Source organism: Halomonas sp. BN3-1 (genome assembly GCF_003056325.1).
Taxonomy (GTDB): domain Bacteria; phylum Pseudomonadota; class Gammaproteobacteria; order Pseudomonadales; family Halomonadaceae; genus Halomonas; species Halomonas litopenaei.
Genome location: NZ_PYVV01000012.1, coordinates 1 through 55486, shown reverse-complemented (window position 1 = coordinate 55486; position 55486 = coordinate 1). Strand labels below are relative to the sequence as shown.

Sequence of the window (55486 nt, the reverse complement as noted above, 5' to 3'; positions counted from 1 at the left end):
CTTTATTCGTCGGAAAGGTCGTGGCAGGCATCCTTGGCGGAACTATTGCCATTCAGGAGTAGTAGTTTGCCGTAACTATTATGAAATACTAAGAAGCATATCAGACGAACCATAACTGGTTTTTCGAGATGGCGATGCCTCGCTCATTTGCTAAATCTCCAATGTTGCTGAAGATAAACGAAGTGTAGGGAGGTTGATGGTGAATACTTTTCGTTTTTTGTTATGTGATTGATTTTCTTTGCCGATTTAATTTTATTGCGTGGAGTGGTAAAACAAATTAAATGGGCAGAAAAGGGGGTTTTTTTTCCCCATACGAGTGTTTTATAAAAAATTATTGTACTAAGGTGATGTTTTTTGCCGATGCCGGAGTCTGCCATTCGAGGTAATTGTTTTTCCAACGCGAAGTTATTTAACTCTGTTTTCACCATTCATTGCTTGCTCAAAGTCGTCGGCCGACGAAATCAGGACAGCGTCGCGCCGCTGTGACAGGCAAACTCGCCCCGGCTCCCTCTCGTCTGCGACGAATGGCATGGGCCGGGCAAGGTTGCGAGAGCTGGCGCTCGCATTGAAGAAGGAGAAGCAGGCATGAACAAGTTGGGAGCGGAGTTTTTCGGGACCTTCTGGCTGGTACTGGGAGGGTGCGGGAGTGCGGTACTGGCGGCGGCCTTCCCCGACGTCGGTATCGGCCTGCTCGGGGTCTCCCTGGCCTTTGGCCTGACCGTGCTGACCATGGCCTTTGCCATCGGCCACATTTCTGGCTGTCACCTGAACCCCGCGGTGTCACTGGGGCTCTGCGCTGCGGGACGCTTTCCCGTGTCTCAGCTGCCAGGCTACGTGATCGCGCAGGTGGCCGGCGGCGTGGCGGCGGCAGGGGTGGTCTACCTGGTGGCCTCCGGCCAGGCCGGATTTGACCTGTCCGGCGGCTTTGCCGCCAACGGCTTCGGTGAGCATTCTCCCGGAGGTTACAGCTTGACCGCGGCGCTGATTACCGAGGTGGTGATGACGGCGATGTTTCTGGTGGTGATCCTCGGTGCCACCGATTCGCGGTCGGCCGCCACGCTGGCACCGATCGCGATAGGCCTGTGTCTGACACTGATCCATCTGATCAGCATCCCGGTGACCAACACCTCGGTCAATCCGGCGCGCAGCACGGCGGTGGCGGTGTTCGTGGGTGACTGGGCGCTGGCGCAGCTGTGGTTATTCTGGGTGGCGCCGCTGATCGGTGGTGTGCTGGGTGCGCTTGTCTACCGCCTGATCGGAAGCGCTCGACCGGTGGGCGAGCAGGCGACCTGAGGTGAGTTGAGCAAGACGCAGGAAACCGGCCCGGCCATCGCCGGGCCGACCTGCGTGGTGGTGGCTTGCAGGCGAATTTCGCTTTGCCGCATACTGCTTGGCGGACACCACGCCGAGCGCGGGGAATGGCGCTTCAGCGCGGCTCCCTGCGCTCCCGGCGTCGACACTACAAGCTTCAGGAGCTCGCCCCATGGAACGTCGTTCCTTCCTCAGGACAGCCGGCCTCGGCGCCGCCGGCGTGGCCGCCGCCCCCTTCGTCAATACCGCCAGCGCACAGGAAACCATCACCTGGAACATGGTGACGTCCTGGCCCAAGAACTTTCCGGCCCTCGGCACCGGAGCCAACGATCTGGCAGAGCGCATCGAGCGGATGTCCGGCGGACGCATGAAGGTCAGGGTCCATGGTGCCGGCGAGATGGTACCGCCGATGGAGGTCTTTGACGCCGTGTCCCAGGGAACCGCCGAGATGGGCCACTCCGCTTCCTACTACTGGCGGGGCAAGGTCGCGGCTTCTCAGTTCTTTACCGCCGTGCCCTTCGGCATGACCACCACCGAGACCAACGCCTGGCTGTACTACGGCGGCGGCCAGGAGCTGTGGGACGAGCTCTACGCCGACCACAACCTCAAGCCTTTCGCGGTGGGTAACACCGGCACCCAGATGGCTGGCTGGTTCAAGAAAGAAATCAACTCGCTTGAGGATATGCAGGGCCTCAAGCTGCGTCTGCCAGGGCTCGCCGGCGAGGCGATGGCCGGGATCGGCGTGACCACCCTGACCATTCCGGGTAGCGAGATCTTCACCTCCCTGCAGACCGGCGTGCTCGATGCCGCCGACTGGGTGGGGCCCTACAATGATCTGGCCTTTGGTCTGCATCAGGTGGCTGACTACTACTACACCTCGGCCTGGAATGAACCCAGCGCGGTGCTGGAAGGCACGGTCAACCTGGATGCCTGGAATGCGCTGCCCGATGACCTCAAGGCGGTGGTCAACGAAGCCGCCAAGGCCTCCAACCTGGCCATGATCAGCGAATTTGCTTTCCGCAACGCCGAGGCCCTGGACGCCTTGGTCAACGAGCATGGCGTCAAGCTGCGCTCGTTTCCGGAGGAAGTACTGGCGGCCCTGCATGACTCCTCGCAGCAGGTGCTGCAGAAGCAGGTCGACAACGACGAGGCGTCGGCGCGGATCTACGAGTCCTATCGCAATTTCCAGAGCCAGGTACGCAAGTTCTCTGACGTCGGTGAGTTCGCCTACCTGAAGGCCCGCGATAGCGTGCTTGGCCAAGGCGAGTCCTGACGCCAGGCAAGGCTCAAAAGTGGTGGCGCAGTCCCGGCGGTGACGGGCCTGGCGAGGTGATGAAGGCTAGCGACGGAAAACCAGGCGCGCCACGGGCGCGCCTCTCTTTCACTGGTCTCTCTCGAAGGCCTCGCTCAGGCGTCGGATCGGACGCCGCGTATGCGACCGTTGTCATCCAGTGCCACCATCACATGGCGGGCCTCGGTGACCTTGTGCAGGTCGGCGTCTTCGGCGTCCTGGAGGGACCGGATCCAGACCTCCACGTCGATCTTGATGGAACTGTGGCCGATATCGCGCACCTCGGTGTAGACGCAGACCAGCGAGCCGACTCGTACCGGGCACAGAAAGTCCATGCCTTCGATGGCGACGGTGGCGGTACGTCCCATCGCCTCGCGGCTGGCGGTCCATTCCGCGGCCTGATCCATCAGGCCCACCAGCCAACCTGCCGGGATATCGCCGTGGGCATTGGTATGCTGTCGTGTCGCGGCCAGCTGGAGCGTCAGCTGTCCCTTTGGCACGGGAACGTCATCGAGTTCTGTCATCATGGTGGGCGGCGCCTGGTCGTGGATGTTGTTGTGTCGTCATGGTACCCACCCGGGTCAGTCTTTCTCTACCGTTGGTGTCATGAAACGCCCAGGGGAGCGCATGTCTAGGTTGTCGCGTTGCATAGGTGCGCTCAAGCGCACGCTGTTGGCTCCCAGCCGGGGGCCGATCACTCTGTCGAAGTCGCTGTCGAGGCTTGTCTCGGGCCTGGTGCTTTCCGCCATGCTGGTATCGGCCAAGGTTGCCGCCCATGACGTGGCCGGCTCTCTCGATGCGATAGGCTCGGATACCATGGCGGAGTTGATGCTGCGATGGGGCGAGCAGTTCGAAGAACAGCGACCGGGGGTCAGGCTGCAGCTTCAGGTGGCTGGTTCGGCCAGTGCACCGCCTGCCCTGATCGCCGGCACCACCCTGCTGGGCCCCATGTCCAGACCCATGCAGGAGGACGAGTCCGCGGCCTTTATCGAGCGCCATGGCTACGCGCCAACACCGGTGGTGGTCGGCAAGGATGCCCTGGTGGTGGTGGTCAATCGCCACAACCCCTTGTCTCGACTGTCTCGAGCAGAGCTCGATGCGATCTTTTCCGACACCCTCGCGTGCGGTGCCAGCGAGAGCATCGAGCGCTGGCAGCAGCTGGGGCTCGAGCGCCCGGGGGGCACCATTCACCTGTATGGCCGCAACGCTGTCTCCGGCACCCATGGATTGTTTCGTCGCCGCGCCCTGTGTGACGGCGAATTCAAGGTATCGGTCATGGTGTCGGCAGGCTCTGCCGCCGTAGTGGCCGCCGTCGGTGACGATCCCGCAGGCATCGGTTACGCCGGCCTGAATCACTTGAATGCGGACGTCAAGGCGGTAGCGATCGGCAACGCCGAAGACGGGATTCTTCCGCGCCGACAATCGCTGCGAAGCGGCGGCTATCCGTTGTCACGGGACCTGTTGATCTACGTCAATCGCCCCCCCGAGGGCGAGCTTCCCGACGTCGAACGGGCCTTTCTCGACATGGTGCTGTCACCCTCGGGCCAGCGGGTGGTCAAGGAGCTTGGTTTCGTGGCGCTGCCGCCGTCTGTGCTGGCCGCTCAGCGACATGCCCTGGGGCTGGCTGAACTGCCACGGGACGGGCCTTGAGAGATGCCAGGCCCCGGTCGGGTTGTCATCTGGGTGTCATGAAGTTGTCGTAATCTTTCGCTATATACCGATGGCCCAAGATCAATGTCTGACCCTTCTCCGATAACCTCACTGCACCAGACGAGACAGCGACGTGACCGCCTGGCGACCATGCTGATCACGGCCGGAGGGGTTGGCGTGCTGTTGGCGGTGGTCGCCATTGCGGTATTTCTGCTGGTCGAGGTGCTGCCGCTGTTCTGGCCGGATGGCGCAAGCTTTCCGCTGGAGGCGCTGTGGTCATCGCCAGACGTGAGCGGCGAGCCCGAATATCGCTGGCTGCCCCATCGGCTGGATGACGCCGCGGTGCCCCAGGCGAGCCTGGCCCCGCTGTTGTGGGGCACCCTGGAAGCGGCCGCCTGGGCGTTGGTGGTGGCGATTCCCCTGGCCCTGGGTGCTGCGGCGCACTCCAGCCTGTACATGTCTCCCGGCCTGCGCGCACGGCTCAAGCCGACGCTGGAGCTGATGGAGGCGATGCCCAGCGTGGTGCTGGGGTTTATCGCCGGTCTGGCGCTGGGGCCCTGGGTCGAACGTCACCTGGCGCAGTCGCTGTCGATTGTGGTGGTGCTGCCCGCGGCGGTGGTGCTGCTGGCGTTGGGCTACCGGTGGCTGCCCGATCGGCTGAAGGCTGCCCTGACGTTACGCTGGGCGGCCCTGTGGTTGATACCCTGCCTGTTGCTGCTGGTGTGGCTGGCGATGAGCGTGGCGCCGATGTGGGAAGGATGGTGGTTCGATGGCGACCTGCGCCTGTGGGTCGAGGAGTCCTGGGGGCTCGACGTGCAGGCACGCAACGCCTTGATCGTCGGGCTGGCCATGGGTTTTGCCGTGATTCCCGGCATCTACGCGCTTGCCGAGGATGCGCTGAGCGATGTGCCTCGGGAGTTGGCCGAAGGCGCCCAGGCCATGGGTGCGACCCGCTGGCAGACGCTCACCCGGGTGATGCTGCCGGTGGCGCTGCCCGGTGTCTTTTCGGCGATCATGATCGGCGCCGGGCGCGCCGTGGGCGAGACCATGATCGTGCTGATGGCCAGCGGCAACAGCGCGCTGATGACGGCGAGCCCGCTGGATGGCTTGAGGTCGCTGGCCTCGAGCATCGCCATCGAACTGCCGGAAGCCGCACCCGGGGGCAGCCACTATCGGCTGCTGCTGCTGGCGGCGCTGGCCCTGTTTGCCTTCACCTTTCTGGTCAACACCCTGGCCGAGGTGGTGCGTGCCCGCCTGAAGCGTCGTTTTACCCGGCGTAAGGGGGACGCATGAAGATTCCCGGCCACACCGCGGTGGGCATGCCCGGCAAGCGGCGCACTCGAGAGGGCCCCTGGGCCTGGTTGGCAGCGGCCTCGGTGGCGCTGTCGCTGATCATGCTGGGGGCCTTGCTGGTGCTGTTGAGCGTCAAGGGCCTGTCCAATTTCTGGCCAGCGACGGTCCACCAGTTGACCCTGAAGAGCGGTGAGACGGTGATAGGGGTTCCCCTGGCGACCCGCGAACTACCCTCCGGGCAGGGGCTGGAGCGGCGCTATCTGACCGCCAATCGTGATGACGGCGGTGGCATCTGGCGGTGGCTCGCCAATGACCAGATCACCGAAGACACCACGCCGGAGGATCTGGTGGTGCTGGAGCGGCGCCACTGGGGCACCTTTCTGGGGCGTCTGGTGGCCTTGCAGTCAGGTGATCAGCGCTTGACCGGTCCGGATGCCTGGACGGTGCTCGAGTCCCGGCTGAAGGAGATCAATGCCCTGCGCGACGAACGTCGGCGTCTGACCCACGACGAGATATTACCGCTGATCCGCAGCATGGAAGACCAGGATGGCCACCGCTCGGAGGATCGACGTCTGGCCGACCTGCAGCGCCGGGCCAGTGAGCTTCAGCAGCGCATGCAGGGTGACCTGGTGGTGCTCGAGAATGGTCAGGGGCGTCGTCAGGAACAAGCCCTTGCCGAGATACTCGAGGCCTGGCGCCCCAACGCCATGGCCTGGCATGAAAAACTCGGCCACTGGGTGCGGGAGCTGTGGCAGTTTCTGTCCCAGGGGCCACGCGACGCCAATACCGCTGGTGGCGTCTGGCCGGCGATCTTCGGCACCATCCTGATGGTGCTGTTGATGTCGATTCTGGTAACGCCCTTTGGGGTGCTGGCGGCGGTCTACCTCAATGAGGTCGCCCACCAGGGGCGATTGACCCGACTGGTCCGGATCGGCGTGCGCAATCTGGCCGGGGTGCCGTCCATCGTCTACGGCGTGTTCGGCCTGGGGGTCTTCGTCTATGGCATCGGCGGCAGCATCGATCGCTGGTTCTTCGAATCGACGCTGCCCTCGCCGACCTTCGGCACCGGCGGACTGCTGTGGGCCTCGCTGACCCTGGCGCTGTTGACCTTGCCGGTGGTGATCGTGGCCACCGAAGAAGGTCTGTCGCGGATCCCGCTGCACCAGCGTGAAGGCGCCCTGGCGCTTGGGGCCACGCGCTTCGAGACCTTGACGCGGGTGGTGCTGCCGATGGCCACGCCGGCGATGCTGACCGGCCTGATCCTGGCGGTGGCCCGGGCCGCCGGCGAGGTGGCGCCGCTGATGCTGGTCGGGGTCGCCAAGCTGGCGCCGCAGGTGCCGCTGGACGGGGAGTTCCCCTTCCTCCACCTTGAAAGGAAGTTCATGCACCTGGGGTATCACATCTATGACGCGGCCTTTCACTCCAGCGATGTCCAGGCGGCGATGCCGCTGGTGTATGCCACAGCGCTATTGCTGGTCACGGTGATTCTGGTGCTTAACCTGACTGCAATATTCATGCGTCACTATTTGCGTAAGCGTCATGGTGCCCCGGTGCGCCGATGATGCAGGGAGAGGCAATGTCCATCGATGGCGAGCTGCCCAAGCGTCAGCTGGCCCAGGCAAGACTGGGAAATCGACGCGGGGCGGTCATGGAGTTTTCCGCGGCCGATACCTGCCTGGATATCCAGGGTTTGACCCTGGCCTATGGCGGCAAGACGGCGCTCAAGGATCTGACCCTGCGCATTCCACGCCATCGGGTCACGGCCTTTATCGGGCCGTCGGGCTGCGGCAAGTCGACGCTGTTGCGCGCCTTGAATCGTCTGCACGACCTTAATGAGGACGTCAGTCGTCACGGCCAGATTCATCTGGACGGCCACGATATCCATGACCCCAGGGTGGCGGTGGCCGAGCTCAGGCGTCGGGTGGGCATGGTGTTTCAGGCACCGAACCCCTTCCCCATGTCTATCTACGACAACGTCGCCTTTGGCCTGCGTCTGCAGGGAGGCTTGAGCAAGCGCCGCATCGACGATGTGGTCGAATGGGCACTGAAGTCGGCGGCGCTGTGGGACGAGGTCAAGGGGCGTCTACGGGCGTCGGCCTGGTCGCTCTCGGGAGGCCAGCAGCAGCGTCTGGTCATCGCCCGGACCCTGGCGGTGGAACCCGAGGTGCTGTTGCTCGACGAGCCGGCCTCGGCCCTGGATCCGATCTCGACGCTGAAGATCGAGGAGCTGATTCGCACACTCAAGCCGCATCTGACCCTGGTGCTGGTGACCCACAACATGCAGCAGGCGGCGCGGGTGTCGGACTATACGGCGTTTTTGCACAACGGTGAGCTGGTGGAGTACGGCCCGACCGACACCCTGTTCACGCATCCGCGCCTGAGGCGCACCGAAAACTACATCACTGGACGCATGGTGGGCTAGCGTCCCGTCCCATGCTTCTTCAGGAGACCTTCATGGATATCACCAGCGATACCCACAGCCAGCACATCTCGAGGCAGTTCAATCATGAGCTCGAGGAACTCAAGACCCACCTGATGGCCATGGGTGGCCTGGTGGAAAAGCAGGTGCAGGATGCCGTCAGTTCGTTGCTCGACGCCGACTCTGCACTGGCCTCTCGTGTGGTCGACAACGACCGTGCGGTCAATGACATGCAGGTCAAGATCGACGATGAGTGCACCCGCGTGCTGGCACGCCGTCAGCCGGCGGCCTCGGACCTGCGACTGGTACTGGCGGTGATTCGTGCGGCGTCGGATCTCGAGCGTATCGGAGACGAAGCCAGCAAGATCGCGCGCAACGCCATCGAACTGGTCGACGGCAACAACGGCACCCGCGGCTTCGTCGAGGTGCGCAATATCAGCGAGCACGTGCGTCACATGATGCGTGACGCCCTGACCTCCTTCGCGCGTTTCGACACCGAGCTGGCGATGCAGGTGGTGCAGGAAGACGAGCGGGTCGACAGCGAGTACCAGAGCGCCATGCGCTCGCTGATGACCTTCATGATGGAGGATGCGCGTTCGATCTCTCCGGTACTGGGCATCATGTGGATTCTGCGCGCGCTGGAGCGTGTCGGCGATCACGCCAACAACCTGGCCGAGTACGTCATCTATCTGGTCAAGGGCCTGGATATCCGTCACATCGCCCCTGACGACCTCAACCAGGAACTGCTCGACGACAGCAGCACGTCTTGACCTCGACGCCCTGAGCGGCGTCAATAGGCCGGCCCCGTCAGGGTCGTTGCCTGCACTCTGAGCATCGGGCCATCGTCGAGACGATGGCCCGATGTCGTTGGGGCACTGTCATCTTCAGCCACTGCCAAGGATCGATGTCATGCTGAATGCCCTCGAGGCGGTCCGCCGCGGAACCCGCCTGGTCTATAGCCAGGGCCTGCGTCGTTATGTGTTTCTTCCCATTCTGGTCAACCTGCTGGTCTACGCCGGCATGCTCAGCTACGTGCTCGGTGAGTTCGGTGGCTGGCTCGATAGCTGGATGGCCATGGTGCCGAGCTGGCTGGAATGGCTCGACTGGCTGATCTGGCCGTTGTTTGTGGTCAGCCTCGTGCTGATCGTGTTCTTCAGCTTTACCCTGGTTACCCACCTGATCGCCGCCCCCTTCTACGGCTTCCTGGCGGCCCGGGCCGAGGTCGAGCTGACCGGCCGCGAGCCCATCGACGACCGGGGCTGGCTCAAGACCGGTCTCGACGCCCTGGGCAGGGAGCTGTTGAAGCTGGCCTATATCCTGCCGCGCATGATCGGGCTGTTTATCCTGAGCTGGATTCCGGTGGTCAACCTGATCGCGCCGCTGTTGTGGGCGGCCTTCAGCGCCTGGGTCATGGCGATCACCTACCTCGACTACCCGATGGATAACAACAAGGTCAGCTTCGCCGATATGCGCAAGCGCCTGTCGGCGCGCTGGTGGCCGAGTCTCAGCTTCGGTGGCCTGGTGACCTTGATCACCTGGATCCCGCTGGCCAACCTGTTTCTGATCCCCGGGGCCGTGGCCGGCGCGGTGCTGATGTGGGATCAGCACTATCGGCAGTTGCCGGTGGTAAGGCGTTGAGCAGCAGTTTGAGTACCGCTATCGGCGCTGTTGTTGGTTGTAAGGCGTTGAGCAGCATTGTCGGCGCTGTTGTCGATGGTTGTACGGCGTTGAGCAGCACTGTCGGCGCTGCCGATAATGGTGAGGCGTTAAAAGGGGAAAGCAGGGAGTGGCCATGACGGCGCTGTTGCCTAGTCTTTTGCTCTATATCGCGGCGGCGCTGGCCGAGATCGCCGGTTGCTTTGCGGTGTGGCGCTGGTGGCGAGATGACGCCTCGGCATGGTGGTTGTTACCTGCGGTGGCGAGTCTGGTGGCCTTCGCCTGGCTGCTCAGTCAGATCGATGCCGACTACGCCGGGCGTGCCTTTGCCGCTTACGGGGGCGTCTACATCGTGGCGTCACTGGGCTGGCTGTGGTGGGTCGAGCAGCGCCTGCCGGATCGCTGGGACCTGATCGGGGGCGCGCTGTGTCTGGTGGGTGCCGCGGTCATCCTGCTGGGGCCCAGGAGCTGATGGGAGCACGCTCGGTTCGTTCTGGCGGGGCCTAGGCGCTGTCCGAAAAGTCGACGAGCGAAGGTTAGACAAGGCAAAAATCGGTGAGAAAGCGCAGTTTACGGGGTGTAAATGAGCATTTTGATCCGATTTTGACGCCGTATTACCGAGCGCAGGCACTTTTCAGACAAGCCCTAGTGCACAGCGCCGGCGCGGCCGAGCGCCACCGGGTCGGCCGCTGCCAGCCGGCTCGAGGGAAAGATGCAGCGGAAGGTTGCGCCCTCGCCGAGTCGGGAGTCGATATCCAGGCGTGCCTCGTGGCGCAGCAGCACATGCTTGACGATGGCAAGCCCCAGGCCGGTACCGCCGGTGGCGGTGCTGCGGCCCTTGTCGACCCGGTAGAAGCGTTCGGTAAGGCGTGGCAGGTGCCTCGGATCGATGCCTTCGCCGTCGTCTTCCACCTCAAGGCAGGCGCCTTCGCCGTAGGCACGCCAGCGTAGCGTGATATGGGCGCCGTCACCGGCGTAGCGCACCGCATTGAAGGCCAGGTTGGAGACCGCGCTGTGCATCTCCTTCTCGCTGCCGGTGAGACTGCGCGATTCTTCGACGACCACCTCGATCTGCTGGCGGCCGCCTGACAATGCCTCGGCGTCGCGCTTTACCGCCTGCAGCAGGGTGGTGGGGTCGAGGCGAACGTGGTCGCTGCCGCCCTGGTCGTTCTCGAGTCGTGACAGCAGCAGCAGGTCGTTGACCAGATTCTGCATGCGGCGCGTCTGGCTCTGCATCTGGGCGACCCCCTTGCCCAGGCGCTCCGGCAGCATGCCGGCCATGTCGCTGTAGGTCTCCAGGTAGCCGGTGAGCACGGTCAACGGCGTGCGCAGCTCGTGGGAGACGTTGGCGACGAAGTCGCGGCGCATCTGTTCCAGGCGATGCAGACGGGTGATATCGCGGGCCATGACCAGGCGTTCATCGTCACCGTACAGGGTGATCTGGAACTGCAGGATCATGTTCTCGTCGATGGGGGAGGGCAGGCTCAGCGGTTCGCGGTAGTCACGGGCATTGAAGTAGCCGACGAAGCGCGGGTCGCGCAGCAGGTTGGTGATGTGCTGGCCGCGGTCCAGCGCCGGCTTCAGGCCGAGCATGCGCTCGGCGGAGCTGTTCCACCACTCCAGGTCGCCGTGGCGATCGAGCATCACCACGCTGTCGCGCATCGCCTCGGACGACTCCTGGATACGCTGGAGGGTCGAGCGCAGGCGGCGCTGAGTGATCCGCTGGCCTTTCTGGTAGCGATAGAGGCGATCGAACAGCTCGCCCCACAGGCCACTGGCGGTGGGAGGTTCCTGCTGGGGGCGGTGGGTCAGCCAGTCGTGCATCGCGTGCAGGTTGCGCAGGTGATAGCTGAGCCCAAGCGCCAGGCCCAGGCCGATGCCTACGCTGGACAGCGAGAACGGCCAGCCCAGCAAGGCGCCGAGACCCACCAGCACGGCCAGGCGCCAGACTTCTCGTCTCCACAGACGACCCACGTCAGTTCTCGGCTCCGTTCACCTCATCCCTCCTGGTGCTGCGTTGCGTCGATGGCTCGCTCAGACCTTGGCCGAAAAGCGATAACCGGTACCGCGTACGGTCTGGATCAGTTGCTGATGGGGTTCCCCCAGGGCCTTGCGCAGGCGGCGGATATGCACGTCGACGGTACGTTCTTCCACGTAGACGTTGCCACCCCAGACCTGATCGAGCAACTGGCCACGGGTGTAGGCGCGCTCCTGGTGGGTCATGAAGAACTGCAGCAGGCGATATTCGGTGGGGCCCATGTCCAGTGACTTGCCGTCGACGCTGACGCGATGGCTGACCGGGTCGAGCTTGAGGCCTTCCACCTCCACCGGGTCCTCGACGCCCCGCGGAGTGGCGCGTCGCAGCACGGCCTTGAGGCGGGCCACCAGTTCTCGCGGCGAGAATGGCTTGGTGATGTAGTCGTCGGCGCCGGCTTCGAGGCCCTGGATCTTGTTGTCCTCCTCACCCTTGGCGGTGAGCAGGATGATCGGCAGCTCTGCGGTGGTTTCCTCGCGCTTGAGCCGGCGGGCCAGTTCGATGCCGCTGGTGCCCGGCATCATCCAGTCCAGCAGCAGCAGGTCTGGCTGGTCATCGACGATGATGGCGTGGGCGGCCTGAGCATTGTCCGCCTCGAGCACCCGGTAGTCGGCCATTTCCAGCGCCACCGCGATCATTTCGCGGATCGGGGCTTCGTCATCGACGATCAGTACGGTCTTGGCGGTCATCCCGGGAGCCTCTTGGTCAGGGTCTTACACTCGACGGTGACAAATGACACCACGTCAATGTGACAATTAGATGACATTGTATCCATTGTCGAGCGACCGAGACGGGCATTTCCCTCACCCGAGGGAGGGATAGAGGCTCAGTCCGAGTCCGGCGAACAGCAATAGGCCCGACCAGTGGTTGTTGAGAAAGGCCTGGAAGCAACGGTCGCGGTCACGGCTCTTGATCAGCCGCTGCTGGTGGACAAAGGTCGCGCCCATGGCCAGCCAGCCGAGCCAGAAGAAGCCGCCCAGCGCCAGCAGGCTGCCGGCCCAGGCCAGCAGCCCCAGGGTAGCCAGCTGCAATAGCGCAATGATGCGGGTGTCCCAGCGGCCGAACAGTACCGCGGTGGACTTGATGCCGATCTTGAGGTCGTCGTCGCGGTCGACCATGGCGTATTCGGTGTCGTAGGCCACGGTCCACAGCACGTTGGCGGTAAACAGCAGCCAGGCGACCATCGGGACTTCGCCGAGCACCGCGCCGAAGGCCATCGGAATGGCCCAGGAGAAGGCTGCGCCCAGCACCACCTGGGGGAAGTGGGTGTAGCGTTTCATGAAGGGATAGCTGGCGGCCAGCACCGCTCCGATCAACGACAGCCACACGGTAAAGCCGTTGGTCAGCCAGACCAGCGCGAAGGCCGATCCCAGCAGGCACACGAACAGCACCTTGGCCTCCCGCTCACTGATGCGGCCGGTGGCCAGCGGTCGGTTCTTGGTGCGTTTGACGTGGCCATCGAAGTGGCGATCGGCGTAGTCGTTGACCACGCAGCCCGCCGCCCGCATCAGGTAGACGCCGGCGACGAAGATCAGCAGGGTGTCACGGGCCGGAATGCCCTCGGAGGCCACCCACAGCGCCCACAGGGTCGGCCACATCAACAGCCAGGTACCGATGGGGCGGTCCAGACGCATCAGCGCCAGAAAGTCGGGAATTCGGTTCAGGTATCCAGGGGGACGCAGCAGCGAACGATCCATCGGTCTCTCTCATGCTCTGGCGCAGGTCAGGCGAAAATGAGGCGTTAGCCGGGCAACAGTCGCTCCTCGGAGAAACATCGCCGAGAAGCCTTGGCGCAGCCTAGCGCGAGCCGACCGCCATGACCAGCCAGGCGGCTCGCTCCGAAGGTGGCGACGGAAGGGCGATGGCGGGGTGACGGCCGGTGAGCGACAGCTAGTCAGCCGGTGGCAGAGGCCGACAGCGACAACGCCCGGCCCATGGCCGGCATAAAGCTCTCCTGCACCAGCAGCACCCAGCCGCTGTGACGAAATACCGAGCGGCGTTGCCATAGCCCGGTATAGCCGTGGATCGGCCTCGAGTTACGGCCGATCTGAATGGCGCTGCGCTCGAGATCGGGCTGGCGAAACAGCCAGCTGCCGAGAGAGGTCTCGCCGAGGCCTTCGAAGGGAGCGTCGTGACGCTCGACGATCGGCGCCACGCTGCGCGCCACCACCCAGGGCTCCTCGTCCACGCACAGGGCGACCTCGCGCAGCCAGGCCTGCTCGTCGCTGGCCAGACCCAGCACGCGAGCCTCGTCCGGCCACGGCAGGCCCTTGGCCTCCGCCAGCAGGCGTACGCGAAAGTGCCCGGCGCCTGCCGCCTCGATCAGGCGTTCTGTCAGGGAGTCCCGCGAGGCCAGCCAGGCGTGCCAGTCAGCGGGCACCGCGATGCCACCGGAGGCCAGCGACACCCAGCCGGGGTCGACGATATCGGCCGCGTCGGCATTCGGCGAAGAGGCTGTGGCTGGCGCGGGATTACCCGGTCCGGACCCCGAGCGCTCCCCCAGGGAGCGGAATGTGGAAGGAAGCTGTGTCATGCGGCCTCGGCAGGGCTGTCGTCACCGGAGGCGGTGCTCCGGTCGGTCGGCGCATAGTGTACCATGTGGCCCAGCACTCACCCGCTGGTGTGGCCCCGTACGGGCCGGCCCAGCTTCAACAGCGACCGCCCGGCGGTCGTCGGCAGAGTCGAAGGAAGCGATGCAAGGACCCTTGACCATCATCGGTACCGGCATGGCGGGCATAGGCCTGGCACGCCAGGTGCGGGCGCTGGACGCCCACCGACCGATCACCCTGATCAGCGCCGACTCAGGCGATGACTATTCCAAACCGCTGCTGTCCACCGGCTTCGCCAAGGGCCTGGCGGCGGACCGGCTGGCCGCGCGCTCGGCGCTGGAACTGGCCGATCAACTGGGCGCGGTGGTACGTCCCCACACCAGGGTCGATGCCATCGATCTGGCGTCGCGCACCCTGAGCCTGGGCCAGGAACGCCTGCCCTGGTCGGATCTGGTGATTGCCACCGGTGCCAGCCCCGTGGCGCCCTTCGAGATTCCCGATGCCCTGGCCGGACGGGTGTTCTCGATCAATGATCTCGACGACTATCGGCGTTTTTCGGCAGGCCTCGAGGCGCTGGGGCGCCCGGCTCGGGTGGCCATCGTCGGCCTCGGACTGGTCGGCTGTGAATTTGCCAACGATCTGCACGCCGGTGGTCATCGCGTCTGCCTGGTCGGCCCTGAACCCTCGTTGCTGCCCAGGTTGCTGCCCCGGCGGCTGGGTCAGACCCTGAGCCAGGCCTTCATCGAGGCCGGCATCGACGTCATCCATGGCCGTCTGGTGAGCAGGCTCGAAGGTGCCGGTGGTGACATCGGTGTGCACCTCGACGACGGCCATGAGCTGGAGGCGGATATGGTGCTGGTGGCCACCGGTCTGAAGCCGCGCTCTCGGCTGGCGCGAGAGGCCGGTATCGCGACAGATAATGATGCCATCGCCGTCGACCGCTATCTTAAAAGCTCCGATCCTCGTGTTCATGCGCTGGGTGATGTGGCCTCGGTGGACGGTGTCAATGCCATGTACGTGCAGCCGCTGCAGGCTTCGGCCAAGGCGCTGGCTGCGACCCTGTGTGGTCGTCCCACCCAGGTGCGCTACGGGCCCTGGCCGGTGCTGGTCAAGACGCCGCTGCTGCCGGTGGTGGCGCTGCCGCCGATGACCGACAAGGTGCATTGGCGAATCGAGGCCGACGGCGAGGATATCAGCGCCCTGGCCGAGGATGACGAAGGGCGTCTGCAGGGCTTTGCGTTGACGGGAAAATGCGTTCGTCGGAAAGTCGAACTGGCGCGGGCGGCACCGCCGTTGCTAGGCTAGGTTCGTCAACGGCGCGGGTTGTACGCGATACAGCCGTCGTTGAAGGTGCCACCGAGGCAGGGCAATTCTATCGGGGACGACCGCCACGACGTGTGGCTGGCCGGTGTCGTATCGCCGGTTTCGTACCGATGGAAGAGGCAAGGTCCCGTCGGCGGTGGCTCTCGCTAGTCGAAAGACAGTCAGGAAGCGCTGAGCGCACCGTGATGTTCATCGTCGTGGTCAACGATCCTGTTGTCACGGCGCAGGGCCGGGGACTGCCCGTGTGGACACTCGGACAGTGTTTCCATAACAATGATGCCGGTGTCACGGCACCGGAGTATCAAGCCAAACCAGGAGGGCTGTATGCGCAAGCCAGAACTCGCCGCGGCGATTGCCGAGCGTGCCGATCTATCCAAGGACAAGGCCAGCCAGGTGTTGAACGTCATCCTCGACGAAATCACCGGTAGCGTGTCTTCCGGCCAGGACGTGTCGTTGATCGGCTTCGGCACCTTCACCGTGCGCGAGCGTGCCGCCCGCACCGGCAAGAACCCTCAGACGGGCCAGCCGCTGAAGATTCCCGCCAGCAAGACAGTCGCCTTCAAGCCCGGCAAGGGGCTCAAGGACGCAGTCGCCCGCTGAGGTGACGACTACCACCGCCTGTCCTCCAGGCGGTGGATCGATATCGCGGCCCGGTAGCGGGCCGCGCCTACCCGTCGACCGGTGAGGCAACATGACCCTGAGACTGATGCTGTGGCTGCTGGGCGTCATGCTCAAGCGGGCCTTCAAGCGCAAGGCGCGATTCTGCGAACGTCTGCAAGACCGGGGTGGGCTCGACTGGGGCATCGCCACCGAAGATCTGTCCATCGCGCGCCACTATCGCATGCGTCCCACGGGGATCGAGAGTCAGCGCGGACTGCCGGTGGATCTCGATCTGGAACTACGCTTCCAGGACAGTCAGACCGCGATCAAGGTACTCCGGCGCCCCTCCCAGCGCACCTTCCTCGATGCCATGATGGCCGGCCAGCTGCGACTGGTGGGCGACGCCCAGGATCTTGATCGGCTGCAGCGTCTGCTCAAGCACCTGTGAGGCACACCTGATTCATACCCGGCCCACACCTGGCCCACACCCGGTTCACACCTGGCCATAGCGGCCGGCTTCCTCGCCCAGCCAGCGCCTGATCAGTGGCCTGCTGGCCTCCGCTGCCTGCTCGAGCAGGGCATCGGCCAGTGGAGTGATGCGCGGCAACAGGTCGGCATCACGCTCCAGGTCGGCGATCTTCATCTGGGCCAGCCCCGTCTGGCGGGTGCCCAGCACCTCTCCGGGGCCACGAATCTCGAGGTCCCGCTCGGCGATGCGGAAGCCGTCGGTGGTCTCGCGCATGACCGACAGGCGCTGTTTGGAGGACTCCGACAGCGGCGGATGGTAGAGCAGCACGCAGTAGCTCTCGGTACTGCCGCGCCCCACCCGGCCACGCAGCTGATGCAGCTGCGATAGCCCCAGACGTTCGGGGTTCTCGATGATCATCAGGCTGGCGTTGGGCACGTCGACACCGACCTCGATGACCGTAGTGGCAACCAGCAGGTCCAGCTCGCCGCTCTTGAAGGCGGCCATCGTCTCGGCCTTCTCGGCCGCCTTCATGCGCCCGTGGACCAGGCCGACGGCCAGGCCCGGCAGAGCCTCGGTCAGCTCCTCGTGGGTCACCTCGGCTGCCTGGCAGGTCATCGCCTCGGACTCCTCGATCAGGGTGCAGACCCAGTAGGCCTGGCGGCCCTCGTCGCAGGCCGAGCGGATGCGCTGAATCACCTCGGGCCGGCGTTCGTCCGGCACCACAGCGGTGGTCACCGGGGTACGCCCGGGCGGCAGCTCATCGATCACCGAGACGTCCAGGTCGGCGTAGGCGCTCATCGCCAGGGTGCGAGGAATCGGGGTGGCGGTCATCACCAGCTGGTGGGGCGTCAGCCCGCCCTGTTCGCCCTTCTCGCGTAGCGCCAGACGCTGATGCACGCCAAAACGGTGCTGTTCGTCGATGATCGCCAGGCCCAGACGAGAGAACACCACATCATCCTGGAAGATGGCGTGGGTGCCGACGATCATGCGCGCTCGACCGTCGGCGATGGCGGCCTTGGTGTCCAGGCGCGCCTTGCCCTTGAGCTTGCCCGACAGCCAGGCCACGTCGATGTCCAGCGGCGCAAACCAGTCGCGGAAGGCGCGGTAGTGCTGCTCGGCCAGCAGTTCGGTGGGGGCCATGATGGCGGCCTGGCAGCCGCCGGCGATGGCCGTCAGTGCCGCCATCGCCGCCACCACGGTCTTGCCCGAACCGACGTCGCCCTGGACCAGACGCAGCATTGGCGCGGGCCTGGCCAGGTCGGCTCCGATCTCGTCGAGCACGCGACGCTGGGCGCCGGTCAACGAAAACGGCAGCTGGGCCAGAAAGCGAGTCTTCAGGCTGCGACCGCTGGGCAGCTCCGGCGCGCCGTCCGACTGAATGCGCAGGCGCACCTCGCGCAGGCTCAACTGGTGGGCCAGCAGCTCTTCCATGGCCAATCGCCGGGTGGCCGGGTGATGCCCGTCGCTTAGCGCCTCGACGTCGCTGTCGGGGGGCGGATGGTGCAGGGTGGCGAGGCTATCGTGCAGCGAGGCCAGGCCGAAGCGCTGACGCAGGTTTTCCGGCAGGTAGTCCGGCAGCGCCTCGGGGGTCTCTTCGAGCAGCGTCATGGCCTGATCGATCAGCGCCCGCAGACGTGCCTGGGCAAGCCCCTCGGTGGTGGGGTAGATCGGTGTCAGGTGGTCTTCCACCGGCGGTTCACTGCCACCGATCAGACGATATTCCGGGTGGTAGATCTCCAGACCGGTCGCGCCGGCGCGGGCCTCGCCAAAGGCGCGTACCCGCACGCCGGGACGAAACTGCTGCTGCTGCGCCGGCGAGAAGTGGAAGAAGCGCAGGCTGAGGATGCCGCTGCCGTCACGCAGTCGTACCAGCAGGCTGCGGCGGCGACCGCGGACCACGTCGGCGGCGGATACCTCACCCTCGACCACCGCCTCGTGTCCCCCCCGCAGGGTGGCGATGGGGGTGATCCGGGTGCGGTCCTGGTAGCGCAACGGCAGGTGAAACAGCAGGTCCTCGATTCGCTCCACCTTGAGCCGGGCCAGCTTCAGGGCCAGCGCCTCGCCGACCCCCTTGAGCGTCGTGACCGGGTCCGCCAGCCCGCTCACGGAGTCTCCGATTCGGCGGCGCGGCAGCGCGCGATGGCTTCGGTCACCGCATCGATGGCCTTGGGCCGGGGAAAGCTGGCGCGCCAGGCGATCGCCACGGTACGTCCGGGGGGATCCGTGAAGGGACGGCTGATCAGCATGCCGCTCTCGTAGTGGCTGGTGCCGATGGCCGAGCGTGGCAGCACCGTGATGCCGAGTCCCGAGGCCACCATATGGCGGATGGTCTCGAGCGATCCGCCTTCGGCGGTGAGGGTATTGTTGGGGCTGTTGAGCTTGTGGCTGATCGCCGGGCAGGCCTCGAGGATCTGGTCGCGGAAGCAGTGGCCTTCGCCCAGCAACAGCAGGCGTTCATCGAGAAGGTCTTCCTTGGCGATGGTCTCGCGCTCGGCCCAGGGATGCTCCGCCGGCAGCAGCACCTCGAAGTCTTCCTTGTAGAGCGGCTTGGTGACGACGTCGGTCTCGGTGAACGGCAGCGCCACGATGATGGCGTCGAGCTCGCCATTTCTGAGCTTGCGGCGCAGCCCGCCGGTAAAGCCTTCCTCGATGTACAGCGGCATCTGGGGCGCGCCGCGGGTCAGCTCCGGGATCAGGTGCGGGAACAGATAGGGCCCGATGGTATAGATCGCACCGATACGCAAGGGGCTTGCCAACTGGTCCCGGCCGGCGGTGGCCAGTTCCTTGATGGCGCTGCTTTGCTCCAGTACGCGCTGGGCCTGTTCGACGATCTTTTCGCCGAGGGGTGTGACCTGTACCGTGGACTTGGAGCGCTCGAACAGGGCAACCTCCAGCTCCTCTTCCAGCTTCTTCACCGCCACCGAGAGGGTCGGCTGGGAGACGAAACAGCGCTCGGCGGCGCGGCCAAAGTGGCGCTCCTGAGCCAAGGTTACGATATAGCGGAGTTCTGTTAGAGTCATGATGGTGCCGATCGGCATCCTCTATCCGGGGTATTGATCGAGGCGCCAGACGCTGGACGCGCGGGTCTCCGGGCCGGAGCCTCATAGGGATTTTATATCAGGGGGACGCGGTAAAGGTGAAGACAACGACACTGATTGTTGGTTGTGGCGACATTGGCATAACGCTGGGACGCGAGCTGCTCGCCAGTGGACACCGGGTGATCGGCGCGCGTCGCCGGCCCGAGCGCCTGGCGGATTCGGGTATCGAAGGCGTCAAGGTCGATCTTGCCGACCCCGAGACGCTGGCTGAACTGCCCGATGCCGACATCCTGGTCTACGTGGTCAGCGCCGACCGCTTCGAGGAGGAAGCCTATCGCGCCGCCTACCCCGAGGGCCTGAAGGCGGTACTGGCGACCATGGCCACCCGTGACAAGGCGCCTCGCCACGTGTTCTTCGTGTCCTCCACCAGCGTCTACGCCCAGCGTGACGGCGAGGTGGTGGACGAGACCAGCCCGGCTGAACCCACCGGTTTCTCCGGTGTGCTGATGCGAGAGGCCGAGCAGGCGTTGATCGAACATGATCTGCCTGGCAGCGTGGTGCGTTTCTCCGGCATCTACGGCCCTGGGCGTGATCGCCTGATCCGCCAGGTGGGCGAGGGCCGCATCGCGCCGGCGTCGCCGACAATGTACTCCAACCGTATCCACCGCGATGACTGCGCCGGGGTGCTGGCCCATCTGATCGGCAAGGCGCTGGAGGGAGCCACCCTCGAGCCTCTGTACCTGGCCAGTGACACCGAGCCGGCCCCACTCAACGAGGTAATGACCTGGCTGGCGAAACAGCTCAAGGTGGAATGTACCGAAACCATCCAGTCACCGCTGCGTCGCAGGGCCAGCAAGCGCTGCGACTCCAGCTTGTTGATCGACAGCGGGTATCGCTTCCGTTACCCGACCTTCCGCGACGGCTATACCCAGGTGCTGAAGGAAGGCGGTTTTCTCAAGGCCGGCGTGGTGGAGTAAGGCCGGCGTCGAGCACCGGATCGACGAGGGTTTCAAAAGGACCGACAGCGCAAGGTCCGACAGCGCATGGCCGGCAATGGAAAACTGCCGGCCAGTTAGCAGAAAAAGCCCGCAACAAGGTTGCGGGCTTTTTCTTATCGACTTTTTCTTGCGGACAGTTTTTGCGGTAGTGGCAACGCGGAGGCGATCGCTGGCTCCGTCTTGTTCAGGACGAACGGGGAGTCACCGTTAAAAATGGCATGACAAGATAGTGCAGCGCACGTCTTGTCCGATAAAAGCGTATTCGCTTTTGTGTCGCGAGTGCGCCGAATGCATCGCCAGGGTCTGACCCTTGTCGGTCACATCCCGCAAGGCTTCAGTAGGCAAGGCCTCAGTAGGCAAGGCGCCAGTTGAGCGCATACAGCTCGAAGCCATCGTTGGGCTCCTTGATACTGGCGTTGGAGTAGTGGGTGGCACTGATCGACAGATCCCCGTAGGGGCCCATCCGTAGACCCAGGGCGAGACGATCCTCGAACTGGAAGGAGCTCCCCAGATCCCGGTCCTCGATATGGGTATCGATAAAGGCCGAGGCACCGATGCCGCCTTCCACGAAGACGTGGTCCCAGCTGTAGCGCAGCGCAGGACGCAGGTAGAAGGCCTGGTTGGCGCTACGGTCGTCGCCTTCGAACAGGATCACCCCGGTGCCCAGGCGCAGGTCCAGTGAGGGGTGGTAGCGACTCAGGTCGAAGGTCCAGTCGTAGCCCAGATCCAGTGCCCCGGTGCCCTCGCTGGTGGAGCCGAGGCCGAGGGTGGGGCCTGCCGTGGCGGTAGAGGCGAGTCCCATGAGCAGGCAGCAGGCCAGCGGGCGGGCGAGTGAGGTAGTCATGGCGATTCCCCTATCCTTGTTGTGTCCTCGGGTCGTGAATCCGGCTGGCCCGAGCGCTGTTCGTTATTGTCTTTTGCAAATGGCTTTCGACACTGGCATTCGCACTCGTGCCACTGTCGCGTCTTGCCCGGATATCGTTGACGTTGCTGTGCTGTAATACGCTAGTCCCGGGTCCCACCATCGTTCGTGATTCAGGTCACATTCTTCTGCATAGCTGTGAGGTTTCTGCACAGCGGAAAAGCTCTTGTCGATGGGCCAACCCCAGGTAGATCGGTCAACAGGCAGACCCTCCGGGTGTACGAAAGGTGGTGTTCCTGTGCCTGGCCGGAGCCTACGCTCAAGGGTGCCACTATCGGTCAGATGGCAGAGCTACCTATACCGAGTTATCGACTGGTTGCGAGCGTGGTATATCGGCTGCCTTCATGACTAATTGATGACTGTATTAGTTGAATTGAAGTATAAGGCCAGCAGAAATAATCTTCTGATAAAGGTTGTGCTGATTGAGTCATCGCACTACGCAGTAACGATACATGGGGACGAAATTGCTGCGGTTGGTGGGGCAGGCCCCATCGGGTGAGCTGTCGCGACAGGTCGCTCTGCAGCTTGAGAAGGGAATCGGGGGGAGAGGAAGGACCGATCCAGACGATGCCGGGCCGGTGGAAGTAGCCTACGTGGTCGAGGGTCAGCCGACCGGGCGCACAGGGGTAGCGCTGGACCCAGCGACGCAGCTTCAAGGCGGTGGTGTCGCTCTGCTCACCGAGGAAGGCCAGCGTCAGATGAAGGTTGTCGTCGGGGATGCGGCGCCCGCCCAGTTCGGCGTGCAGCCGGTCGGCCAGCCCGCCGAGACGTTGGCGCAGCGCAGTCGGCGGTGTGAGCGCAAGAAACAGTCGCATCCCCGGGTTGCCCAGGCAGGGAGCGAGGCCGGAAATCCAGACGCCTCGGACCCTGACCTCAGGCTCCGTCCATCAGTCGCCGATGACCATCACCGCCTCGGCTTCGAACTGGGCGCCCTTGGGCAGGGCCTTGACGCCGACCGCGGCACGCGCCGGGTACGGCTTGGTGAAGACCTCTTCCATCACCTTGTTGACGGTGGCGAAGTTGTCCAGGTCGACCAGGTAGAGGTTGAGCTTGACGATGTCCTGCAGCGAGCCTGCGGCCTCTTCACACACCGCCTTGAGGTTGGTGAAGACCTGGCGCGCCTGGGCCTCGAAGTCCTCGGAAACCAACTCCATGGTGGCCGGGTCCAGCGGAATCTGGCCAGACATGTAGACGGTGTTGCCGGCCTTGATGGCCTGGGCGTAGGGGCCGATGGCGGCGGGCGCCTGGTCGGTGTTGATGACAGCCTTGTTGCTCATTGTTGACTCCTGATGTCGTGTCAGCGGCAAATAGCAACACCACCACCAGGGCCGTCATCGGGATGACGGCCCTGGCGTCGGGGCTCAATTGCCAAGTCGAGAGATCTTGCCGATATGCGAAAGATTACGCAGTCGTTTGATGATGCGTGCCAGATGGGTCCGATTACGCACAGAAAGTGTCAGATTGACGATCGAGAGACGGGCGTCACGCTCCTCGATGCCGATGCGCTCGATATTGGCGTCGGCGTCGGTGATCAGGCCGGCCAGCTCGGCCACCAGGCCGCGACGACTTTCGACCTCGAGTCGCAGCGCCACGGGGAAGTCCTCGTCGATGGTGTCCGACCAGTTGAGCGTCAGCAGCTTCTCCGGGTCGCTCTTCAATTCCTGCAGGTTGCGGCACTCGGAGCGGTGTACCACGATGCCCTTGCCCACCGACAGATGGCCGATGATCGGGTCTCCCGGCAGCGGGTGGCAGCAGCGGGCAAACTTGATCACCATGCCTTCGACGCCGCTGATGGTGACCCTGGAGCTGTCCTCGGCGGCCTCGCTATGGGAGATTCGCTCGCCACGGTGCAGTTCTACCAGGCGACGGGCGATCACCTGGGTCATGCGATTGCCAAGGCCAATGGCTTCGAGCAGGGCGGATTCGCTCTGCAGCTCCATCTCCTTGAGCAGCCGTGCCATGACGTCTTCGCCGACGTCCTCCAGATGCACGCCAAACTCGCCCAGCGCCTTGGTCAGCAGGCGGCGCCCCAGCTGTACCGCTTCGGTATGCTGCTGATGCTTGAGCGCATGGCGGATGGCCGAACGCGCCTTGGCGGTAACGACGAAATTGAGCCATGCGAGGTTCGGCTTGCCGCCCGGAGAGGTGATGATCTCCAGCGTCTGGCCGCTCTCCAGGCGCGATGACAGCGGGGCCAGATGGCGGTCGATACGACAGGCGATGCAGGTGTTGCCGATCTCGGTGTGCACGGCGTAGGCGAAGTCGATCACGGTAGCGCCCTGCGGCAGCTCCATGATGTCGCCTTTCGGCGTGAACACGTAGATATCATCGGGGAACAGGTCGTTCTTGACGTGTTCGATGAACTCCAGCGAATCGCCGGCATGGCGCTGCATCTCGAGCAGCCCCTTGACCCATTCCCGGGCCCTGGCGCGGCTGCCTTCGGCGATCGGGTGGGAGGTCTGCCCGGCCTTGTACAGCCAGTGGGCGGCGATACCGTTGTTGGCCATCGCCTCCATTTCCCGGGTACGGATCTGGACCTCGATGGGCATGCCGCTGTTGCCGAACAGGGTGGTATGCAGGCTCTGGTAGCCGTTGGCCTTGGGGATGGCGATGTAGTCCTTGAAGCGCCCCGGGACCGGCTTGTAGAGATTGTGCACCATGCCGAGGATGCGATAGCAGCTGTCGACGTCGTCTGCGATGATGCGAAAGCCAAACACGTCCATGATTTCGGCGAAGGACTTTCGCTGGTCGCGCATCTTGCGATAGATCGACAGCAGGTGCTTCTGGCGCCCGATCACCGTGCCCTTGAGCTCGTGCTCGTCGAGCCGGGTCTGCAACGCATTCTGCACCTGACGGATGGCCGAACGACGGTTGCCTCTGGCGCTGGCCACGGCGCGCTTGATCCGTTCGGCGCGCATCGGGTGGATGGCCTGGAACGACAGGTCTTCCAGCTCGACCCTGATGGTATTGATGCCGAGGCGGCTGGCCACCCGGGCATAGATCTCGAGCGTCTCCCGGGCGATGCGGCGCTTCTTGTCCGGGCGCAGCGCGCCCAGGGTACGCATGTTGTGCAGCCGGTCGGCCAGCTTGACGATGATTACCCGGATATCCCGGGACATCGCCATGACCATCTTCTGGAAGTTTTCCGCCTGGGCGACGGCCTTGTCCTCGAAGGTGATCTGGGTGAGCTTCGAGACGCCGTCGACCAGTTCGGCCACGGCTTCGCCGAACTGCCCGGCGAGGGCATCCTTGGAGACCCCGGTATCCTCGATGACGTCGTGCAGCATGGCCGCCATCAGGCTCTGATGGTCCATGTGCATGTTGGCGAGGATGTTGGCCACCGCCAGCGGGTGTGTCACATAGGGTTCGCCGGAGCGACGACGCTGGCCGTCGTGGGCCTGTTCGGCATAATAGAAGGCACGCCTGACCTGCTGGATTTCCTCGGCGGGCAGATAGCCTCCGAGTCGGTCAGACAGATCGTCGATCGTGAACATGTGGCGTGCCCTGACTGCGTGATGAGAGGTCCGAAGGGCGACCTGCGGCCGCCTTCGGCACGATCATTCCTCGGAGGGCGAGGCCTGGTACTCGGGACGGAAGCGGCTGGGCGCCTCGACCGGCTCGTCCAGCACGCTGTGGTCGATCAGGCCCTCGGCGATCTCGCGCAGAGCCATGACCGTGGGCTTGTCGTTTTCCCAGGGAAGCAGCGCGTCGCGTGAGCCACGGGCCAGCTGCCGGGAGCGCTGGGTGGAAATCATCACCAGCTTGAAACGGTTCTCGACGTGTTCCAGACAATCTTCGACAGTAACTCGCGCCATTGGGCCCTTCCTGATCTGACAGACGGTGTGTCGGGCAGGTGCTGGCCTTTCGCGGTCGGCGAGACGGACTGTGCCCCCGTCGACGATTGCGCCCGGGGGTTGCACCTGCGAAGTGACAGGCTAGATTACTCGAGTCACGCCGCCTGTGACAAGACGCCGGGGTCTGGTTGCAGCGCCGAAAAGCGAGCCGTGGGAGCCGTGGGTTGCCCGCGCTCCTCGGCGACTTGCCTTTGATAGCCTGTTCTAGTCGGACAGAAGCGCCTCGAGCAGCGGGGCATGGCGCTGTCCAAGGCGCGGTGTGGCCAGGCGCTGGCTCACTACCAGGGCGCGCAGCTCGTCCAGTGCGGTGGTGAAGTCGTCGTTGATGACCAGGAAGTCGTATTCGCTGTAGTGGGACATTTCGCTGACCGCCTCACGCATGCGCGCGCTGACCACCTGATGGTCGTCGGTGCCGCGGCTCGACAGGCGGCGTTCAAGCTCTTCCCGCGAAGGCGGCAGGATGAACACCGAGACAGCCTCTGGCATCTGCTCGCGAACCTGGCGGGCGCCTTGCCAGTCGATCTCCAGGATCACGTCCTGACCGGCGGCCAGCAGTGTTTCCACTGCGCTGCGCGAGGTGCCGTAGCAGTTGTCGAAGACCCGAGCGTGCTCGAAGAAGTCACCCTGCTCGATCATCGCCTCGAAGGTGGCCATGTCGACGAAGTGGTAGTTCACGCCGTCGACCTCGCCCGGGCGCATGGGGCGGGTAGTGTGGGAGACCGAGACCTGAATGCCGTCGAGACCCTCGATCAATTCACGCACCAGGCTGGTCTTGCCGGCGCCGGAAGGGGCAGAAACGATAAACAGCGTACCTTGGGACATGGGCGGGGTCTTCACTTGGAGGCCTTGGGGATCGAGCGCCGTTCGCGGGCGACTTCGCGGGCGACAAGGTGGCGAAGTATGGCACAGTTGGGCCTGGGCCTGCATCCGCCCAGGCTGACCCGCGACGTCGCTCGGTGGGGCCATCGCTCCCCCTGGACTCTCCGTGAATTCCCCCTGAACTCCCGTGAAAAAGCGCCGTGGAGAGGGAAACGGGACCGCCTGGGCGTGCGGCGGGATCGGAAAAAGGCAAGCCGATGGCGGCGGGGGATCCGGGGAGCGTCATTCAGCCGGGGCGGAACAACGTCCGAGCATTGGCAGGGGAGCAAAAGACATGAAAGGAACAGCCTGGCGGGCGGCGTTGACGGGGGTGCTGATCCGGCTGGTGGCACGGCTGGTGACGGCGCCCAGGCCGGTCTGGTCGGGGGTCGCGCCGGTGGCACGTCAGCGGCTGTACTTTGCCAATCACTCGAGTCATGGCGACTTCGTGCTGATCTGGACCACCCTGCCGCCGCGCCTGCGGGCGCGCACCCGCCCCGTGGCGGGTGCCGACTACTGGCTGGCGTCACCGCTGCGGCGCTTTCTGATCCACGATGTCTTCAAGGGGGTGCTGGTCGACCGTCAGCGCAAGCCCGGCCAACCTGACCCCCTGGCGGTGCTGCGTGAAGCGCTCGACGGCGGCGACTCGCTGATTCTGTTTCCCGAGGGCACCCGCAATACCGATGACAAGGGCCTTTTGCCGTTCAAGCCGGGGCTCTACCACCTGGCCCGCGACTATCCCGAGGTAGAACTGGTGCCGGTCTGGATCGATAACCTCAATCGGGTGCTGCCCAAGGGCGAGGTGGTACCGCTGCCGCTGCTATGCACGCTCAACTACGGCGAGCCGCTGGCTCGGATAGAGGGCGAGGACAAGGCCGATTTTCTCGCCCGGGCGAAGCGAGCACTGCAGGCACTGGCGCCGGCCGGGGCCAGCGTTCCCAGCGACCCCGTGTCTCCCGACACCGCGCCACCCGACACCGCTCATCCAGGTTCTACCACCCCTGGCTCTACCACCCCAGCTAACAGCACCCCAGGCTCCGCCACCGAGGCATCTGGCCCCAGGGAGGGGGCGCCGAATGACTGATATCGTGATTCCCGCCGGTCTCGGCACCCTGCTCGCCGCCATCGTCGGGATATTGCTGGTGGCCAGTAGCGTTGGCTTCGTACTGGCCCGCCGCTATTCGCCCGAGGGCGAAAACGAGGTGATCGAGAACCTCAACCAGCGCATCCGCTCCTGGTGGATCATGACGCTGTTGATGGGTATCGCCCTGCTCGGTGGCAGGACCGGGGTGGTGCTGCTGTTTGCCTTCGCCTCGTTTTCCGCGTTGCGCGAGTTCATCGGCCTGGTGCCGTCACGACGGGCCGATCACTGGGCCCTGGCGCTGGTGTTCTTCGTGGTGCTGCCGGTGCAGTACCTGTTCATCTGGCACCAGTACTACGGCATGTACTCGATCTTCATTCCGGTCTACGCGTTCCTGCTGTTGCCGGTGGTGGCGGCCCTGAGAGGGGATAGTCAGGGCTTTCTCGAGCGGGTCAGCGAGGTCCAGTGGGCGCTGATGGTGTGCGTCTTCTGCGTTTCTCACGTGCCTGCGCTGTTGAGCCTGGAAATCCCCGGCTACGAGGGGCGCAACGTGCTGCTGATCGCCTTTCTGATCGTGGTGGTGCAGCTCAGCGATGTCCTGCAGTACGTCTGGGGCAAGCTGCTCGGGCGCCGGCGTATCGCCCCCAGGCTATCGCCCTCCAAGACCCTGGAAGGCTTCCTCGGCGGGGTGGCCAGTGCCACCCTGGTCGGGGCCGGATTGGCCTGGATGACCCCCTTTTCCATGGGCCAGGCGGCGCTGCTGGCGCTGATGATCGCGCTGCTCGGCTTCGTCGGAGGGCTGGTGATGTCGGCGATCAAGCGCGATCGCGGGATCAAGGACTGGGGTCACCTGATCGAGGGACATGGCGGCTTTATCGATCGTCTGGATTCGGTGATCTTCTCGGCACCGATCTTCTTCCACGTGGTGCGCTACTTCTGGTCGGTGGCATGAGGCCCTGGTGGCGTCACAGCGCAATGCATGGGCTGGTGGGGTTCGTCGCCATGGGCGGTTGGGCCGCCTGGGTAAGGGCGCGGCGCCTGTCATTGCGGTTCTCGCTTGGCGAAGGCGGCGCCTGACATTGCGCTTTCCGCTCAACGAAGGCGGTGCCTGAGCCCTGGGCGAACGATCAGCTCTCGCTGGCGCAGTCGGTGGTCGCGGCGCGGCGCCTGTCGCTGCGCTTCTCGGCGCGCAGGCCGATATAGAACACCACCAGGCCGCCAAGGGCGAGCCCGGCGCCGACCAGGCCACTGGAGGACCAGGGCGCACCGGCCTTGATGGTCACCCCGGCCAGATAGGCGCCCAGCGCATTGGCGCAGTTGAAGGCGGCGTGATTCATCGAGGCGGCCATGGTCTGGGCGTCGCCGGCCACGTCCATCAGGCGTGTCTGCAGCGCCGGACCCAGCGCCATGCTGGTGCCGACCAGGCCGACGAACAGGATGCCGGTGTAAAGGTTGTCGGCGGCAAAGTAGAAGGCGCCCTGGACCACCAGGCACCACAGCAGGATGCGCGGCACCGCCTTCATCAGGTTCTTGTCCGCTGCCCGGGCGCCCACCAGATTGCCGATGATGCCGCCGATGCCGAAGATCGCCAGCACCCAGGGGCCGACCATCTCGGGCATGTCGGCCTGGGCGCGCAGGGTCGGTACCACATAGCTGAACACCGAGAACATGCCGCCAAAGCCGATGCTGGCCACGCCCAGGGTGTAGAGCACCCGCTGTTTGACCAGGGCGGTCAGTTCGCGCTTGGGGCTGGCCTTGACGTCATGCGGCTGACGCGGCACGAACAGCTTGATCAGGCCCATGGTGACAAAGGCCACGACGCCCACCGCGAAGAAGGCGAACTGCCAGCCGAACCACTGGCCGGCCCAGGTGGCCAGTGGCGCGCCGATCACGATGGCGCTGGTCAGCCCCAGCATGACCCGGCTGATGGCTCGGGCGCGTTCTTCCACCGGTACCGCTGCTGCGGCCACCAGGGCGGCCACGCCGAAGTAGGCGCCGTGGGGCAGGCCGGCAAGAAAACGCAGACCGACAAAGGGCCAGAAGCTGGTCGCCAGGGCGCTGGCGATGTTGCCCACGGCGAACACCAGCATCAGGCAGATCAGCAGGGTGCGCCGGGGCACCCGCGCGGCCAGCGCCGAGATCAGCGGCGCACCGACCACTACCCCCAGGGCATAGGCGGAGATGGCGTAGCCGACGTCGGCGGCGCTGACCGACAGGTCCTGGGCGACACGCTCCATCAAGCCCATGATCACGAACTCGCTGGTACCGATGCCAAAGCCACCGAGGGCCAGGGCGAGCTCCGCCAGGCGAGGATGACGAGCTCTGAGATGGGTGATGGAGATTGCCATCGGGCCTCCTGGAAAACGAAAACGATCCCGACGGGTGTCGAGATCGTAAATTTACGACAAAAGTATAAGGCATCCGAAAGGTGGGTTCTAGCGCCTAAAACGTCAATCTTGTCGATTAGATAGGGCTAAAATGCGGGTAAGTGACGGTTATGTGTCGTCGAGCCGGGGCGCTCTCCAGCGCCACGGCGAGCTATCGTGTTGTTAATTTTACCACTGTGAAAAAGCGCTCAGCTTTAGCGCATTTCTGTTGAAGAAGTTTCACCTATACGCAGTGTACTGTTTTTCTGTGCTCTTTTTTTGACACGACCAGCAGGCTGATCTCTTCAAAACTCTCCACTGCGCTTAACATTTGATTGAAAATCAATAGCCTGGCATGTGTTCACCGGCAAGTGATCATGCCGATGTCGACGCGTGATTGTCGTGACGAGTGATGGCGGCGAGTGAGGAACGAACTACCTTAGTAGTTCAGTACCACCCGACTAAGTCCGTTGAGCCCCATTCCTCGGTTCAGCGGCGGTCGTCGTGGCGACGCCGAAACCGATGGTTCGGTGCACGCGCTGACGGCAGGGAGTCGACATGAAGGTCGAACAGCATCAGGCAAGGAGCGGCGACGCGACGCTGACCGAGCGCGTCGAGAAAGCCGGTGGCTGGCTGGTGGAGGCTGGACGCAAACGGCTGCTGGTCGCCGCCAACGCCCGCTGGCGGGCCGTCCGCGAGGCCACGAGCCTGCATGACGCCGATGACGCGATGGTCCAGGACCTGGGCCAGGGAAGGCTGCACGGTGTCTGCCAGAAGGGTCGGCTGTTCCAGCAGGCCCATCCCGAGGTCCCGGTGCTGCTGGATGCGGGGCGCTATCTGGTGGTGGACCTGCCCAGGTCCGAGGCCAACAGGATCAACAAGCCCCTTGAGCAAAGTGAAGCGCCCTGCTTCCGCCTGTTCCCTTTACGCGAATCGACCCGTCTGTTTCGCCAGGTTGCGCCTCGTCGCGACGCCGCAGGATCCCGGGCCGTCGACGCTGTCGTCGCGTCGGCCTCCCAGGCCCGCTACGTCACCCTGCTGAGTCAGCTGGTGTCCTATCCGACGCGCCTATCATCGAGCGCCGAGTACGCTCAGGCGGTGGACTGGGCCGAGTCTCAGCTGACCACGGCGGGGCTGGCCGTGGATCGCCAGCAGGTATCGCTGCCCGGCGGCGCCAGCAGCATCAACCTGCTGGCGCGGCTGCCGGGGCAGGCCGCCAGCCCCCGTCACTGGCTGGTGGTCGCTCACCTGGACAGCGTCAACCATCAGGGCGGTCCGTCCGCACCGGCGCCGGGCGCCGACGACAACGCCAGTGGCTCGGCGGCGCTGATGCTGATGGCCGAGGTGCTGGCCGGGCAGCGTTTCGATGATGACCTGAGCTTTGTGCTGTTCGGCGGCGAGGAGCAGGGGCTGCACGGTAGCCGCCAGTTCGTGGCGGGACTCTCCGCTGCCGAGCGGGGGCGCATCGCCGGGGTGCTCAATATGGACATGATCGGCTCGATCAACGCCACACCGGCGGCGGTACTGCTGGAAGGCGCGCCCCTCAGCCAGGACATGATTGATGGCCTGAGTGCGTCGGGAGGCCGCTTCACCGATCTCGAACTGCAGGTCTCGCTCAACCCCTTTGCCAGTGATCATGTGCCCTTTATCGACGCCGGCATACCCGCCGTGCTGACCATCGAAGGGGCCGACGGCGCCAATGACGCCATCCATGGACCTAACGATGTCCTGGCCACGGTGGATCCGTCCTACGCCATGAAGATCGTGGCAATGAACCTGGGGTTTGTGGCCACCAGCGCCGGCCTGCACGCGGTCGACGCCCCACCCCTGCCGGAATGCCACTGTCGTGGCGACGAGCGCCACCACCTGGGCGACCCCTGGCGCCAGCTCGAGGCCCATCATGAAGCCCTGCTGGCCCAGTATCGTCGCTGGCAGGGACAAGGTGTCTGGTCGGCGCAGCTGGACGTCGGCTGGCGTCAGGCCTGGCAGCGGTTGGAGTTGCTGCGCTCGCGCAGGGAATGGGAGCGACGGTCTCGGTCAACGGGCCGTTGAACGAGCCAGTGGCAAGGCCGCTCACCCAGCCACTCAGCCAGCCACTCACCCAGCCAGTGATCGAGTGACGCCCCGGCGAGACGAGAACAGGCAAGACAAGATCAGGTAAAGCAAGACAAGACCGATCAGGAGGATGTGATGCCAAAGGACCTGTGCGGAGACTGGATCGAGATGCGCGAGGAAGGCATCGGCGACTGCACGGTGCTGCGGCACCCGGATTCGCCGGCTGTCACCCCCTCGCGGATGCCGCGAAGGCGCCTGTGTCTGCACCAGGACGGCGCCGTCGAGCTCCACACCGGGGACGCCGCCGACCGCCTTGCCTGCGATGCCCGTGGTCAGTGGCGGCGTGATGGCGATCAACTGCACCTGACACTGCCCGGTTGGGACGGTGACTACGATATCGATGCGCTGGAGGACGATCTTCTGATCATTACCCGTCATTGAGGCCACCAACGCCGCCAATACCGTGCGTTGTGGGGCCACTTGAGGCCAGTTGCTGGCCATTGAACCTGTACTCACGACGCCGACCGGCTGGCCGGCGGGGAGGCTTGCATGTCCGATAACACCACCCATCCGGAACGGTGTCGCTGTTGTGGCACCATGGCGGTTCACCGGCGACTGCTGGACCAGGACCCCGGTTATGCCAGGCGGCGATCGCGCATCGAGGAACACGCCTTTCGTGCCATGCGCGGCACCATCGTCCAGCGTCCGGGGTGCACCCGCATCCCGGTGGTCGTCCACGTGGTCTACAACACCGACGAGCAGAACATCTCGCGGGAGCAGATCGACAGCCAGATCGAGATCCTCAATGAGGACTTTCGCAAGGCCAATGCCGACATCTCGACGGTACCTGCGCCCTTCGCGCCGGTGGCCGCCGATGCCAGGCTGTTGTTTGCGCTGGCCACCAGCGATCCCGACGGCAACCCCACCGATGGCATCACCCGCACCCGCACCGACGTCAGCGGTTTTGTCGATGACGACAAGGTCAAGGCCGACGCCAGCGGCGGCAAGGATGCCTGGCCCGCAGACGAATACCTCAATATCTGGGTCTGCCCGCTTTCCGGTGGCCTGCTCGGCTACGCCCAGTTCCCCGGCGGTCCCGCCGCCACCGACGGCGTGGTGGTGACCTACACCGGCTTCGGCAACATGGGCACCGCCCGGGCGCCGTTCGACCTGGGGCGCACCACTACCCACGAGATAGGCCACTGGCTCAATCTCTTTCATATCTGGGGAGACGACGGCACCGGCTGCTCTGGCTCGGACTTCGTCGACGACACCCCCAACCAGGGCGGCGCCAACCTGGGCAAGCCGACTTTTCCCAAGGTGTCCTGCGACAACGGCCCCGATGGCGACATGTTCATGAACTACATGGACTACGTCGACGACGACACCATGGTGATGTTCACCGAGGGCCAGGTGGCACGAATGCAGGCCTGCCTGGATGGCCCCCGCAGCGCCATTGGCGAGATGGTGTCGTGCACGCCGTTGCACCCCAAGGCGCTGCCAAAGGACACCCCCAAGGAGTTCACCAAGGAACCGATCAAGGATCCGCCAAAAGAGCGGCCCAAGGATAACCCCAAGGAGTTCGTCAAGGAGCCGGTCAAGGAGAGCGTCAAGGAGGGACCGAAGGACCTGATCAAGGATGGCATCAAGGACGGCGGCAAGGAGTTGCCCAAGGACAACCCCAAGGACTTTGGCAAGGATCCAGGCCTGGAGCCGGGCAAATGGAAGCCGCTTGACCCGCCTCCCAAGCAGATCTTCGAAGTGCCGACCAAGCAACTGGTGGAAGGCCCCGTGGGCGGCAAGCAGGCCTTCGAGAATCCGCTACCGGGGGGCTGGGGCAACCAGCCTGTCCAGCCCATGCAACCGATGCAACCAGCCCAGCCGCTGCAGCCCTTTGTGCTGGCCACCGGTCAGGCGCCGTCGGGCGCCTCGCTCAAGCCGCCGGTGGCGGACGGCGGAGGCGAGCAGGATCAGAGCCAGGCGTTGCTTGGCGAGTACGCTCAACTGCTGGCGCAGTACGCCCAGCTCTACCAGCAGGGCATGCTCGATCAGCAGGGGATGCTGGCCTGGCAGCAGGCCTGGGCGGCCTACGTGCAGCTTGGTGGACGGTGAGCGATGACAGGACCCGCGGGCACCCTGTCGGTGCCCGCCTTTTTCGAGGGAGCCGAGCATGATCCTGATCCTGTCGTTTGCCGACAATGCCCATGTCGAGCGGGTACTGCCCCATCTTCACTCGCCGGTGGAGGTGATCGATGTCGCCGACTTCCCCCGGCGCCTGGGAATCCTGGCCTACGCAGGTGCCAGTGGTGACAGCCTGTGGCTGGAACTTGGCGACGGGCGCCGGCTAGCGCTGGACGAGGTGCGCTCGGTATGGAACCGGCGCATCCGTTCCTTTGACCTGGACCCCGCCCTGGGCGACGGCACCGAACGGCTGTTTGCCTGGTCCGAGACCCAGGAGGCGGTGCTTGGTCTGTGGTATGCCCTGGATAGCTTCTGGATGAACCATCCGCTGGCCGACGAACGCGCCCAGCGCAAGCTGACCCAGCATCGTCTGGCCCACCGGCTGGGGCTCGAGATTCCCGATACCCTGATCACCAATCGCCCGGACGCCGCTGCCGAGTTTATCGCCCGCCACGGCGATGGTGGAGTGGTGCGCAAGGCCTTTCGCAATATCGTCGAGGCGCCGCGAGAGACCCTCAAGGTCGGCCAGGACGAGATGGCCAGGCTCGAGGCGGTTCGTCTGGCGCCGGTGATCTTTCAGGAATACATCCCGCTGGCGCTGGATCTGCGCGTCACCGCGGTGGCCGGCGAGATGTTCGCGACCGCCTTCAGGAGCGAGCCGCAGTACGAGGTCGACTACCGCAGTGGCGTGGGCAGCGCCGAGGTTTTCCCCTATACCCTGCCGGATGAAGTGGAGGCGGGACTGCGCGCGCTGATGAGAGAGCTCGGACTGGCCTACGGCGCCATCGATCTAAGGGTCACACCCGAGGGGCGTCATGTGTTCTTCGAGGTCAATCCGGCCGGCGAGTACCTGTTCGCCAGCGAACGCAGCGGCCAGCCGATTCCCCAGGCCATCGCCGCCGCCCTGGAGCGCGGCGGCGGCGAGTGGTGACGTCCCCGGCCGGTGGCAGCAGGGCCCCCCGGTCGGTGTGATCAGGGCCCCCGACCGGAGTCAGTTCAGTAGGGTCCCTGGGACCCGGGGCCAGCGCTGGTGGATGAGTCTTCCTGCGAGTCGGCCGCCTGCGGGCCAAGCGCAAACTCCGATGCACGCTGGCGCACCGCCTGCATCATCAGGCTGACGTCGAGCCCCACCGCCACGAAGCTGGCACCAAGGGCGAGATAGTGTCTGGCAAGCTCCGGGTCACCGGTGAGCACGCCGGCGGCCTTGCCGCTGGCAACGATGCGGGCGATGGCCTCGTCGATGGCGGCCTGGACCTCGGGATGGCCCGCGTCACCGAGGTGGCCCATGGAAGCGGCCAGGTCGGCGGGCCCGACAAAGACCCCGTCGACGCCGTCCACCGCGCAGATCGCCTCGAGGTTATCCAGCGCGGTCACGCTCTCCGCCTGGAGCAGCAGGCAGATCTCGTCGTTGGCTCGATGCACATAGTCAGGCCGTGCATTCCAGCGTGACGCCCGGACGATAGCGGAGGCTTCACCTCGCACCCCGTCCGGTGGGTAGCGGGTGGCGGCGACCATGGCGCGGGCCTGCTCCGGGGTGTCGATCATCGGCACCAGCAGGGTCTGGGCGCCGATGTCCAGCAGTTGCTTGATCCGCGCCGTCTCGCCGTTCACCACCCGAACCACCGGGTGGCTGTCGTAGGCGGCGACCGCCTGCAGCTGGGCGAGCATGGAGCGCACATCATTGGGGCCGTGTTCGCCGTCGATCAGCAGCCAGTCGAAGCCGGCGCTGGCGCACATCTCTGCGCAGTAGGGGTCGCCCAGCGACAGCCACAGGCCGATTCTGGCCTGGCCACTGGCCATGGCGGTCTTGAAGGGATTGCCGGCGGGGACACCCGCGCAGTGGGAAGGGGTCATGGGCAGCGTCCTTGATGAGTGTCAATCGTCCAGCATCGCCTTGAGCCGACGGAACACCCCGGGGTCCTGGCGCAGCCCGTCGTGCTCGTACTCGTTGGTGATCCAGTAGCGTAGCCGCGGGATCGCCTCGGCGGTGGCCAGCGACAGCTCGGCGTCCACGTACATGTCGTCGAAGTAGATCAGCGCCGCCACCGGCACCCGGTTGGCGGCGAGCTGTCTGGCGTCGTAGAAGGGGCTGGCCAGAGGTCGCCGGGCCAGCTGGTGTACCGCCCCACGGAAGGGCTTGAGGGCACGAATCTCGTCGAACATCCAGGGGTAGATCATCTCGCCGGTCAGCCTGAGCGGGCGATGACGCTCGTCGAACTGTGGCCCCTGCTGGCGCTCGGCGGCCCAGTCGCACAGGCGCTCAGGATTGGCGTAGATGTTCTCGTGGATGGCGCCGAACAGCGGATTCTCGTCGAAGCCGGTCAGCGTCATCACCTCCACCAGGAAGTGATGGTTGAGCGCGCTTCGCGTGTCGTCGCTGAAGGCCTCCTCGAGCAGCCAGTGGAGCTGCTCGGCGCCGTCACCCATGCCCAGCATCAGTCCCAGGCTCTGGAAGCGGCGCACGCTCAGTCGGTCGCCGTCGGGCAGGCGGACATCGTGGTCCAGCAGATGGTCGGCGATGGCGTCGATCCGCTCGCGATCATCGGGAAAGCGCGCCAGATACGCCTCAAGCTTGCGCTCCACCCGACGGTGGGTGCGGCGGTAGACCTCGTCGGGGTCGGCGTCGAGCGCCGGCAAGCCGCCGGTGATATAGCAGCGGCTCAGTCCCTGGGGCGCGTAGGACAGGTAGGTCAGGGTCAGAAATCCGCCGTAGCTCTGGCCCAGCGTGGTCCAGGTGGCGCCCTGGTAGCGGGTCTTGCGCAGGTGCTCGAAGTCCGCGACCACCGCATGGGCGTCGAAGCAGGCCAGGTAGTCACCGCCTGCCTCGTCACTGTCGAAGGCGGCCATGGTGGCCTCGGTGATGCGCGAACTGCGCCCGGTGCCACGCTGGTCGGGCAGGATCACCCGATAGTGCTTGAGCGCCTCGTGCAGCCATCCCGGTCCATTGGCGGTGGGGCGTGGCGACTTGCCGCCGGGGCCACCCTGCAGGAACAGCAACAGCGGTAGCTCCTCGTCGACACGGTCTGACGCACAGACCTCGCGGTAGAACAGGCTCAGGGTCTCGCCGCTGTCCGGGTGGGACCAGTCCAGCGGCACCTCGAGGCGATGGTCGCTGATGGAAAGGCCCGGGATGGCGTGGTCGGAAGGCATGCCTACATCCTGTGTCGAGAGAGTGTCGAAAGAGTGCCGAAAGAGACAAGGTCGGCCAGCTTCTTGTTGCCAGCGCTGGCCGACCCTGGCGGTAGCTCAGTCCGCGCCGCGCATGGCCCGGCGAATGAACGGCAGGCAGGCCGCCAGTAGCAGGGCGCTGACGCCACCAATGGCTGCCATGGCAATAAAGTAGCCGACTTCGGTGTCCTCGGTATAGAAGGCGCCGAGCTTGCCGCCGGCGGCGAAGCCGAGCGCCAGCGAGAGAAAGAACAGCGCCATCATCTGGGTCTGGAAGGCCCGCGGCGCGAGCTTGGTGGTCACCGACAGCCCGATCGGCGACAGGCACAGCTCCGAGGCGGTGAAGCCCAGCAGCAACAGCACCAGCATGGCCAGCGGCATGCTCGCCCCTTCGCTGCCGAGAAACGGCAGGTAGCCGAGGAAGGTGGCGCCGATGATCGCCATGGCGATCACGAACTTGCCGGCCGACGACGGCTGGCGCTTGCCCAGCGTCGTCCACAGCCAGGCGAACCCCCCCGAGAACAGGATGATGGTCAGCGCCTGCACCGACACCAGCCAGCCCACCGGAATCTCCCAGCCGAACAGGCTGCGATCCACGCGCTGATCGAAGAAGGCGGTGATTACGGTGTAGGACTGGCTGTAAAGCGCCCAGTAGGCGGCGCTGGTCAGAAACAGCGGAATGAACGCCAGCACCCGGCTGCGCTCCTCGGGGCTTACGTGGGTGGAGCGCAGGATCACCGCAAAGTAGCAAAGTGCGGCCACCGCGATGATGCCAAGCATCACCCCGGACAGATTGTCGGCACGGATCCAGCCCGCCAGGGCCGCGCCGACCACTAGGGCGAGCACCACCAGGGCGATGCCCAGATAGCGCTTGAGGGTCGCCGGCGCGATGGGGTCCGGCGCGGCCTTCTGATCATCTGGCAGCCCCTTGCGTCCCGCCGTGTACTGGGCCAGACCGATCGCCATGCCCACGGCGGCGATGCCGAAGCCATAGTGGAAGCCGGCGTTCTGCTGCAGCAGACCGGTCAGCAACGGGCCGACGAAGCCGCCGATATTGATACCCAGATAGAAGATCGAGAAGCCGGCGTCGCGCCGGGGGCTGCCGGGCTCGTACAGGGACCCCACCAGCGCCGAGCAGGTGGCCTTGACCCCGCCGCTGCCCAGCGCCACCAGAATCAAGCCGGCGGTGACGCCGTAGACACCGGGCAGGATGGCCAGGGCGATATGCCCGAGCATGACCACGATGCCCGAATAGAACAGGGTGCGTTCGGCGCCGAACACCCGGTCGGCGAACCAGCCGCCGAGGATGGTGGCCAGATAGACCGAACTGCCGTAGGCACCGACGATACCGATGGCCACCGACTGGTCGATCGCCAGGCCCCCACGGCTGGCCTCGTAGTACAGGTAGATCAACAGGATCGCCTGCATGCCATAGAACGAAAAGCGCTCCCACACCTCCATGCCGAACAGGGTGGCGAGAGGCCAGGGATGGCCGAAGAAGCGGCGTTTGCCGCTGTCGCCGTGCTGGCGGGCGGCGGCCTCGGTGGTTTTCATCGGGAGCTCCTGCTTTGACGAGAAAATCGGAACGAAAAATACATTTTCCGCCCATGAAAACCCTAAAGCGTTGCGAATTACAGGGCAAAACCCATGTCCGCGATCGGAAAGGCCACGACGAAAAACGACAAGCGGGAGCGAGGACGTTGGCTCACAGCAAAACGAGCGGAACTGCTGCTGCACAGTGATGCTCTGGAGACAGCCCGTCGTGGGGGAGAAGGCCTGCCTGGCTGGGCGGCACGGGCCCCGCCCCTTTCGACGCATAGCCCGCCCCTTTCGGCGCATAGGTAGTACACTTTTAGCGTGCTACTATCCGCGCGAATGTGCAGGGATAACGTCAGAAGGCGACATGATAAGAACGTTTTTCAAGAAAAAGGTGGCCGAAACGCCACTGGGGAGCATCACCGTCCAGGACCGGACCATCACCGATCTGACGCCTCTGGGCAGCAAGCATTCTCCCGGCATGACCAAGGCCGGCCGGCTGTCGTTTGCCGGCTGGATGAACGGTCGCAAGGTCAAGGTCTATAGCGCCTTCTCGCCGCGTCAGATCGCGTTGAGTCACGCCATTCGCGAACTGCCGGCGTCGGGGCTCAGCTTCCCGGCGATACTCGCCCACGACGACGAGCTGGTCGTCGAAGAGTGGATCCAGGGGCCGTCTCTCAAGCAGATCGAACGCTCCCGGGCAGACAAGGCGCCTATCGCTGCGGCGGCGGAGGCGGTGAATCGCTTTCTCGAGATGACGCAGTCGGACGAGCGTTTTCGCGCCCTGGCCGACGAGCACGCCGGGGCCTTCTGCTACATCGACGACTACCTGCTCAGACGGGTGGACTGCTGGAAGCACCTGGATGCGATCGGTAGCTTTCTGGCCCGCTGGCAGCGTGAGGACGATCGCCACCGCGCAGCGGTGGGCGCCAGGCTCAGCCATCCTGACCTGTCGCTGGCCAATATCGTGATGGAAGAAGGCAGCGGCCGCTTTGTGGTGATCGACAACGAACTGGTCGGGGTCGGCCCGGGCTGGGTCATCGACTGGCACAATTCCTTCCTCAAGCGGCGCAGCATGGCCGACGCCCCCGTCGTGCCCGAGGCCATCCGCCCCTTCATCGACCTGACCTGGCGCCTGCGTCTGCTCGGGTCCGCGCTGTCCACCGGCAAGCTTCATCGAGCCATCGAGCAACTGGACGCCGAGACCGCGCCGAGCTGGTAGTGCCCACAACAAGGCGCTGCAGGCCCCCGCCGGCAGCGCCTTCCCGCCTCTCGATTGCTTTCCTTCCCGTCGAGTCCCAGGCCGGGGTTCGACTACCTGTTCAGCAGGCCCCAACCCCATACCCCATACCCCATACCCCACCATTGGCTAGTTGCCATTTGCGCTGCGAGTACGGTTGTGCTTTATTGTTCACATCGCACGCAGAATTGCGTGCAATCCTGACAAGGCCGCCAGACGGTCGATAACAACACCAACAATCAGGGTCGTCGCATGCTTGGCGACCTCAGGAGAAACGGGATGCTCCCGCAGCGTGATCTGGTCGGCTACGCCGATACTCCCCCCACCGGGGCCTGGCCCAATGGCGCCCGCCTGGCGGTCAATATCGTGGTCAACTACGAGGAGGGCTCTGAAAGGTCCTTCGCCATGGGCGACGACGACCAGGAGTCGATGACCGAGTGGGGGAGTTACGTAACTCCCGCTGGCACCCGTAATCTGGCGATGGAGTCGATGTACGAGTACGGCTCGCGGGTCGGCATCTGGCGCATCCTCGACATCCTGCGCGAGGCCGACGTGCGTTCGACCTTCTTTGCCTGCGCGGTGGCGCTGGAGCAGAACCCCCGCGTTGCCCGTGTCGCCAGCGCCGATGGCCACGAATTCTGCAGCCACGGCTATCGCTGGGAGGAGGTCTTTCGCCTCAGCGAAGACGAGGAACGCGAGCACATCCGCCTCGCCATCGAGTCGATCGCCGCCACCACCGGCAAGCGCCCGGTGGGCTGGTACTGCCGCTACGGACCCAGCGTGCGCACCCGGCGCCTTTTGGTAGAAGAGGGTGGCTTCCTCTACGACTCCGACGCCTACAACGACGATGTACCCTACTTCACCGAGGTGGCGGGCAGTCGTCAGCTGGTGGTGCCCTACACCACCGACATGAATGACTTCCGCTTCTGGCTTTCTCCTGGGCTTACCTCGGGGCGCGAGTTTCTCGACAACCTCAAGGAAGGCTTCGACGTGCTGTTCGAGGAGTCGGCCCGCGGCCCCAGGATGATGTCCGTCGGCCTGCATCCGCGCATGGTCGGGCGCCCCGGCAAGATTCGCGCGCTCAAGGACTTTATTGCCTATGCCCAGGCCCACGAGGGCGTATGGTTCGCCACCCGTGAAGAGATCGCCCGGGCCTGGCTTGCCCGGGAAGGTGAAGTGACCGGCGTCGTCTGACGTCGCCGGTGAACCCCGTGTTTTCTGCTGTACCCGCAACAACGACAATAACCAGAGGAAATATCCCATGAGCCTTTCCTACAAGACCTTCTCCAAGCGTTCCCTGGCGCTGGCCACCGCCCTTTCCGCCGGCCTGGCAGCAGGCGGCGTGATGGCAGAGACCCTCAAGGTCGGTGCCAACATCGGCAACCTGCCCTGGGAGTTCCAGGACGACAGCGGTGACTACGTCGGCTTCGAGATCGACCTGGTCAACGAGGTCGGCAGCCGCCTGGGCTACGACGAGGTCGAGATCAGCAACATTCCGTTCAATGGCCTGTTCTCGGCGGTACAGTCCGGGCGCATCGACGTGGCGGTGTCCTCCATCACCATCACCGACGAGCGTCTGGAGTCGGTGTCCTTCGCCCAGCCCTACTACGACAGCGACCAGTCCCTGGCGACCCACACCAGCAAGGGCATCAGCGGGCTCGAGGACCTGGACGGCAAGGTGGTCGGCGTCGATACCGGCTCCACCGGCGACATCTGGACCAGCGAGAACCAGGAGCAGTACGGCATCAAGGAAATCCGTCGCTATGAAGGCCTGCAGCCGGCCATGCTGGACCTGTCCAGCGGCCGCCTGGATGCCTACATCTCCGACATTCCGGCGGTGCAGTACTACGTGCGTGACAAGCCCAGCCTCGAGGTGGTCAGCCGCATCCCCAGCGGTGAGCAGTACTCGATGATGTTCGCCAAGGACGCCGAGCTTGCCGCCAAGGCCAGCGAAGTGATCAGCGAACTCAAGCAGGAAGGCTTTGTCGCCGAGCTGCACGAGACCTGGTTCGGCGCCGCTCCGGATGCCGGCACCAGCACCGTCGAAGTGCGCGATATGCCTTCCGCCCAGTAAACCTGGCCCAGCAAGTCCCGTGGCCGCGGCGGTGACCGCCGCGGCCAGCGTATTACCCTCGATCGTGGAGACGATCCATGGACCTGGTCCAGACATTCTTCAACTGGGAGGTGCTGGTGCGCACCTTCCCGATGCTCCTGCAGGGGCTCGGCATGACCCTGATGCTGGGCTTTCTGAGCATTCTGCTGGGGCTGATCGGCGGGCTGGGACTGGCGCTGTTGCGCCTCTACGGCCCCAAGCCGCTGCGTTTTCTCACCATCGCCTACATCGATGTCTTTCGCTCACTGCCGGTGCTGGTGTGGCTGGTCATCGTCTACTACGCGCTGCCGTTCGTCGGCATCACCCTGTCACCGTTCGCCGCGGCCTGTACCGCCCTGACCATGATCTCCAGCGCCTACGCCGCCGAGATCTACCGCGCCGGTATCGAGGCGGTGCCACGGGGCCAGTTCGAGGCCGCCCAGTCGATCGGCCTTAGCCAGTATCGGGTGATGTGCGACGTGGTCCTGCCCCAGGCGATCCGGCTGATCATTCCGCCGCTGACCAGCAACTGCATCAACGTGATGAAGGACACCGCCCTGGCCTCGGTGGTGGCCATGCCCGACCTGCTCAAGCAGGCCACCCAGGCCCAGGCGCTGGCGGCCAACCCGACACCGCTGATCGGCGCGGCGCTACTCTACCTGGCGGTGCTGCTGCCACTGGTGCGCCTGGTCGGTCTGCTCGAGAAACGCTTCGCCCAGGGCCGGGCCTGACAGGAGAGCTGCCATGATCAATGAAACCCGGACAACCCAGGGCACTACCCAGGGCACTACCCTTCCCCCGCTCGAGGCTGGTCTGCCCGAGGCGCCCAGAGCGATCATCTCGCTCGAAGGGGTCAACAAGTACTACGGCGACTTCCACGCCCTCAAGAACATCGACCTCCAGGTACGTGAAGGCGAGGTGGTGGCGATCCTCGGCCCGTCGGGCTCCGGCAAGTCGACGCTGATCCGCTGCATCAATCATCTGGAGGCCTACAGCGCCGGCGACATCTACGTCGACAGCGTGCGGGTCCAGCCCGGCCCCGAGCTGATCGAGGTGCGCAAGGACGTCGGCATGGTGTTCCAGAGCTTCAACCTGTTTCCCAACATGACGGTGCTGGAGAACGTGACCCTGGGACCGATCCGGGTGCGTGGCATGAGCCCGGGGGATGCCCAGGCGCGGGCCAAGGAGTTGCTGGAAAAGGTCGGCATCGCCGAGCAGATGTACAAGTATCCAAGCGCCCTGTCCGGCGGTCAGCAGCAGCGGGTCGGCATCGCCCGGGCGCTGGCCAATGAACCGCGCGTGTTGCTGTTCGATGAGCCCACCTCGGCGCTGGACCCGGAGATGGTCGGCGAGGTGCTCGACGTCATCAAGACCCTGGCCGGCACCGGCGTGACCATGCTGCTGGTGACCCACGAGATGGGCTTCGCCCGCCATGTCGCCGACCGGGTGATCTTCATGGAGGCCGGCCAGATCGTCGAGGAAGGCGCTCCCGAACAGATCTTCTCGGCGCCGCAGGAAGACCGAACCCGCGCCTTTTTCCAGTCGGTGCTGGCTCACTGAGTCGTGGCGCCTGTTCGACGGCTGGCTCGGCACTTGTTTCGCCCCGGCCTTGTCTCTCGACGTCCATATATCGCCTCTCGACCCCTATTCAAGGACTTCCCATGTCACTCGATTCTTCCTCAGACGCTCGCCTTGATCTGACACACGTCAGAGCCCAGTTTCCCTCGCTTGAAAGCGACTGGGTGTTCATGGACAACGCCGGCGGTGCCCAGGTGCCGAAGATGGTGGTGGAACGCATCAGCGACTATCTGCTGGGCGACAACGTGCAGCTCGGCGCGAGCTGCGCCCCCAGCCAGAATTCCAAGGCCAAGGTCGACGCCGGCCGTCAGGCGGTGGCGACGCTGGTCAATGCACGCCACGTGGAAGAGCTGGTGTTCGGTCCCAGTTCGACCATCCAGTTCCGCCTGCTGGCCGACGCCATGGCCAGCCAGTTCGACCCGGGTGACGAGATCATCGTTACCAACACCGACCACGAGAGCCACGTCGGCCCCTGGATGCGCCTCGAGCAGCGCGGCGTCAAGCTGCGCTTCTGGAACTGCAATCCCGAGACCCTGGAACTCGAGCTGGACACCCTGGCGGAACTGCTCAACGAGCGAACCCGCCTGGTCTGCGTGACCCACGTCTCCAACCTGCTCGGCACCATCAATCCGATCAAGCGGATCGCCGCCATGGCCCACGAGGCCGGCGCTCGCATCTGTGTCGATGGGGTGGCCTTCGCCCCCCACCGGGCCATCGACGTCCAGGACTGGGATGTCGACTACTACGGCTTCAGTCTTTACAAGGTATTCGGTCCCCACCACGCGGTGCTCTATGTGAAAAAGGAGTGCCTGCTGGAGCTGGATAATATCTATCATCACTTCTTTACGCGTGAGCAGATTCCGGGAAAGATGGAGCCGGGAAATCCCAACTACGAGCTGACCTACGCCGCCACCGGTATCCTGGATTATCTGACCTCGCTGACGGGCGATAATGGTGAAGGTAGCAAGCGGAAAAAGCTGGAAACAGCCTTCGATGCCATCGCCAAGCATGAAGCGATATTGAGCAAGAAACTGCTCGATTATCTCTCTGGAAAAGAAGGCGTTCGCATCATCGGAAGGCGGGATGCCGATATCGAACATCGCGTCGCGACCATCAGCTTTACCGTGGAAGGGCATCAGTCTGACGAGATCGTGCGCAAGATCGACGAGGCCAAGGTAGGAATCCGCTACGGCGACTTCTATGCCCGTCGCCTGACCGAGGACCTCGGTCTGATGGACATCCAGGGCGTGGTGCGGGTGTCCATGGTGCACTACAACACCGAGGCCGAGGTGGACCGACTGATCGAGGCGCTGGACGCCGCACTCTGAGGGCGTGGGCCAGAAGCTGGCAATGACGTCGTGGAAATGCAGAAAAGGGGCTTCTGGCCCCTTTTCTGCTACGCATGTCCCAGGCTCAGGGCCGGCCCTGTCTCCTGCTTAGGCGGGTTTTTCGGCCTGGCCGGCCCTTTAGCCCAGCGGATCGTCGATGTCGATATCGTAGATGTTGGCCTCGGCGCGGCGGCGCTCGGACAGGTCCAGGCTGTAGAAGATGTGTCGGCAGTGTTCCATCATCGACGCGGCGGCGCCCTCGGCGTCGCGCTTTTCGATCAGATCGACCAGGGACTGATGCTCGTGGGTAAGGCACAGCACGCCGGTGGAGCGTTCGTAGAGCGACTGGATGATGCAGAAGCGTCGAATGATTGGACGCACGATGGCGATCAGCTCGTCATTGCCGGTCAGCTCCGCCAGCATCAGGTGGAAGTCACCGGAGATGCGATTGACGCTGGGCTGGTGCTCCTCGAAGACCTGATGCTCCAGCGCCAGGTGGCGGCGCAGGGTGGCGATACCTTCGGCGTCGATGCGCTCGCAGGCGATCCGCGCTACCGCGCCCTCGATATGCAGCCGCGTCTCGAAGATATCGTAGGCTTCTTTCACCGATGGCAGCGAGACGAAGGCGCCCCGGTGCATCTCGAAGCGTACCAGACGCTCCGCCGTCAGCCGGTTCAGTGCGCGACGTACCCGGCTACGCGGCGTCTTGAAGGCGCTGGCGAGCTTGGCTTCGTTCAAACGCTCGCCAGGACGCAGACGCTTGTCGATCAGGGCGTCGACGATGCGGTCATAGACGAGCTCCTCGGCCAGGGCTTCCGGCTTGGATGGTGCAGCGGAGGTGGCGTCACTCGTCATGGCATTGTCTCGCCAGAAGGCTCGCCCATCATCAGGGGAAAATCACCGGGATGGTTGAGCATTGTGAAAGGTGAAATAGCGTCAATTTACGGCCGTCGTGCAAGGGACAGATTATCACGATGTCACTCGAACGGTAACGTTGGATCGACCAAAGTTCAGGCGCCCAGTGTGCTGCATTTTTGCCATCCGGTCAGCCAGGGCGTACTACTATAAGCAAGCTTCTCGATAACTCCGGACGAACCAGGAAGGATCGGGTAGCGTCCCTTGCCTCGTTCTGGCGCCCGGCTGGGGGTGAGGTTCGCTGTTCCGCTGCCACCAAGGAACGATCAGATGCAGACATTGAAGCCTTCCAGCAAGGCCAGCGTGGCGGTATTTGACGACGCCCTGATGAGTCAGGTGCGCGCTCGCTTTCACCACGTCGACCGCTGCCCCTACACCGGCCCCCGGATATTCTTCGAGAACGCCGGCGGATCTCTGACGCTCAAGGCCGTAGTAGCACGCATGGGCGAAGTCGCCGCGCTGCCGGACAACGATCATCGCGACAATGACGCCTCCCGGGCCATTTCGTGCATGATCGATGACGGTCGCGACGCCATGGCCAGCCTGCTGGGGGTGGAGGACGGCATCGTGTTTGGCGGCGAGACCGGCACCGAGTGCCTGTTCCGGGTGATTCGCGCCGCCGCCAGTGCCGCGCCAGCGGGTGGCAACATCGTCGCCTGTGAGCTCGAACATCCCGCCACCTTTGATGCCACCGCGCAGTGGGCCCGGCGCACCGGCAGGCAGCGGTTGACGGTGCCCTTCGATCCGCGTCAGGGGCGCGCCACCGCCGAGGACTATGCCCGCGTCGTGACGCCGGAGACCCGTGTGGCCACCGTTTTGCACACCAGCCCGGTGACCGGCATGACCCAGGGCGTGGCCGCCATCGCCGAGGCGATTCGCGCCATCGCACCGGATTGCTACATCATCGTCGACGGCATCCAGCATGCCCCCCATGGTGCGTTGGCGGTATCGCACTACGGCGTCGATGCCTACGCGGTGTCGCTGTACAAGGTGTTCTGCCCGTTCAACGACGGCTACGCCTGGGTCTCGCCGCGACTGGGTTGCGTCGATCACGACCGCCTGGCGGGCAAGCCGGATGACGCCTGGGAGCTGGGTAGCCGCGATCCTGCCGCTTGGGCCGGCGCCCACGAGATGGTCCGCTATCTCGAGTGGCTGGGAGGACACTTCACTGACAAGAGCGACCGCCGTCAGCGCCTGCTGGCCGCCGGCCAGGCCATGCATGACCAGGAGGCCGCGCTGATGCGTCGGCTGATCGACGGAGCCGATGGTGTCACCGGACTCAGGGACCTGCCCGGCGTTACCCTGATCGGCGAGGCGGATTCGCCCTGGCGGGAAGGCGCGGTTTCGTTCTGCGTGAAGGACCGAGACGCACTGGAGATCGTCGCCGAGCTCGGCAAGCGTGGCATTCGCGTCCACGCCCGCAAGGACGACGCCTACTCCGGCAATATCCTGCGCCCACTGGGCCTGCCCTCGGTTACCCGGGTGTCATTGGCCCACTACAACACCCCATTCGAAGTGGACGCCTGTCTGGCGGCGCTGAAGGACGTCCTCGGAGCCTGAAGCGGCTCCGCTGCTTCGTCCACCCGGTCCGGCGCTGATCAGACCTGGCTTGCCAGGACACCGAGTTCAGGAGATGGCTTCGACGCGCACTCGCCGAAGACGCGTTTGGCGCAGCCCTGGCAGACGTCTGGATTCAGTGACAGAGCAATCGAGGTGATGGCCGCCTCGGTGGTCTCGAAGAAGCGCGCTTCGCCGATTCTCTTCAGATCCCCGCGACGGCACAGCTCATCCATCACCGTACCCTTGAGCGAGCTGATCATCAGCTCGCCCCCCTGGTCCGTCAGGCGACGGACCTCCTGCAGCAGCATCTCCACGCCCGCCGTGTCGATGAAATTGATGCCCTTGCCGATGATCAGCGCACGGGAGCCCGGCTCGGCGGTGAAGGCGCGAAGATGCCGCTGTACATGGTCGGTGGCGCCGAAGAACAGCGAGCCGTCGATGCGCAGTATCTTGAGCTGTGGACACTGCTCGAGCTGGTAGCGTCTGACGTTGCGAATGAGCCGCCGGGGATGATCCTGGCGCGGCGCCACTTCCATGACGGTAGGGCGCGAGGTGCGCTTTAGATAGAGCACCAGTGACAGCAGCACGCCGATATAGATGGCGAACTCCAGTGCGACGAGCAGGGTAGCGGAGACGGTGGCGACCAGCACCATCGCCTCGTGGCGACTGACGCGCACCAGATGGACGATATGCGGGACGTCGATCAGGTTCCAGGCGATCAGCAGGATGCCTCCAGCCATGGCGGGTAGCGGCAGGTAGGCGGTGATGCCCGGGGCGAAGATCAGGATCAGCGACAGCAGCAGGGCGGCGAACACCGAGGCCAGCGGGGTGCGGGCGCCTGCGTCATAGTTGGCACCGGAGCGGGTGAAGGAGCCCGAACTGGCGTAGCAGGAGAAGAAGCCCCCCACGATATTGGACAGGCCCTGGCCGATGAATTCCTGATTGCCGTCGATCACCTGACGCGAGCGCAGGGCAATGGCGCGGGCGATGGATACCGCTTCGATCAGCCCCAGCAGGGCGATGGCGAAGGCGCCGGAGGTCAGCACGCGCAGGCTGTCCGGCGTCAGTTCGGGCAGCGTAACGGGTGGCAGGGTCCCAGGCAGGGTGCCGACCAGCGCCACACCGTGGGCGGCGCCATCCATCAACCAGCAGGCCAGGCTGCCGGCGGCCAGGCCCAGCAGCAGGTGAGGACTACGACGATGGAGGCGTCGTGCTACCAGCGAGGTGATCAGCGAGATCAGCCCGATGGCCAATGCGTAGAGGTTGATATCCGGCAGCGCCCGGAACAGCGCTGACAGCTCGGCCAGGAATCCCTGAGCGTCGATGGACACGCCAAGCAGGTGCTCCATCTGACTGGTGGCGATCAGGATGGCCGCACCAGAGGTGAAGCCGATGACCACCGTGTGGGAGATGAAACTCACCAGATTGCCGAGGCGCAAGAGCCCCATGGCCAGCTGGATCAGTCCGACCAGGAGCGTGATGGTCAGCGCCGCTCCCAGGTATTGGTCGGGTGTCAGCGTGCCGAGGCCGCCGATCACGCTGGCCAGCACGATTGAGAGCGCCGCAGTGGGGCCTGAGATCATGTGCCAGGAACTGCCGAACAGCGCCGCCACCGTGGCCGCGACGATCGCCGTGTAGAGCCCGACCTCCGGTGGCAGCCCGGCGATGAAGGCATAGGCCACGCCCTGTGGCAGTACCAGGATGGCGCCGGTAAGGCCCGCCATCATGTCCGCCGACAGGGTGCGGCGGTCGAGGCCACGTCTCCAGCGCAGGAAGGGCAGATAACGCTTGGGGGACGACGCCATGGCGGAACCTCAGGTGGGCAGAAGTAGGGGGTCGGGCAAGCCTAGAGAAATGCGGGTATCCTGAAAAACAAAATTTTTTGCGCTTCACGAACAAAAAAACCGCATAGGTGAGCCGTGGATACCCAACTGCTGAAGACCTTTCTCGAGGTCAGCCGGCTGCGCAATTTCGGCAAGGCCGCAGAGAGCCTCTGTGTCTCGCCCTCGACGGTCAGCGCACGTATACGCCAACTCGAGGCGCAGCTGGGGTTGTCGCTGTTCAGCCGCGGCCATCACCACATCGGTTTGACCCCTGCCGGGGAGCGCATGGAGCGTCACGCCCGCTTTCTGCTCGACGCCTGGGAGCGAGCCTACGAGGACACCGCCCTGAGCGAGCGGCACCAGCGGCGTCTGGTGGTGGCGGGGGTCGCCAGCCTCTGGGATATCTTCCTGCAGGACTGGCTCGCCACCATCTATCGCGCCTACCCGACCCTGGGCGTTCGCGCCGAGGAGAGCACCCCGCTGCGGGTGGTCGAGAAGCTGGAGCGCAACATGGTCGACGTCGGCTTCCTCTACGACACCCCGCGCATCAGTGGCGTAGGGGTCGAGGAGGTGGCGACCATCCCGCTGGTGATGGTCTCAAGCCAGCCGGATAGACGCGCCGAGCAGGCAGTGGGCGAAGGCTACATCCGGGTCGAATGGGGCACGGCGTTTGCCAGCATCCACGAGAGCAGCTTTCCGCAGCGCCAACTGGCGCGCGGCAGAGTCAACAGCGGCCGCATCGCCCTCGGCCTGCTTCTTGAGTGTGGCGGCGCCGCCTACCTGCCCCAGGACATCGTCGCCCCCTGGTGTGACCGGCAGCGGCTGTTCGTGGTCAAGGATGCGCCCGTCATCGAGCTAAAGGCCTATGTGGCCTACCACTGGCACGGCGAGCACCGCGAATTGATCAGCGAGTTGATCGAGCATCTGGGGTGATCTGCTATGGAGTCTGTGTTGCTTGCGCAGGTCGCTGCGTCATTGTTCCTGAGCCTTGCTCAAGCAACTGATCGGTCGGGGGGGAGTGAAGGCGCTGTTCTATCTTGGCCTTCCGCAATCACTTGGCAGAGAAACTTTCGCTGGGAGTTAAGGAAGCCGAAGCGGATGGCGTTTGATAGTAGTATTTTGGATTAGAGAGATGGAAGTTCCTTTAGAGCTTGGTGCGGAAGAGAGGTGGTAGAGATGAAGGATGGTGAGGCGGGTCAACTTCCCCTTTTTGAGTTCAGTGAGGAAAATGTTAATGTTTCGAGATCTAGTACAGAGTCATCTGATGAAATGCATGATGAATTCGGGAAATATATCGTATATGTAGACAAAAGTGGCGATCATGGTCTTTCAAGTATTGATCCAAACTATCCAGTCTTTGTTCTAGCCTTTTGTGTTTTTCATAAGCGTCATTATAGTGAAGCAATTGTTCCTTCTTTGGAAAAGTTCAAGTTCAACTATTTTGGGCATGATCAAGTGGTTTTGCATGAGCATGAGATTCGAAAGGAAAAAGGAGCATTTAGTTTTTTCAAAAATCGAGATCATAAGAACCAGTTCATGACGGGGCTGTCTGGCATCGTAGAAAAAAGCAATTTTATCCTTATTAGCTGTACTATAGATAAGCGGGAACTGAAGAAGCAGAATGGTAATAAATCAAACCCATATCGTCTTGCTTTACGTTTCTGTATGGAAACTTTGTACGAATTTCTTCAGGAAAAAGGTGAGGAAAATAAAAAGACTCACGTAGTGGTTGAGTGTCGAGGGAAAAAAGAAGATAGAGAACTGGAGTTGGAATTTCGTCGGATCTGTGATGGAAGCAATCAGGCAGGGATTCAACTGCCATTTGACGTGGTGTTTTCCGACAAAAAGACCATGTCTTCAGGACTTCAGCTTGCGGACCTCGTCGCCCGTCCTATCGGTCTAAAAGTTATTAGAAAAGAACAGAGAAACAAAGCGTTTGATATACTGAAAAAGAAGTTCTATTGCGATGGTGGCCGGGAAGATGCGGGAGATGGATACGAGGGAAGGGGTATGAAGGTCTATCCGGAAACCTGAGTTCGTATCGCTAAGGCTTGTCTGAAAAGTGTTTGCGCTTGCCGGCTTTTTTGATAAGCCTAAGCATGTACACAAAAAAGCGAAAAGCCCCGATGAAACCACCGAGGCTGTAGCGCCGACCGGGAACTCCCAATCCACTTGACTATCATGCTAGTAGATTCGCTAGCCAGGGTCAAGACGTCTTCTGTGCTGAGCGCTCGGCTGGCCTTGGCGGATACAGCGGCCCTCACTCAATATTCTGAATCTGAAGATGTAATTTGATGTTTTTTTATTTATAAAACAGTTGGTTGGTTTTATTTTGTGCATAGTTTTTTGTTTGTTCCTACCCATCTTACTCCCCATCTGGTAGGAGAGAGACAGTCCTAGCTGAGAGCAAATGCAAACCTACCACAATCAGCTCAAGGTGACGCTCTCGCAGGGGGCTTCGTGCGTGCGATAAAATGTCCACCATCTCTGGGCTGGTATTGAGAGTAATGTCAGCAGCGTAGTGGTGAAAATGCCGCTACTGACCTTGGGGGCGTGCATGATGTCCTGTTCAAGGCTTCCCAGACACCGTTCGCTGCGGGGAACCTTCTTCTTGTTCTGTTGCTGAGCCTGAGCGACAGAAATCTGCTTCATCGGTTGGCTTTGGTCAGACAGTGGCAAGAAAGCCAGGTTTTACCCTGCGGTTGACTCTCCGTCAGCTGCGGAGGTGTTTACGCAGCGCTTCCCTAGCCCCACAGCTAATCACTCTGCGACGGAAATGGGGCTCCCTCGCTTTCTTCCGCCTGATGACGTCGTTGCTCCGGCGTCCATAGCGTCATGAGATAGTTCACCACGGAGCGGATCTCGGCGGGGGTCAGGACATTCTCGAAGGCCGGCATGGTGAGTCTCTCGGTCTTGTTCCAGGGATCGCGCCATCCCTCGGCGACGATTCGGTAGAGCATCGCATCGGAGTGTTTCCAGGTATGCCCCTCCGGCCCGTGAGGGGGAGCGGGCAATTCGCCCTGGGCATTCTGGCGCTCCCAGTTCGGCTGGCCCTCGCCCTCGCTGCCGTGGCAGCTGGCACAGTACTGCTGGTAGATCCTTTCTCCCTCTTCCAGCCGAGAGGTATCGCGCGAAGAGGCGCCACCCCCCGCCATGGCCTGCCAGGCGGCACTCATCAGCAGCCACGTTGTGACAAGGATCAAGCGCTTACGCATCGAGGGGTGTCCAGGTTTGGCCCTGATCTTCGCTGCGCATGAGCTCCCCCTCGCGATCCAGGGCGTAGAGCGTTCCTTTCGGCGCAAGCGCAAGCGTGACGAACGTCGGGCCATCACCCTTTACTTGCTGCCACTCCTGGCCGCCATTGACGCTGCGCCACAGTCCTTGCTCCGTGGCCACATAGACGTGCTCGGGATCGTCGAGCTTGTAGGCCAGATCATAGACCCTGCCTGCATCGAGCTCTCCGGTCGGTCGCCAACCGCAGAAGCAGTCCATCGACAGGCGAACCGCATCGTCGGACACCGCATAGATCCAGCCGGTCTGCATGCTACCCTCCATATCGGAGTGGACGAGCCGACGAACGGCCTGGGCAGGACCGCTATCCATCTTCTTCCAGGTCGTGCCGGCATCTTCGCTCTGGTAGAGGCCGTCATCGACGACAACAGCATAAAGCGTTTCTGGCTGGTTACGATGCACGGTGAATGCGATAACGTTTTGGCTAGGCAGACCCTCATCGATCTCGTGCCAGCTTTCTCCCTGATTGATGCTGCGCTGCACTCCGATCGAGGGGCCCGCGATATAGAGAGCCTGTTCGGCGGTTGCCGATACCGTCACCAACCGTCCCTCCGCTACTTCGTCGGGCAAGGGAATCATCGTCCAGGCCGCTCGGCCATCCGTGCGTTCGAAAAGCTGGTTGGCCTGGACCTTGAGCAGCCGTTCGCCTGTTTGGTCATAACTCAGCGACGGCAATGCCTCCTCGGCGGCCCCGGCCATACTGACGAAGCTCAGACTGGCCATGACCCAGCTCGTCAGTGACAGGGCACGCCAGAAGCGACTCGTGATCTTGTTCATTGCAATATTTCCTCGAATAATGGCTAGCCGATGCTGCCTAGCGCCGGGAAGGTGCGCAATAACCAATAGGACAGCTCGGTCAGTTTGCCGGTGATCATCAAGATGCCCATCAGGATCATGATCAGCCCGGCCGCCAGATGCGTGACCCGGCCCCAGCGGCGCAGAAATTTCTGGTGTTGCAGGAAGCGATCGAGTGACACCGCCGTCAACAGAAAGGGCACCCCCAGGCCCAGCGAATAGATGCCGAGCAACGCCATTCCGCTCGGGGCATTGGCCGTCGAGGCGCTGACGGTCAGAATGGCGCCCAGGATCGGGCCGATACAGGGGGTCCAGCCGAACGCGAACGCCACACCCAGCAGATAAGCCGCACTGGGCCCCCCGCCCGCTTCCTTAAGCCTGCCGATAAATCGCCATTCTCGCTGTAACCAATGCAGCGGAATGAGCCCGGTCATGAAGGCACCGAACAGGATGACGATGATACCGCCGACCAGGTTGGCTTCCTGGCGGTAGACCAGCAGCAGGCGACCGATGGCCGTGGCACTGGCACCCAGCATCAGGAATACCGTGGAGAACCCGAGCACGAACCATATTGACTGGGTCAATACCCGGAGCCGCTCCCGCCGGTCCGCTTCCCGTATCTGCCCCAGCGAGCGCCCGGCCACGAAGGAGAGATAGCTAGGCACGAGCGGCAAGACACAGGGCGAAGCGAACGAGGTCAGGCCCGCCAGAAAGGCCGTGGCCAGGCCGATATTGGCAACTTCCCACATCCCCCCTTAATCCCGTGGCTAGGCTTGGAGCTTGGAGTCGGGGCGCTCGGATGGCACCTGGTGATCCGCTGCTTGGCGATTGGCAGATGCCGTCTCCGTGGTTACCGCGGTAGAGGCTTCCACGTTGGCTTGGACGTCAGGGGCTTCGCCCGGCTCGGTAGCCTTGCCTTTCTTGTCCTTGCATTTCAGCATACACATTGCTCCACACATGACGAGGCAAGGCAACAGGGTCACCAGGATAGGGGCGATGCCCAGCAGGACCAGTTGATCCCAGCCCATGGCAAGACCACCAGCCACCGCCACAGCGCCCAGCAGCATCCAGCGGCGTGGGCCTGTTACCAGGCCTTTCAGTCCGGCTTTCTCTTGGCCCTTTTGGGGCTTGTCGTCACAGCAACTCATGGCGCGTCCTCCTGGGTGGTTTCTATGGTTTCGGCAAGAAAGTCGATCATTTCAGGGGTATCCCACTCGGCCTCCCCGACCAGGCGTCCGATCTCCCTGCCCTGGCGGTCGAGCAGAAGCGTCGTGGGAATACCCACGGCACTGAGGTTCGCGCTGGCCATGCCGGTTGGATCGACGTAGGGAGCGAGATGCTCGATCCCCACCTCCTGATAGAATTCGTTGACGACCTCGATGCCTTTGCGATCGATCGAGAGTGCGACGACCTCGAAATCCGTACCACCCAATTCAGCCTGGAGGGCATCCAGGGTGGGCATTTCCTCGCGGCAAGGGCCACACCATGTCGCCCAGATGTTGAGCAGGATCAGCTTTCCTCCGAAAGTGGTCAGCGTCAGCGGGGTACCGTCGCCAGCCTCGAAGCTAATTTCCGACACCTCGCGTGGGCTTTCCCAGAGAAGAAACCCATTCGGCCCCACACGTTTGGGTGGTTCGGCGACGGCCAAAGAGGTGATCATTCCCCACAATGCCACCGCTACCCAACTGGTCCCGATCAGTTGTCTCATGACCAAGGCTCACCTTCAGTGGGTGGCGTAAACTTCAGGGGTATCGGTCGGCTGAAAGGCCAGGGTGTAAACCTCCAGTGGGCCCTGTTTCTCGCCCGACATCCCCGGTGAGCCAAGTGGCATTCCGGGTACGCTCAGGCCTTTGATGAAAGGTTTCTCTTCGAGTACCTGGGTGACGCTTTCCACGGGTACGTGGCCCTCGAAGACATAGTTGTCGATGAGCGTGGTATGGCAACCCTGCAGTTTCTCGGAAACATCGTGTTCGGCTTTCATCTTCGCGAGATCGTGAGTATCGATTGTCTCCACTTCGAACCCGTTTCGTTCGAGATACTTGGCATATTCGGCGCAACAGCCACAGTTGGGGTTCTTGTAGAGGGGGCGGTCTCAATGAGCAAGTGCAACACCTGATCGATCAGGTACGCTATCGCTATGACTCATTGCTACCACCACCTTACTGCTGAAGAACGTGCCACCATCATGCTGATGCGTGAAGGTCACTCGAT

The 55486-nt window shown here is 63.8% G+C and carries 53 protein-coding genes; 28 read left to right on the top strand and 25 right to left on the bottom strand.

Going from position 1 to position 55486, the window contains the following annotated elements; genetic code table 11:
* Positions 1-585: 585 nt before the first annotated feature.
* Together aqpZ and C9F12_RS16305 are read left to right on the top strand one after the other, a co-directional pair.
* The gene (gene aqpZ, locus C9F12_RS16310) at positions 586-1293 is read left to right on the top strand and encodes an aquaporin Z (RefSeq protein WP_108449566.1); all 708 of its coding nucleotides are present in this window, start codon (positions 586-588) and stop codon (positions 1291-1293) included.
* A gap of 190 nt (positions 1294-1483) precedes the next feature.
* A complete protein-coding gene (locus C9F12_RS16305) occupies positions 1484-2584 on the top strand; it encodes a TRAP transporter substrate-binding protein (RefSeq protein ID WP_108449565.1) in 1101 nt (366 codons plus the stop codon).
* A 134-nt stretch (positions 2585-2718) separates the two neighbouring features.
* On the opposite strand, the gene C9F12_RS16300 is transcribed toward C9F12_RS16305, so the two are convergent.
* Positions 2719-3126, bottom strand: coding sequence for a hotdog domain-containing protein (locus C9F12_RS16300; protein ID WP_083970605.1), 408 nt, complete (start codon positions 3124-3126; stop codon positions 2719-2721).
* A gap of 103 nt (positions 3127-3229) precedes the next feature.
* Between C9F12_RS16300 and C9F12_RS16295 the strand changes: the two genes are divergently transcribed.
* From C9F12_RS16295 to C9F12_RS16265, 7 genes are all read left to right on the top strand, one after another.
* Positions 3230-4252: a phosphate ABC transporter substrate-binding protein gene (locus tag C9F12_RS16295; protein WP_240184279.1), complete on the top strand. Its 1023-nt coding sequence runs from the start codon at positions 3230-3232 to the stop codon at positions 4250-4252.
* 150 nt (positions 4253-4402) lie between these two features.
* Entirely contained in the window at positions 4403-5545 is a 1143-nt protein-coding gene (locus C9F12_RS16290; protein ID WP_231498563.1) for an ABC transporter permease subunit, read from the top strand.
* On the top strand, positions 5542-7107 hold the full coding sequence (gene pstA / locus C9F12_RS16285) for a phosphate ABC transporter permease PstA (protein WP_240184278.1): 1566 nt from the start codon (positions 5542-5544) through the stop codon (positions 7105-7107). Before C9F12_RS16290 ends, pstA begins: the two co-directional genes overlap by 4 nt.
* A gap of 86 nt (positions 7108-7193) precedes the next feature.
* Positions 7194-7967: a phosphate ABC transporter ATP-binding protein PstB gene (pstB, locus tag C9F12_RS16280; protein ID WP_045994491.1), complete on the top strand. Its 774-nt coding sequence runs from the start codon at positions 7194-7196 to the stop codon at positions 7965-7967.
* 32 nt (positions 7968-7999) lie between these two features.
* Positions 8000-8734: a phosphate signaling complex protein PhoU gene (gene phoU / locus C9F12_RS16275; RefSeq protein WP_108131973.1), complete on the top strand. Its 735-nt coding sequence runs from the start codon at positions 8000-8002 to the stop codon at positions 8732-8734.
* A 139-nt stretch (positions 8735-8873) separates the two neighbouring features.
* Positions 8874-9602 carry a sulfate transporter CysZ gene (gene cysZ / locus C9F12_RS16270; RefSeq protein WP_108449564.1) on the top strand — a complete coding sequence of 243 codons (729 nt, stop codon included), beginning with the start codon at positions 8874-8876 and terminating at the stop codon, positions 9600-9602.
* A gap of 154 nt (positions 9603-9756) precedes the next feature.
* Positions 9757-10092, top strand: coding sequence for a YnfA family protein (locus C9F12_RS16265; RefSeq protein WP_205254714.1), 336 nt, complete (start codon positions 9757-9759; stop codon positions 10090-10092).
* A 173-nt stretch (positions 10093-10265) separates the two neighbouring features.
* Here the strand turns inward: C9F12_RS16265 and phoR are convergent, their stop codons facing one another.
* The 4 genes from phoR to C9F12_RS16245 form a co-directional block, all read right to left on the bottom strand.
* Positions 10266-11594, bottom strand: coding sequence for a phosphate regulon sensor histidine kinase PhoR (phoR, locus tag C9F12_RS16260; RefSeq protein WP_045991648.1), 1329 nt, complete (start codon positions 11592-11594; stop codon positions 10266-10268).
* Between the two features lie 60 nt (positions 11595-11654).
* Positions 11655-12344, bottom strand: coding sequence for a phosphate regulon transcriptional regulator PhoB (gene phoB / locus C9F12_RS16255; protein ID WP_045991649.1), 690 nt, complete (start codon positions 12342-12344; stop codon positions 11655-11657).
* 114 nt (positions 12345-12458) lie between these two features.
* A complete protein-coding gene (ubiA, locus tag C9F12_RS16250; RefSeq protein ID WP_045991650.1) occupies positions 12459-13352 on the bottom strand; it encodes a 4-hydroxybenzoate octaprenyltransferase in 894 nt (297 codons plus the stop codon).
* A gap of 197 nt (positions 13353-13549) precedes the next feature.
* A complete protein-coding gene (locus tag C9F12_RS16245) occupies positions 13550-14188 on the bottom strand; it encodes a chorismate lyase (protein WP_108449563.1) in 639 nt (212 codons plus the stop codon).
* A gap of 160 nt (positions 14189-14348) precedes the next feature.
* On the opposite strand from C9F12_RS16245, the gene C9F12_RS16240 reads away from it, so the two are divergent.
* The 3 genes from C9F12_RS16240 to C9F12_RS16230 all read left to right on the top strand — a co-directional run bounded on the left by C9F12_RS16240 (position 14349) and on the right by C9F12_RS16230 (position 16575).
* Positions 14349-15509: an FAD-dependent oxidoreductase gene (locus C9F12_RS16240; RefSeq protein ID WP_045991651.1), complete on the top strand. Its 1161-nt coding sequence runs from the start codon at positions 14349-14351 to the stop codon at positions 15507-15509.
* Between the two features lie 342 nt (positions 15510-15851).
* Complete coding sequence (locus tag C9F12_RS16235; protein WP_045991652.1) at positions 15852-16127, top strand: HU family DNA-binding protein; 276 nt, start codon at positions 15852-15854, stop codon at positions 16125-16127.
* Positions 16128-16218: 91 nt separating this feature from the next.
* A complete protein-coding gene (locus tag C9F12_RS16230) occupies positions 16219-16575 on the top strand; it encodes a hypothetical protein (protein ID WP_108449562.1) in 357 nt (118 codons plus the stop codon).
* A gap of 45 nt (positions 16576-16620) precedes the next feature.
* On the opposite strand, the gene recG is transcribed toward C9F12_RS16230, so the two are convergent.
* Both recG and C9F12_RS16220 read right to left on the bottom strand, forming a co-directional pair.
* A complete protein-coding gene (recG, locus tag C9F12_RS16225) occupies positions 16621-18702 on the bottom strand; it encodes an ATP-dependent DNA helicase RecG (RefSeq protein WP_045991654.1) in 2082 nt (693 codons plus the stop codon).
* Positions 18699-19616, bottom strand: a complete 918-nt coding sequence (locus C9F12_RS16220) for a hydrogen peroxide-inducible genes activator (RefSeq protein WP_108132191.1) — start codon at positions 19614-19616, stop codon at positions 18699-18701. Before C9F12_RS16220 ends, recG begins: the two co-directional genes overlap by 4 nt.
* 116 nt (positions 19617-19732) lie before the next feature.
* Here C9F12_RS16220 and C9F12_RS16215 point away from each other — a divergent pair, with 116 nt between their 5' ends.
* Positions 19733-20611: an SDR family oxidoreductase gene (locus tag C9F12_RS16215; protein WP_108131978.1), complete on the top strand. Its 879-nt coding sequence runs from the start codon at positions 19733-19735 to the stop codon at positions 20609-20611.
* Between the two features lie 370 nt (positions 20612-20981).
* Here C9F12_RS16215 and C9F12_RS16210 read toward each other — a convergent pair whose 3' ends face one another.
* The 6 genes from C9F12_RS16210 to gmk form a co-directional block, all read right to left on the bottom strand.
* The gene (locus C9F12_RS16210; protein WP_052704262.1) at positions 20982-21476 is read right to left on the bottom strand and encodes an acyloxyacyl hydrolase; all 495 of its coding nucleotides are present in this window, start codon (positions 21474-21476) and stop codon (positions 20982-20984) included.
* Between the two features lie 383 nt (positions 21477-21859).
* Positions 21860-22369: an RNA 2',3'-cyclic phosphodiesterase gene (thpR, locus tag C9F12_RS16205; protein WP_108131979.1), complete on the bottom strand. Its 510-nt coding sequence runs from the start codon at positions 22367-22369 to the stop codon at positions 21860-21862.
* A gap of 72 nt (positions 22370-22441) precedes the next feature.
* A complete protein-coding gene (locus tag C9F12_RS16200) occupies positions 22442-22831 on the bottom strand; it encodes a RidA family protein (protein WP_108449561.1) in 390 nt (129 codons plus the stop codon).
* Positions 22832-22915: 84 nt separating this feature from the next.
* Complete coding sequence (locus tag C9F12_RS16195; RefSeq protein WP_045991657.1) at positions 22916-25048, bottom strand: RelA/SpoT family protein; 2133 nt, start codon at positions 25046-25048, stop codon at positions 22916-22918.
* A 63-nt stretch (positions 25049-25111) separates the two neighbouring features.
* The gene (gene rpoZ, locus C9F12_RS16190; protein ID WP_045991658.1) at positions 25112-25369 is read right to left on the bottom strand and encodes a DNA-directed RNA polymerase subunit omega; all 258 of its coding nucleotides are present in this window, start codon (positions 25367-25369) and stop codon (positions 25112-25114) included.
* Between the two features lie 243 nt (positions 25370-25612).
* Positions 25613-26230 (bottom strand): guanylate kinase, encoded by a 618-nt coding sequence (gene gmk, locus C9F12_RS16185; protein WP_045991659.1) that lies wholly within the window; start codon positions 26228-26230, stop codon positions 25613-25615.
* Between the two features lie 331 nt (positions 26231-26561).
* Here gmk and C9F12_RS16180 point away from each other — a divergent pair, with 331 nt between their 5' ends.
* Positions 26562-27350: a lysophospholipid acyltransferase family protein gene (locus C9F12_RS16180; protein ID WP_108449560.1), complete on the top strand. Its 789-nt coding sequence runs from the start codon at positions 26562-26564 to the stop codon at positions 27348-27350.
* Positions 27343-28299, top strand: coding sequence for a phosphatidate cytidylyltransferase (locus C9F12_RS16175; protein ID WP_108449559.1), 957 nt, complete (start codon positions 27343-27345; stop codon positions 28297-28299). The genes C9F12_RS16180 and C9F12_RS16175 overlap by 8 nt, the downstream gene beginning before the upstream one ends.
* A 175-nt stretch (positions 28300-28474) precedes the next feature.
* Here C9F12_RS16175 and C9F12_RS16170 read toward each other — a convergent pair whose 3' ends face one another.
* Positions 28475-29695 (bottom strand): MFS transporter, encoded by a 1221-nt coding sequence (locus tag C9F12_RS16170; protein ID WP_108449558.1) that lies wholly within the window; start codon positions 29693-29695, stop codon positions 28475-28477.
* Positions 29696-30271: 576 nt separating this feature from the next.
* On the opposite strand from C9F12_RS16170, the gene C9F12_RS16165 reads away from it, so the two are divergent.
* The 4 genes from C9F12_RS16165 to C9F12_RS16150 all read left to right on the top strand — a co-directional run bounded on the left by C9F12_RS16165 (position 30272) and on the right by C9F12_RS16150 (position 34880).
* Positions 30272-31765: a M28 family metallopeptidase gene (locus tag C9F12_RS16165; RefSeq protein WP_108449557.1), complete on the top strand. Its 1494-nt coding sequence runs from the start codon at positions 30272-30274 to the stop codon at positions 31763-31765.
* Between the two features lie 138 nt (positions 31766-31903).
* The gene (locus C9F12_RS16160; protein ID WP_045991662.1) at positions 31904-32209 is read left to right on the top strand and encodes a hypothetical protein; all 306 of its coding nucleotides are present in this window, start codon (positions 31904-31906) and stop codon (positions 32207-32209) included.
* Positions 32210-32317: 108 nt separating this feature from the next.
* Positions 32318-33880: a M43 family zinc metalloprotease gene (locus tag C9F12_RS16155; protein ID WP_205254713.1), complete on the top strand. Its 1563-nt coding sequence runs from the start codon at positions 32318-32320 to the stop codon at positions 33878-33880.
* 58 nt (positions 33881-33938) lie between these two features.
* Entirely contained in the window at positions 33939-34880 is a 942-nt protein-coding gene (locus tag C9F12_RS16150) for an MvdC/MvdD family ATP grasp protein (protein WP_108131984.1), read from the top strand.
* Between the two features lie 65 nt (positions 34881-34945).
* Here C9F12_RS16150 and hpaI read toward each other — a convergent pair whose 3' ends face one another.
* From hpaI to C9F12_RS16135, 3 genes are all read right to left on the bottom strand, one after another.
* Positions 34946-35803 carry a 4-hydroxy-2-oxoheptanedioate aldolase gene (gene hpaI / locus C9F12_RS16145; protein WP_108449556.1) on the bottom strand — a complete coding sequence of 286 codons (858 nt, stop codon included), beginning with the start codon at positions 35801-35803 and terminating at the stop codon, positions 34946-34948.
* A gap of 21 nt (positions 35804-35824) precedes the next feature.
* Positions 35825-37099: an alpha/beta fold hydrolase gene (locus tag C9F12_RS16140; protein WP_108449555.1), complete on the bottom strand. Its 1275-nt coding sequence runs from the start codon at positions 37097-37099 to the stop codon at positions 35825-35827.
* 96 nt (positions 37100-37195) lie between these two features.
* On the bottom strand, positions 37196-38671 hold the full coding sequence (locus tag C9F12_RS16135; protein ID WP_108449554.1) for an oligopeptide:H+ symporter: 1476 nt from the start codon (positions 38669-38671) through the stop codon (positions 37196-37198).
* A gap of 349 nt (positions 38672-39020) precedes the next feature.
* Between C9F12_RS16135 and C9F12_RS16130 the strand changes: the two genes are divergently transcribed.
* The 6 genes from C9F12_RS16130 to C9F12_RS16105 all read left to right on the top strand — a co-directional run bounded on the left by C9F12_RS16130 (position 39021) and on the right by C9F12_RS16105 (position 44891).
* The gene (locus C9F12_RS16130; RefSeq protein WP_162816507.1) at positions 39021-39875 is read left to right on the top strand and encodes a phosphotransferase; all 855 of its coding nucleotides are present in this window, start codon (positions 39021-39023) and stop codon (positions 39873-39875) included.
* A 297-nt stretch (positions 39876-40172) separates the two neighbouring features.
* Positions 40173-41087, top strand: a complete 915-nt coding sequence (locus tag C9F12_RS16125) for an allantoinase PuuE (protein WP_108449553.1) — start codon at positions 40173-40175, stop codon at positions 41085-41087.
* A 67-nt stretch (positions 41088-41154) separates the two neighbouring features.
* On the top strand, positions 41155-41967 hold the full coding sequence (locus tag C9F12_RS16120; RefSeq protein WP_108449552.1) for a transporter substrate-binding domain-containing protein: 813 nt from the start codon (positions 41155-41157) through the stop codon (positions 41965-41967).
* Between the two features lie 77 nt (positions 41968-42044).
* Positions 42045-42716, top strand: a complete 672-nt coding sequence (locus tag C9F12_RS16115) for an amino acid ABC transporter permease (protein ID WP_108131989.1) — start codon at positions 42045-42047, stop codon at positions 42714-42716.
* 13 nt (positions 42717-42729) lie between these two features.
* Positions 42730-43545 (top strand): amino acid ABC transporter ATP-binding protein, encoded by an 816-nt coding sequence (locus tag C9F12_RS16110; RefSeq protein ID WP_108449551.1) that lies wholly within the window; start codon positions 42730-42732, stop codon positions 43543-43545.
* Positions 43546-43646: 101 nt separating this feature from the next.
* Positions 43647-44891: a cysteine desulfurase-like protein gene (locus tag C9F12_RS16105; protein ID WP_108449550.1), complete on the top strand. Its 1245-nt coding sequence runs from the start codon at positions 43647-43649 to the stop codon at positions 44889-44891.
* A gap of 138 nt (positions 44892-45029) precedes the next feature.
* Here the strand turns inward: C9F12_RS16105 and C9F12_RS16100 are convergent, their stop codons facing one another.
* Positions 45030-45746 (bottom strand): GntR family transcriptional regulator, encoded by a 717-nt coding sequence (locus tag C9F12_RS16100; protein ID WP_052704264.1) that lies wholly within the window; start codon positions 45744-45746, stop codon positions 45030-45032.
* Positions 45747-46076: 330 nt separating this feature from the next.
* Here C9F12_RS16100 and C9F12_RS16095 point away from each other — a divergent pair, with 330 nt between their 5' ends.
* Positions 46077-47366, top strand: a complete 1290-nt coding sequence (locus C9F12_RS16095) for an aminotransferase class V-fold PLP-dependent enzyme (protein WP_108449549.1) — start codon at positions 46077-46079, stop codon at positions 47364-47366.
* Positions 47367-47404: 38 nt separating this feature from the next.
* Here the strand turns inward: C9F12_RS16095 and C9F12_RS16090 are convergent, their stop codons facing one another.
* Positions 47405-49171: a SulP family inorganic anion transporter gene (locus tag C9F12_RS16090; protein WP_108449548.1), complete on the bottom strand. Its 1767-nt coding sequence runs from the start codon at positions 49169-49171 to the stop codon at positions 47405-47407.
* 114 nt (positions 49172-49285) lie between these two features.
* Here C9F12_RS16090 and C9F12_RS16085 point away from each other — a divergent pair, with 114 nt between their 5' ends.
* Both C9F12_RS16085 and C9F12_RS16080 read left to right on the top strand, forming a co-directional pair.
* Positions 49286-50122, top strand: a complete 837-nt coding sequence (locus tag C9F12_RS16085; protein ID WP_045991673.1) for a LysR family transcriptional regulator — start codon at positions 49286-49288, stop codon at positions 50120-50122.
* Positions 50123-50365: 243 nt separating this feature from the next.
* Positions 50366-51223, top strand: coding sequence for a DUF3800 domain-containing protein (locus C9F12_RS16080; RefSeq protein ID WP_240184277.1), 858 nt, complete (start codon positions 50366-50368; stop codon positions 51221-51223).
* 722 nt (positions 51224-51945) lie between these two features.
* Here C9F12_RS16080 and C9F12_RS16070 read toward each other — a convergent pair.
* From C9F12_RS16070 to C9F12_RS16045, 6 genes are read right to left on the bottom strand one after another with little or no spacing between them, the layout of a single operon-like run.
* Complete coding sequence (locus tag C9F12_RS16070) at positions 51946-52365, bottom strand: cytochrome c (RefSeq protein WP_108449627.1); 420 nt, start codon at positions 52363-52365, stop codon at positions 51946-51948.
* 31 nt (positions 52366-52396) lie between these two features.
* A complete protein-coding gene (locus C9F12_RS16065) occupies positions 52397-53257 on the bottom strand; it encodes a YCF48-related protein (protein WP_108449546.1) in 861 nt (286 codons plus the stop codon).
* Positions 53258-53280: 23 nt separating this feature from the next.
* Positions 53281-54024, bottom strand: coding sequence for a cytochrome c biogenesis protein CcdA (locus C9F12_RS16060; protein ID WP_045991676.1), 744 nt, complete (start codon positions 54022-54024; stop codon positions 53281-53283).
* Positions 54025-54042: 18 nt separating this feature from the next.
* Positions 54043-54423 (bottom strand): hypothetical protein, encoded by a 381-nt coding sequence (locus C9F12_RS16055; protein ID WP_185696437.1) that lies wholly within the window; start codon positions 54421-54423, stop codon positions 54043-54045.
* On the bottom strand, positions 54420-54983 hold the full coding sequence (locus tag C9F12_RS16050; RefSeq protein ID WP_071211088.1) for a TlpA disulfide reductase family protein: 564 nt from the start codon (positions 54981-54983) through the stop codon (positions 54420-54422). Before C9F12_RS16050 ends, C9F12_RS16055 begins: the two co-directional genes overlap by 4 nt.
* Positions 54984-54998: 15 nt before the next feature.
* The gene (locus tag C9F12_RS16045; protein ID WP_240184276.1) at positions 54999-55256 is read right to left on the bottom strand and encodes a DUF411 domain-containing protein; all 258 of its coding nucleotides are present in this window, start codon (positions 55254-55256) and stop codon (positions 54999-55001) included.
* Positions 55257-55486 lie beyond the last annotated feature (230 nt).

Coding starts and splice junctions, on each gene's coding strand:
- aqpZ (WP_108449566.1), top strand. CDS start 586: ATGAACAAGTTGGGAGCGGAGTTTTTCGGGACCTTCTGGCTGGTACTG.
- C9F12_RS16305 (WP_108449565.1), top strand. CDS start 1,484: ATGGAACGTCGTTCCTTCCTCAGGACAGCCGGCCTCGGCGCCGCCGGC.
- C9F12_RS16300 (WP_083970605.1), bottom strand. CDS start 3,126: ATGACAGAACTCGATGACGTTCCCGTGCCAAAGGGACAGCTGACGCTC.
- C9F12_RS16295 (WP_240184279.1), top strand. CDS start 3,230: ATGTCTAGGTTGTCGCGTTGCATAGGTGCGCTCAAGCGCACGCTGTTG.
- C9F12_RS16290 (WP_231498563.1), top strand. CDS start 4,403: ATGCTGATCACGGCCGGAGGGGTTGGCGTGCTGTTGGCGGTGGTCGCC.
- pstA (WP_240184278.1), top strand. CDS start 5,542: ATGAAGATTCCCGGCCACACCGCGGTGGGCATGCCCGGCAAGCGGCGC.
- pstB (WP_045994491.1), top strand. CDS start 7,194: ATGGAGTTTTCCGCGGCCGATACCTGCCTGGATATCCAGGGTTTGACC.
- phoU (WP_108131973.1), top strand. CDS start 8,000: ATGGATATCACCAGCGATACCCACAGCCAGCACATCTCGAGGCAGTTC.
- cysZ (WP_108449564.1), top strand. CDS start 8,874: ATGCTGAATGCCCTCGAGGCGGTCCGCCGCGGAACCCGCCTGGTCTAT.
- C9F12_RS16265 (WP_205254714.1), top strand. CDS start 9,757: ATGACGGCGCTGTTGCCTAGTCTTTTGCTCTATATCGCGGCGGCGCTG.
- phoB (WP_045991649.1), bottom strand. CDS start 12,344: ATGACCGCCAAGACCGTACTGATCGTCGATGACGAAGCCCCGATCCGC.
- ubiA (WP_045991650.1), bottom strand. CDS start 13,352: ATGGATCGTTCGCTGCTGCGTCCCCCTGGATACCTGAACCGAATTCCC.
- C9F12_RS16245 (WP_108449563.1), bottom strand. CDS start 14,188: ATGACACAGCTTCCTTCCACATTCCGCTCCCTGGGGGAGCGCTCGGGG.
- C9F12_RS16240 (WP_045991651.1), top strand. CDS start 14,349: ATGCAAGGACCCTTGACCATCATCGGTACCGGCATGGCGGGCATAGGC.
- C9F12_RS16235 (WP_045991652.1), top strand. CDS start 15,852: ATGCGCAAGCCAGAACTCGCCGCGGCGATTGCCGAGCGTGCCGATCTA.
- C9F12_RS16230 (WP_108449562.1), top strand. CDS start 16,219: ATGACCCTGAGACTGATGCTGTGGCTGCTGGGCGTCATGCTCAAGCGG.
- C9F12_RS16220 (WP_108132191.1), bottom strand. CDS start 19,616: ATGACTCTAACAGAACTCCGCTATATCGTAACCTTGGCTCAGGAGCGC.
- C9F12_RS16210 (WP_052704262.1), bottom strand. CDS start 21,476: ATGACTACCTCACTCGCCCGCCCGCTGGCCTGCTGCCTGCTCATGGGA.
- thpR (WP_108131979.1), bottom strand. CDS start 22,369: ATGCGACTGTTTCTTGCGCTCACACCGCCGACTGCGCTGCGCCAACGT.
- C9F12_RS16200 (WP_108449561.1), bottom strand. CDS start 22,831: ATGAGCAACAAGGCTGTCATCAACACCGACCAGGCGCCCGCCGCCATC.
- C9F12_RS16195 (WP_045991657.1), bottom strand. CDS start 25,048: ATGTTCACGATCGACGATCTGTCTGACCGACTCGGAGGCTATCTGCCC.
- rpoZ (WP_045991658.1), bottom strand. CDS start 25,369: ATGGCGCGAGTTACTGTCGAAGATTGTCTGGAACACGTCGAGAACCGT.
- gmk (WP_045991659.1), bottom strand. CDS start 26,230: ATGTCCCAAGGTACGCTGTTTATCGTTTCTGCCCCTTCCGGCGCCGGC.
- C9F12_RS16180 (WP_108449560.1), top strand. CDS start 26,562: ATGAAAGGAACAGCCTGGCGGGCGGCGTTGACGGGGGTGCTGATCCGG.
- C9F12_RS16175 (WP_108449559.1), top strand. CDS start 27,343: ATGACTGATATCGTGATTCCCGCCGGTCTCGGCACCCTGCTCGCCGCC.
- C9F12_RS16170 (WP_108449558.1), bottom strand. CDS start 29,695: ATGGCAATCTCCATCACCCATCTCAGAGCTCGTCATCCTCGCCTGGCG.
- C9F12_RS16165 (WP_108449557.1), top strand. CDS start 30,272: ATGAAGGTCGAACAGCATCAGGCAAGGAGCGGCGACGCGACGCTGACC.
- C9F12_RS16160 (WP_045991662.1), top strand. CDS start 31,904: ATGCCAAAGGACCTGTGCGGAGACTGGATCGAGATGCGCGAGGAAGGC.
- C9F12_RS16155 (WP_205254713.1), top strand. CDS start 32,318: ATGTCCGATAACACCACCCATCCGGAACGGTGTCGCTGTTGTGGCACC.
- C9F12_RS16150 (WP_108131984.1), top strand. CDS start 33,939: ATGATCCTGATCCTGTCGTTTGCCGACAATGCCCATGTCGAGCGGGTA.
- hpaI (WP_108449556.1), bottom strand. CDS start 35,803: ATGACCCCTTCCCACTGCGCGGGTGTCCCCGCCGGCAATCCCTTCAAG.
- C9F12_RS16140 (WP_108449555.1), bottom strand. CDS start 37,099: ATGCCTTCCGACCACGCCATCCCGGGCCTTTCCATCAGCGACCATCGC.
- C9F12_RS16135 (WP_108449554.1), bottom strand. CDS start 38,671: ATGAAAACCACCGAGGCCGCCGCCCGCCAGCACGGCGACAGCGGCAAA.
- C9F12_RS16130 (WP_162816507.1), top strand. CDS start 39,021: ATGATAAGAACGTTTTTCAAGAAAAAGGTGGCCGAAACGCCACTGGGG.
- C9F12_RS16125 (WP_108449553.1), top strand. CDS start 40,173: ATGCTCCCGCAGCGTGATCTGGTCGGCTACGCCGATACTCCCCCCACC.
- C9F12_RS16120 (WP_108449552.1), top strand. CDS start 41,155: ATGAGCCTTTCCTACAAGACCTTCTCCAAGCGTTCCCTGGCGCTGGCC.
- C9F12_RS16115 (WP_108131989.1), top strand. CDS start 42,045: ATGGACCTGGTCCAGACATTCTTCAACTGGGAGGTGCTGGTGCGCACC.
- C9F12_RS16110 (WP_108449551.1), top strand. CDS start 42,730: ATGATCAATGAAACCCGGACAACCCAGGGCACTACCCAGGGCACTACC.
- C9F12_RS16105 (WP_108449550.1), top strand. CDS start 43,647: ATGTCACTCGATTCTTCCTCAGACGCTCGCCTTGATCTGACACACGTC.
- C9F12_RS16100 (WP_052704264.1), bottom strand. CDS start 45,746: ATGACGAGTGACGCCACCTCCGCTGCACCATCCAAGCCGGAAGCCCTG.
- C9F12_RS16095 (WP_108449549.1), top strand. CDS start 46,077: ATGCAGACATTGAAGCCTTCCAGCAAGGCCAGCGTGGCGGTATTTGAC.
- C9F12_RS16090 (WP_108449548.1), bottom strand. CDS start 49,171: ATGGCGTCGTCCCCCAAGCGTTATCTGCCCTTCCTGCGCTGGAGACGT.
- C9F12_RS16080 (WP_240184277.1), top strand. CDS start 50,366: ATGAAGGATGGTGAGGCGGGTCAACTTCCCCTTTTTGAGTTCAGTGAG.
- C9F12_RS16070 (WP_108449627.1), bottom strand. CDS start 52,365: ATGAGTGCCGCCTGGCAGGCCATGGCGGGGGGTGGCGCCTCTTCGCGC.
- C9F12_RS16065 (WP_108449546.1), bottom strand. CDS start 53,257: ATGAACAAGATCACGAGTCGCTTCTGGCGTGCCCTGTCACTGACGAGC.
- C9F12_RS16060 (WP_045991676.1), bottom strand. CDS start 54,024: ATGTGGGAAGTTGCCAATATCGGCCTGGCCACGGCCTTTCTGGCGGGC.
- C9F12_RS16055 (WP_185696437.1), bottom strand. CDS start 54,423: ATGAGTTGCTGTGACGACAAGCCCCAAAAGGGCCAAGAGAAAGCCGGA.
- C9F12_RS16050 (WP_071211088.1), bottom strand. CDS start 54,983: ATGAGACAACTGATCGGGACCAGTTGGGTAGCGGTGGCATTGTGGGGA.
- C9F12_RS16045 (WP_240184276.1), bottom strand. CDS start 55,256: ATGAAAGCCGAACACGATGTTTCCGAGAAACTGCAGGGTTGCCATACC.